Source organism: Streptomyces sp. NPDC093064, from assembly GCF_044754605.1.
GTDB lineage: Bacteria > Actinomycetota > Actinomycetes > Streptomycetales > Streptomycetaceae > Streptomyces.
In genome coordinates, this window is sequence record NZ_JBIVPK010000007.1 from 15,218 (window position 1) to 72,888 (window position 57,671).

Below are 57,671 nucleotides of genomic sequence, written 5' to 3' on the forward strand. Positions count from 1 at the left end.
TTCGGTCGGTCTCAGTGGTTTCGGCGGTCCTGGCGGGGGCGGTGTGCGGGCGGGCCGCCCGGCCGGTCGCCGGTGCTGGTCACCGTCGCGACGAAGGGTGTGACGGGGCCGGACGGATCGATCGGCTCCAGCCATGAGGGGGACTGTGCGGGTGCGGGTGCCTCTGGCGGTCGTGGCGGTGGGAGCGGTTCAGCGTCCGCGGGTCAGCCGGTCCCGTCATTCGAGGCCGGTTCGGTCGGTCTCAGTGGTTTCGGCGGTCCTGGCGGGGGCGGTGTGCGGGCGGGCCGCCCGGCCGGTCGCCGGTGCTGGTCACCGTCGCGACGAAGACGGTGACGCTGCGCACGGGGCGAGGTCGGTGCAGCGGGGAGAGGAACAGCGCGAGGTAGCCGCGCGCGGTGTCCGCCCACAAGCACCAGGGGGGTGTCTCCCCGAGGACGGGATCGCCGGGGCCGCACCGGTCCCGGAGTCCGCTCGCGGCACGGCGCAGGGTGGCCGTCAGATCCGCGGGAACGCGAGCCGTGCTGGCGTCGGCCGCGACGGGCCGGACCGACGGAGGTGGCCCTGCGGGAACCTCGCCCATGTCCGCCCGTATCACCGCCGGTCGGCGGTTGAGCATGCGTATACCCATGCCCGCATCCTGTCGGCCACGGCGCACGGCTGCGCCTCCGCGGGGTCCACGTGAGTGACGAGCCCTGCCGCATGTGCGCCACGGGAGGGAACCCCCCGCCGTGAGCGCGCCAAAGCACCCGAAGCCGCCCCCAACGACCGGCGCGCGGTGCACATGGAACGCACGGGGCTCCGGCTCCGGCTCCGGCTCCGGCTCCGGCTCCGGCTCCGGCTCCGGCTCCGGCTCCGGCTCCGGCTCCGGCTCCGGCTCCGGCTCCGGCTCCGGGGCAGGATGCCCACCAGGAGGACCGCGCCGTGCCCCGCCCGTGGCGGCAGGGCTTCCGAGCCGGGCAGCAGCCGCCCGCGCGGGCGGCGCTGCGGAACCGCCGCACAAGGCACGGCAGGCCGAACCACCGTCACGGGGCACAGCGACACCCGGGCCCCCCGAGCCGGGCGGTACGCCCCCGCAGGCCGCGCACGAGAGGCACGACCGCCTCCGAGTCACCGTCGTGGGGGCTCGGAGGCGCCCAGACGCCCCGGCCGCTCCACCGCGAGCCGGCGAGCCTTCCGCGCCGAACAGTGCGCCGTACGCCCCAGCAGGCCGCGCTGCGGGACCGCTGCGAAAGGCATGACGCGCCGAGCCGGCGTCGCGGAGGGGCCGGGGCACCCAGACACCCCCGTCGCCGCAGGCTAGTGCGCCGCCGACTCCCAGTCCGGGCCGACGCCGACCGAGACGTCCAGGGGGGCCCTGAGCTGTACCGCGCCGGCCATCTCGTGGCGGACGATCTGCTCCACGGTCTCCCGTTCGCCGGGGGCGATCTCCAGGACGATTTCGTCGTGGACCTGGAGGAGCATGCGGGAGGCGAGGCCCGCCTCGCGCAGGGCGCGGTCCACGTGCAGCATGGCGATCTTGACGATGTCGGCCGCCGTGCCCTGGATCGGCGCGTTGAGGGCCATGCGCTCGGCCATCTCGCGGCGCTGGCGGTTGTCGCTGTTGAGGTCGGGCAGATAGCGGCGGCGGCCGAAGAGGGTCTCGGTGTAGCCGGTCGCCCGCGCCTCTTCGACCACGCGGCGCAGATAGTCCCGTACGCCGCCGAAGCGCTCGAAGTACGCGTCCATCAGGCCGCGCGCCTCGGCCGCCTCGATGTTCAGCTGCTGGGAGAGGCCGAAGGCCGACAGCCCGTAGGCCAGGCCGTAGGACATCGCCTTGATCTTGCGCCGCATCTCCGCGTCCACCGCCGAGCGGTCGACGCCGAAGACCTGCGAGGCCGCTGTGGTGTGCAGGTCCTCGCCGGAGGTGAACGCCTCGATCAGGCCCGCGTCCTCGGACAGGTGGGCCATCACACGCAGCTCGATCTGGCTGTAGTCAGCCGTCATCAGCGACTCGAAGCCCTCGCCGACCACGAAGCCGCGCCGGATGGCCCGGCCCTCGTCGGTGCGGACGGGGATGTTCTGAAGGTTCGGGTCCGTCGACGACAGACGGCCGGTCGCGGCGACCGTCTGGTTGAACGTGGTGTGGATCCGGCCGTCGGCCGCGATCGTCTTGATCAGGCCCTCGACGGTGACGCGCAGCTTCGCCTGCTCGCGGTGGCGGAGCATGACGACCGGCAGCTCGTTGTCCGTCTGAGTGGCCAGCCATGCCAGGGCGTCGGCGTCGGTGGTGTAGCCCGTCTTCGTCTTCTTCGTCTTCGGCAGGGCGAGTTCGCCGAAGAGGACTTCCTGGAGCTGCTTGGGCGAGCCGAGGTTGAACTCGTGCCCGGCCGCCGCGTGCGCCTCCTTCACGGCCTGCTGCACCGCCCCCGCGAACGTCTGCTCCATCGCCTCGAGGTGGGAGCGGTCCGCCGCGATGCCGTGCCGCTCCATGCGGGCCAGCAACACGGACGTCGGCAGTTCCACGTCGCGCAGCAGGTCCGCCGCGCCGACCTCCGGAAGGCGCGCCTCGAAGGCCTCGCCCAAGTCGAGGACGGCCCGGGCCTGGATCATCAGGGCCTCGGCCTCGGCGCCCTCGTCCGCGCCGAAGGCGAGCTGACCGTCGGCCGCGGCGGCGGGGGCCAGCTCCCGGTGCAGGTACTCCAGGGACAGCGCGTCCAGGTCGAAGGAGCGGCGGCCCGGCTTGACCAGGTAGGCGGCGAGCGCAGTGTCCATGGTGGCGCCCTCGATGGTCCAGCCGTGCTCGGCGAAGACCCGCATGGCGCCCTTGGCGTTGTGGAAGACCTTGGGCCGGTCCGCGTCGGCCAGCCAGGCCGCGAACGCGCTCTCGTCCGCCTCGTCCAACTGCGACGGGTCGAACCAGGCGGCCGCTCCCCCGGGGGCGGCGAGCGCGATCTCGGCGACCGAGCCGGCGCCCAGCGCCCAGGTGTCGACGGTGGCGACACCGAGGACCTGCGTGCCGTGCTCGGCGAGCCAGCCGGCCAGCTCGCCGGTGCCGAGCACGGTGCCGTCCAGCTGCACCCCGTCCGTCGTGATCGGGGTGGTGTCGGCCTCCTCGGCGCCCGGGTCCACGGCGAAGAGCCGCTCGCGCAGGGAGGGGTTGCGGATCTCCAGGGTGTCCAGGACCATCGCGACGGCCTTGCGGTCGTACGGCGTACGGGCGAGGTCGGTGACCGCCTTGGGCAGCTCCACGCTCCGCTCCAGCTCGGTGAGCCGACGGTTGAGCTTGACGGACTCCAGGTGGTCGCGCAGGTTCTGGCCGGCCTTGCCCTTGACCTCCTCGACCCGCTCCACGAGCTGGGCGAACGAACCGAACTGGTTGATCCACTTCGCCGCCGTCTTCTCACCGACGCCGGGGATGCCCGGCAGGTTGTCCGACGGGTCGCCTCGCAGCGCCGCGAAGTCCGGGTACTGGGCCGGCGTCAGTCCGTACTTCTCGATCACCTTCTCCGGGGTGAACCGGGTCAGCTCGGAGACGCCCTTGGTGGGGTAGAGCACCGTCGTGTGCTCGGAGACCAGCTGGAAGGAGTCGCGGTCGCCGGTGACGATCAGCACCTCGAAGCCCTCGGCCTCGGCCTGGGTGGCGAGGGTGGCGATCACGTCGTCCGCCTCGTACCCGTCGACGGCGAAGCGGGAGGCGTTCATCGCGTCGAGCAGTTCGCCGATCAGCTCGACCTGGCCCTTGAACTCGTCCGGGGTCTTGGAGCGGTTCGCCTTGTACTCGGTGAACTCCGCGGAGCGCCAGGTCTTGCGGGAGACGTCGAAGGCGACCGCGAAGTGCGTCGGCTCCTCGTCACGCAGGGTGTTGGCCAGCATCGACGCGAAGCCGTAGATGGCGTTCGTCGGCTGGCCCGTCGCGGTCGTGAAGTTCTCCGCGGGCAGCGCGAAGAACGCGCGGTAGGCCAGCGAGTGCCCGTCCATGAGCATCAGCCGCGGCCGGGCGCCGCCGGGGGTGGTGTCGGTCTTCTTCGATGCTGTCTCTGCCACGTCCCCGATCCTGCCACGTGCCACTGACAGCCGGGGTCCGCCCTCCGCCTCCGCGGCCGCGGGCCAGGCCACCCGGTCCGGCCGGCCCGGCCTGCGCGCGGGGCCTTCGCGCTCGGCGTCCCCGGCCGTAAGCCCTGCAAGGGGGCCGTGCGAGGATCGGAGACGTTCTTCACACACCGCAGTCGAAGGAGAGCGTGCGATGGCCACGAAGCCGCCCATGGGTGATCCGGTTCAGGACGCGCCGCAGGTAGCCGAGCCGCAGCACGCGGCGGCCGGGCTGCCGGCCATCGGGCACACGCTGCGGATCGCCCAGCAGCAGATGGGGGTGAGGCGCACCGCGCTGACCCTGCTGCGGGTCAACCAGAAGGACGGCTTCGACTGCCCGGGCTGTGCCTGGCCGGAGCCGGAGCACCGGCACACGGCGGAGTTCTGCGAGAACGGCGCAAAGGCGGTCGCCGAGGAGGCCACCCTGCGCCGGGTCACCCCGGAGTTCTTCGCCGCGCACCCCGTGTCCGATCTGGCGGACCGGAGCGGGTACTGGCTGGGCCAGCAGGGGCGGCTCACGCACCCCATGTACCTGCCCGAGGGTGCCGATCACTACGAACCGGTCACCTGGGAGCGCGCCTTCGACATCGTCGCCGAGGAGATCGCCGCCCTCGGCTCCCCCGACGAGGCCCTCTTCTACACCTCCGGCCGCACCAGCAACGAGGCCGCGTTCCTCTACCAGCTCTTCGCGCGCGAGCTGGGCACCAACAACCTGCCCGACTGCTCCAACATGTGCCACGAGTCCTCCGGCTCGGCCCTGTCGGAGACGATCGGGATCGGCAAGGGCAGTGTGCTCCTGGAGGACCTCTACAAGGCCGACCTGATCATCGTCGCCGGGCAGAACCCGGGGACGAACCACCCCCGTATGCTCTCCGCCCTGGAGAAGGCCAAGGCGGGCGGCGCGAAGATCATCAGCGTCAATCCGCTGCCCGAGGCTGGTCTGGAGCGGTTCAAGAACCCGCAGACCCCGCAGGGCATGCTCAAGGGCGCCGCGCTCACCGATCTGTTCCTCCAGATCCGCATCGGCGGCGACCAGGCCCTCTTCCGCCTCCTCAACAAGCTGATCCTCGACGCCGAGGGTGCGGTGGACGAGCAGTTCGTCCGCGAACACACCCATGGCTACGAGGAGTTCGCGAAGGCCGCCCGCGCCGCCGACTGGGACGAGACACTCACCGCGACCGGGCTCACGCGCGCGGAGATCGACCGCGCGCTGGAGATGGTCCTCGCCTCCCAGCGCACCATCGTGTGCTGGGCGATGGGCCTGACCCAGCACAAGCACTCGGTGCCGACCATCCGCGAGGTGGTCAACTTCCTGCTGCTGCGCGGCAACATCGGCCGCCCGGGCGCGGGCGTGTGCCCGGTGCGCGGCCACTCCAACGTGCAGGGCGACCGCACGATGGGCATCTTCGAGCGCCCCGACCACGACTTCCTGGACGCCCTGGAGAAGGAGTTCGGCTTCGCGCCGCCGCGCGAGCACGGCTACGACGTCGTACGGGCCATCCGCGCCCTGCGCGACGGCGAGGCGAAGGTGTTCTTCGCCATGGGCGGCAACTTCGTCTCCGCCTCCCCCGACACCGACGTCACCGAGGCCGCGATGCGCCGGGCCCGGCTGACGGTGCACGTGTCGACCAAGCTCAACCGCTCCCACGTGGTCACGGGCGCGCGTGCGCTGATCCTGCCCACCCTCGGCCGCACCGAGCGGGACGTGCAGGACGGCGGCGAGCAGTTCGTCACCGTCGAGGACTCCATGGGCATGGTGCACGCCTCCCGGGGCCGGCTGCGGCCCGCGGGCGTGCAGCTGAAGTCCGAGCCGGCCATCGTGTGCGGGCTGGCCCGCCGGGTGCTGGGCGAGAAGACCGTGGTGCCGTGGGAGGAGTTCGAGAGGGACTACGCCGCGATCCGCGACCGGATCGCCCGGGTCGTCCCCGGCTTCGAGGACTTCAACGCGCGCGTGGCCCACCCCGGCGGCTTCGCGCTGCCGCACGCCCCGCGCGACGAGCGCCGCTTCCCGACGGCCACCGGCAAGGCCAACTTCACCGCCGCGCCGGTGGAGTACCCCGAACTGCCTGAGGGGCGGCTGCTGTTGCAGACGCTGCGCTCGCACGACCAGTACAACACCACGGTGTACGGCCTCGACGACCGCTACCGGGGGATCAAGAACGGCCGGCGGGTGGTGCTGGTCAACCCGGAGGACGCGCGGACGCTGGGAGTGGCCGACGGGTCGTACGTGGACCTGGTCGGCGAGTGGAAGGACGGCGTGGAGCGGCGGGCGCCGGGCTTCCGGGTCGTGCACTATCCGACGGCCCGGGGCTGTGCCGCGTCGTACTACCCGGAGACCAACGTGCTGGTGCCGCTGGACGCCACCGCCGATACCAGCAACACCCCGGCCAGCAAGTCCGTCGTGGTGCGTCTGGAACAATCGGCGGCCGACTGAGCGTTCGCTCAGTGAATGCGGCGGCCGATCGACGCCGAACCGGTCGACGCCGAGCCGATCAAGGACGAACGGAGCCGGACCCCATGGGCGAGCAGCAGAACGTGAAGTTCCCGCAGGAAGTCCTCGACGAGTACGCCGCGCTCGGCATCGACCTGCCCGCCCTCTTCTCCGCCGGACACCTCGGCACCCGCATGGGCGTGCAGATCCTGGAGGCGTCCGCCGAGCGCGTCGTCGGCACCATGCCGGTGGAGGGCAACACCCAGCCCTACGGGCTGCTGCACGGCGGCGCCTCCGCCGTCCTCGCCGAGACCCTCGGCTCGGTGGGTGCGATGCTGCACGGCGGCAGCTCCAAGATCGCGGTCGGTGTCGACCTGAACTGCACCCATCACCGCGGGGCGCGCTCCGGTCTGGTCACCGGCGTGGCCACACCCGTCCACCGGGGACGCTCGACGGCGACGTACGAGGTCGTGATCAGCGACGAGGAGGGTCGGCGGGTGTGCAGCGCCCGCCTGACCTGCCTGCTGCGCGACGCGAAGCCGGGCGACGGCCCCGCCGGCGCAGCCGGCTGAGCCGCGGAGGCACCTCCTCCACCGTTGCCCCCGGACACCGGGCCGCCTAGCTTCTTGGCATGACAACGGGAGGAGCCCCCCGGCCGGGGGCGCGGTCGAGCCCGTTCCGCCCCCAACTGCCGCCCCTGCCAACCGCGTCGGCGACCACCCCGGACGGGCGGACGCCCGGCGGGCCCACGCCCGCCGGACCCACCCCGGCCAGGCCTGCCCACGCCAAGCCCACACCCGCCGAACCCACGCCCGCGAGGCCTGCCCACGCCAAGTCCACACCCACCGGGCCCACCCACGCCGAACCCACACCCACCAGGCCCACACCTACCGGACCTGCCCACGCCGAGCCCACACCCGCCGGACACGGCACCGCGCCCCCAACACCACCCCGGATCCCGCCCGGACACGGCACCGGCACCCCAACACCACCCCGGATCCCACCCGGACACGGCGCCCCGCCCCCGGCACCACCCCGACTCGCCCCGCACGGGTCGGGCCCCGAGGGGAAGCGCCAAGCCGCTTGCCTCATCGGCGATCTGACTCGCCGCCACCCCCAAGGAGACCGCACCGGCCGGCACCAAGTCGGCACGTCCGGCAGCAGGCCGTTGCCGTGAACGGCGTCGGGCCGCTCGAACCGGGCGAGGGCACGCGCGCGTGGGGCACGCCCGACCCGGACGCCCCACCCCGCGCCGACGGCCTCGCGCGCAGCTCTCTCGCGCGGCTGTACCAGCGGCACCGCCGTGCCGCCCTCACGGCCCTGACGCTCGCCCTTCTCCTCGCGGGCGGCGGCTACCTGTTCACCACCCGTCAGGACACGGCGCAGCCCCGGCCGCACCCCCCGGCGCCGCCCTACCCCTCCCTGGTGACCGACGTGTCCTACCTCGACGCGGTCGCCGCGCCCGGGGACGCCGAAACCAGGACATTCAGCTTCGCGGTGCTGGTCAGCGTGCAGTCCGGCCCACCCGTGACCGTCACCGGCATCACCCAGCCGTACGCGGGACTTTCCCTCACCTCCGAGCCCCGCACCCCGTTTCACACAAGAGCGGGATCCGCCCAGAAAGTTGTGATCACCATGCATGTGAAGGAATGCGGAAAAGCGCCGAGGAACGCCGGACTCCCATTCCTGGACGTGACGCTGCGTAATAAGCGCGCAATCCAGGTGCACAGTTTCATCCTCGGGTCACGCTATGCGCAGAGCCTCTCCCAGGCCCTGCAAGTCGCCTGCGGCAACGGTTCGTTGTAATCACCAAAACTGGCGAGACGCCTGAACGCAGCGCCGCGCGTCCTGCGAGTTCTCAGAATCCGGACCGGGCAATTCGGCCTGAATTCCGCTGTTCGACCCTCCGTGTACCGCTCCGCAATACGTCGTGTCATAACAAGAGCGTCACAGCCTTGGCCAAGCCCTCCTCGACATTCCCTGCGCACGCCTAGAGTCACCGCCAGTCACGGCGCGTCGGATTACCTCTTCGACTCCGCGCTCGACTCGACCTCTTCCAGGGGGGAGGGGCCGTGCCAGGGAAAGGACTGATCGTGCGTCAACGTTCGCTCATCGCCATCACCGCCGCGCTGGCGGCGGGAGCACTCACCCTCACCGCCTGCGGCTCGCGCGGCGGCGACAAGGGTTCGGACTCCGGCAACGGTGACACCATCGTCACCATCGGCGTCGACGCGCCGCTGACCGGCGGCCTGTCCGCAATGGGCCTCGGCATCAAGAACTCCGCCGACCTCGCGGCCAAGACGGCCAACAAGCAGAAGCTCGTCAAGGGCGTCACCTTCAAGGTCCAAGCCCTCGACGACCAGATTCAGCCCTCCGTGGGCCAGCAGAACGCCGTCAAGTTCGTCGCGGACAAGTCCGTCCTCGGCGTCGTCGGCCCCCTGAACTCGTCCGTCGCCGAGTCCATGCAGAAGGTCTTCGACGACGCCCAGCTCGTCGAGATCTCCCCCGCCAACACCGGCATCTCCCTCACCCAGGGCGCGGACTGGCAGAACAAGAAGGTCCGCCAGTACAAGTCGTACTTCCGCACCGCGACCACGGACGCCGTCCAGGGCCCGTTCGCCGCGCAGTACCTCTACAACACCGCCAAGAAGACCAAGGTCTTCGTCATCGACGACAAGAAGACCTACGGTGCCGGCCTGGCCGGCACCTTCACCGAGGAGTTCAAGAAGCTCGGCGGCAAGGTCGTCGGCACCGAGCACATCAACCCCGAGTCCAAGGACTACTCCGCGGTCGCCACCAAGGTGAAGAACTCCGGCGCCGACGTCGTCTACTACGGCGGCGAGTACCCGCAGGCCGGCCCGCTCAGCAAGCAGATCAAGGCCGCCGGCGCCAAGATCCCGCTCATCGGCGGCGACGGCATCAAGGACGACGAGTTCATCAAGCTGGCCGGCTCCGACAGCGGCGGTGACCTGTCCACCTCCGTCGGCGCGCCGGTCGAGGAACTCGACTCCGCCAAGCAGTTCATGGCCGACTACAAGGCCGCGGGCTACAAGGAGGAGTACTCCGCCTACGGCGGCTACTCCTACGACTCCGCCTGGGCGATCATCGAGGCCGTCAAGAAGGTCGTCGACGACAACGGCGGCAAGCTGCCCGACGACGCCCGCGCCAAGGTCACCGCGGCCACCCAGAACGTCTCCTTCGACGGTGTGACCGGCAAGGTCTCCTTCGACGAGTTCGGCGACGCCACCAACAAGCAGATCACCGTGTACGCCGTCAAGGACGGCGCGTGGACGTCGGTCCACTCCGGCACCTTCACGGGCTGAGCCGCACCAGCACCGCTCACCAGTCGCGCGGGGCGCTGTTCCACTGGCGCCCCGCGCGCACTCACATCCGGCCCCATTCGTCAAACATCCGAAAGTCTCGGAGGACATGCGGTGAACGAACTGCCGCAGCAGCTGGTCAACGGCCTGCTCCTGGGATCCATGTACGGCCTGGTCGCCATCGGCTACACAATGGTCTACGGCATCGTCCAGCTCATCAACTTCGCCCACGGCGAGATCTTCATGACGGGGGCCTTCGGCGCCCTCTCCGTCTATCTGTGGGTGCTGCCTGAGGGCACCTCGATGTGGGTCGCCCTGCCACTGATGCTGATGGGCGCCATCATCGTCGCCGTCCTCGTCGCGGTCGGAGCGGAACGATTCGCCTACCGGCCCCTGCGCGGCGCGCCACGCCTGGCGCCCCTGATCACCGCCATCGGACTCTCCCTGGCCCTGCAGCAGGCCGTCTGGGCCTGGTTCCCCGAGGCCAAGTCCGCCCGCACCTTCCCCCAGATCGACGGCGGCCCCTTCGACATCGGCAGCGTCACCATCCAGACCGGTGACATCTTCCTGCTCATCGCCGCGCCGCTCAGCATGGCCATCCTCGGCTACTTCGTCATGAAGACCCGCACCGGACGAGGCATGCAGGCCACCGCGCAGGACCCGGACACCGCCAAGCTGATGGGCGTCAACACCGACCGCATCATCGTGATCGCCTTCGCCCTCGGCGCCGCCTTCGCCGCCGTCGGTGGTGTCGCCTACGGCCTCAAATACGGCCAGATCGAGTTCCGCATGGGCTTCCTCCTCGGTCTCAAGGCCTTCACCGCGGCCGTACTCGGCGGCATCGGCAACATCTACGGCGCCATGATCGGCGGCGTCGTCCTCGGCGTCGCCGAGACCCTCGCCACCGCCTACATCGCCGACATCCCCGGCATGGACAAGTTCGGCAGCAACACCTGGGCAGACGTCTGGGCGTTCGTACTCCTCATCCTCGTGCTCCTCTTCCGGCCCCAGGGCCTGCTCGGCGAGCGCGTCGCGGACAGGGCGTGACACCGTGACCACACAGACCACAGCTCCCGAGACCCCCAGCGCCCCCACCGCCGACGGCACCCGCACCGGCCTCGTCCCGATACCGGAACACATCGGCCGCGCCCTCGCCACCGGCGGAGGCGTCCTCACCCTCGCCGCCACCTTCATGGCCTGGACCTGGACCTCCGAGTTCCCCGGCGACCTCACCGTCTACGGCTACCCCGGCGGCCTGCAGGTCCTCGTCCTCATCGGCGCCGTCCTCACCACCCTGTTCGCGCTCTCCTCCTACGGCGTCAAGGGTCTGCGCTGGCTCGCCCCCGCAGGCGCCGACGCGGCCATCAAGTTCGCCGCGCTGGCCACCTGCTGCACCGCGCTGTACACGGTCATCGCCATCAGCGTCAAACTCGGCGGCGCCGTCAACCTCGAACCCGGCGGCTACATCGTCGCCGTCAGCAGCCTCGCCGCCCTCATCGGCGCCCTGGCCCTGCCCTTCGAGCGCCCCGAACCGGACCCGATCGACCCCGACGACAGCGGCTGGGAACACTTCAAACACCAGGTGGCCCACCTTCGGGAGATCGTCAAGGCGAACTTCGCGACCGGCACCCCCCGCCCCGTGGGCACGTTGCCGTCCTACGCCGAGATCCTCATCATCGTCGCCATCCTCGGACTGGGCCTGACCGTCTTCACCTACGGCATCGGCACCGAATACGACGAACTGTTCATCGGCTTCCTCATCATGGCCGGTTTCGGCTTCGCCGCCCTCAGCAAGTCGGGCCTCATCGCCCACGCCTCCCAGATCAGCAGCCGGCACCAGAACATCACCGTCATCGGCGCCTTCATCGCGGCGGCCGTCTTCCCCTTCACCCAGACCGACGACCAGTACGCCACCCTCGGCGTCTACATCCTGATCTTCGCCACCGTCGCACTCGGCCTGAACATCGTCGTCGGCCTCGCCGGCCTCCTTGACCTCGGATACGTCGCGTTCCTCGGCGTCGGCGCCTACGCCGCGGCCCTGGTCTCCGGCTCCCCCACCTCCCCCTTCCACGTGCACTTCCCGTTCTGGGCCGCCCTCCTCGTCGGCGCCGCCGCCTCCCTGGTCTTCGGCGTCCTCATCGGCGCCCCGACCCTGCGGCTGCGCGGCGACTACCTCGCCATCGTCACTCTCGGCTTCGGTGAGATCTTCCGCATCACCGCCAACAACCTCGACGGCACCTCGGGACCCGACCTCACCAACGGCTCCAACGGCGTCGCGTCCGTCCCCAACCTGAACATCCTCGGCTTCGACTTCGGCCGCCAGCACGACATCGCCGGATTCGGCATCGGCCGCTTCGCCAACTACTTCCTCCTGATGCTCCTCATCACCGCCGTCGTCGTCCTCGTCTTCCGGCGCAGCGGCAACTCCCGCATCGGACGCGCCTGGGTGGCCATCCGCGAGGACGAAACCGCGGCCCAGGCCATGGGCATCAACGGCTTCCGGGTCAAACTCATCGCCTTCGCCGTCGGCGCCTGCCTGGCCGGCCTCGCCGGCACCGTACAGGCCCACGTCACCTACACCGTGACCCCCGAGCAGTACCTCTTCGCCAGCTCCACCCCGCCCAACTCCGCCTTCCTGCTGGCCGCAGTGGTCCTCGGCGGCATGGGCACCATCGCCGGACCGCTCATCGGCGCCTCACTGCTCTTCCTCATCCCGAACAAGCTCCAGTTCCTCGGCGACTACCAGCTCTTCGCCTTCGGACTCGCGCTGGTTCTGCTCATGCGCTTCCGGCCGGAGGGCCTCATCCCCAACCGCCGCCGCCAGCTCGAATTCCACGACGAGGCCGACGCGCCCACAGTCCTCAGCAAGACGGGGGCCTGACCACCATGACCACCGACACCACCGCCAAGGACACGCCGGTGACCACCACCTCCGGCAACACCGTCCTGGACGCCCGCGGCGTCACCATGCGCTTCGGCGGCCTCACCGCCGTACGGGGAGTCGACCTCACCGTCAACAGCGGCGAGATCGTCGGCCTCATCGGCCCGAACGGCGCCGGCAAGACAACGTTCTTCAACTGCCTCACCGGCCTCTACATCCCCACCGAGGGCGAAGTCCGCTACAAAGGCGAGGTCCTGCCGCCCAAGCCCTTCAAGGTCACCGCGGCAGGCATCGCCCGCACCTTCCAGAACATCCGGCTCTTCGCCAACATGACCGTCCTGGAAAACGTGCTCGTCGGCCGCCACACCCGCACCAAGGAAGGCTTCTGGTCCGCCGTCCTGCGGGGCCCGGGCTTCCACCGGGCCGAGGCCGCCTCCAAGGCCCGCGCCATGGAACTCCTCGCGTTCGTGGGCCTCGCCCACAAGGCGGACCACCTCTCGCGCAACCTCCCCTACGGCGAACAGCGCAAGCTGGAGATCGCCCGGGCACTGGCCAGCGAACCCGGACTGCTGCTCCTCGACGAGCCGACCGCCGGCATGAACCCGCAGGAGACCCGCGCCACCGAGGAACTGGTCTTCGCCATCCGCGACATGGGCATCGCCGTCCTCGTCATCGAGCACGACATGCGGTTCATCATGAACCTCTGCGACCGCGTCGCCGTCCTCGTCCAGGGCGAAAAGCTGATCGAAGGCGACAGCGCCACCGTCCAGGGCGACGAGCGCGTCGTCGCCGCCTACCTCGGCGAGCCCTTCGAGGGCGCGCCCGGTGACGAGGAGGTGGCCGAGGTCGAGAGCGCCGAGGCACACGCCCAGGCGGCGGAGGCGCAGGCAGAGGCCGACACCCCGCAGGACGCCGCGCCCGGCAAGGAGAACGACCGATGACCGCACTGCTCGAAGTCGAGGACCTCCGCGTCGCCTACGGCAAGATCCAGGCCGTCAAGGGCATCTCCTTCACCGTCGATGCCGGCGAGATCGTCACCCTCATCGGCACCAACGGCGCCGGCAAGACCACCACCCTGCGCACCCTCTCCGGGCTGCTCAAGCCGGTCGGCGGGCAGATCAGGTTCAACGGCAAGTCCCTCAAGAAGACCCCCGCCCACCAGATCGTCTCGCTGGGGCTCGCCCACTCCCCCGAAGGGCGGCACATCTTCCCCCGCATGACCATCGAGGACAACCTCCTCCTCGGAGCGTTCCTGCGCAGCGACAAACAGGGCATCGAGAAGGACGTCCAGCGGGCCTACGACCTCTTCCCCATCCTCGGGGAGCGCAGGAAGCAGGCGGCGGGCACCCTGTCCGGCGGCGAACAGCAGATGCTGGCCATGGGCCGGGCCCTGATGTCCCAGCCCAAGCTGCTCATGCTCGACGAACCGTCGATGGGTCTCTCCCCCATCATGATGCAGAAGATCATGGCGACCATCGCCGAGCTGAAATCCCAGGGCACGACGATTCTGCTCGTCGAGCAGAACGCCCAGGCGGCGCTTTCCCTCGCCGACCAGGGGCACGTCATGGAAGTCGGCAACATCGTGCTGTCCGGCACCGGCCAGGACCTGCTGCACGACGAATCGGTCCGCAAGGCGTACCTGGGCGAGGACTGACCCCGCCCGGTGACCACCGGAACGAGAAGGGGCCCGCGTCCCGTGAGGGGACGCGGGCCCCTTGCCTGCGGGTACCGGCCCGCCCGGCTCAGTCCTTGTCGGGCTTGGCGCCCTTCGCGGCCTTCTTCTCCTCGCTGTCCTGGATGACCGCCTCCGCGACCTGCTGCATCGACATGCGGCGGTCCATCGAGGTCTTCTGGATCCAGCGGAAGGCGGCCGGCTCGGTCAGCCCGTACTCCGTCTGAAGGATCGACTTGGCGCGGTCGACCAGCTTGCGGGTCTCCAGCCGCTGGGCGAGGTCCGCGACCTCCTTCTCCAGCTCCTTCAGCTCGGTGAACCTCGAGACGGCCATCTCGATGGCGGGAACGACGTCGCTCTTGCTGAACGGCTTCACCAGGTACGCCATCGCCCCGGCGTCCCGGGCGCGCTCCACCAGGTCGCGCTGCGAGAAGGCGGTGAGCATGAGAACGGGCGCGATCCGCTCCTCGGCGATCCGCTCCGCCGCCGAGATGCCGTCGAGCTTGGGCATCTTCACATCGAGGATCACCAGGTCCGGGTGGTGCTCGCGGGCCAGCTCCACAGCCCGCTCGCCGTCCCCGGCCTCACCGACGACCCGGTAGCCCTCTTCCTCCAGCATCTCTTTGAGGTCGAGCCGGATCAGCGCCTCGTCCTCGGCGATGACGACGCGGGTCGTCAGCGGAGGCACGTGCGACTTGTCGTCGTCGGACACGTCTACGGGCTCGGGCGACTCGGCGGTCACGGGGGCGCTCCTTGTTCCGGGGCGGGCGGGTACTGCTCCAAGAGCGTACCCAGCTGCGGTAAGGTGGGGGGACGGCGGGTGACCGTCGATCTTTGTTTCAAAGGGGGCCCCGGTAGCCCAGCGGTAGAGGCAATGGTCTCAAACACCATCCAGCGTCGGTTCGAATCCGACCCGGGGTACGTTTCCTCCGAATCCAAGGTCGCAAGTTCTACTTGGGAGTGTCGTCCTCCCCGATGTGGTGAACCCTGACCAGGTTCGTCGAGCCCGGCACCCCCGGGGGCGAGCCCGCTGTGATCACCACCACGTCGCCCTTCTTGCAGCGGCCGTACCTCAGCAGCAGTTCGTCGACCTGGTCGACCATGGCGTCGGTCGAGTCGACGCGCGGACCCAGGAACGTCTCCACACCCCAGGTGGCGCTGAGTTGGGAACGGGTGGCCGGCTCCGTGGTGAAGGCCAGCAGCGGAATGGGTGAGCGGTAGCGGGAGAGCCGCCGGGCGGTGTCGCCCGACTGCGTGAAGGCGACCAGGAACCTGGCGCCGAGGAAGTCGCCGATCTCCGCCGCCGCGCGGGCGACGGCGCCGCCCTGGGTGCGGGGCTTGTTGTGATCGGTCAGCGGCGGCAGGCCCTTGGCGAGGAGGTCCTCCTCGGCCGCAGCGACGATGCGGGCCATCGTCCGCACCGTCTCCACCGGGTGCTTGCCCACACTGGTCTCGCCCGACAGCATCACCGCGTCCGTGCCGTCGAGCACCGCGTTGGCCACGTCCGAGGCCTCCGCGCGGGTCGGGCGGGAGTTGCCGATCATCGAGTCGAGCATCTGGGTGGCGACGATCACCGGTTTGGCGTTCCGCCGGGCCAGCTTGATCGCGCGCTTCTGGACGATGGGGACCTGCTCCAGCGGCATTTCCACGCCCAGGTCGCCGCGGGCGACCATGATGCCGTCGAAGGCGGCCACGATATCGTCGACGGCCTCCACCGCCTGCGGCTTCTCGATCTTGGCGATGACGGGGAGGCGGCGGCCCTCGTCGTCCATGACGCGGTGGACCTCGAGGATGTCCCGGCCACTGCGGACGAAGGACAGCGCGACGACGTCGAAGCCGGTGCGCAGCGCCCAGCGCAGGTCGTCCTCGTCCTTCTTGGACAGGGCAGGGACCGAGACGGCGACGCCCGGCAGATTGAGCCCCTTGTGGTCGGAGATCACGCCGCCCTCGATCACCCGGGTACGGACGCGGGGGCCGTGGACGGCGGTGACCTCGAGGCCCACCTTGCCGTCGTCGACGAGGATGCGCTCGCCGGGCGTGACGTCCTCGGCGAGGCCGGCGTGGGTGGTGCCGCAGATGCGGCGGTCGCCCTCGACGCCCTCTTCGACGGTGATGGTGAAGGTGTCGCCGCGTTCGAGGAGTACGGGTCCTTCGCGGAAGCGGCCGAGCCGGATCTTCGGACCCTGAAGGTCGGCGAGTATTCCGACGCTGCGTCCGGTCTCGTCGGCGGCCCGGCGTACGTGCCGGTAGCGCTCCTCGTGTTCGGCGTGGCCGCCGTGGCTGAGGTTGAATCGGGCGACGTCCATTCCGGCGTCGACCAGTGCCTTGATCTGGTCGTACGTGTCGGTGGCGGGCCCCAGAGTACAAACGATCTTTGCTCGGCGCATGATGTGAGCCTAGGCCTTACCAGTGGGTAGACGATTGGTACGACGTGACTACTCAACAACCTTTGAATGAAGGAGTATTGACAACTGTTGAACTGTGCGGGACGGCGCTCCGACGAGCGTTCGCCCCGTTCGCGGACCGGAAGACGCAACGGACGTAATCACAGTCTGGGCGGTGCCATGGTGAATCGCGCGTCGAGTTGCGCGTGGACGTGCTGCCGCTCGGGTTCGAGGTCCAGGGGCGCGGCCTCGTCCTGCGGCGCCGGACCTCCGTAGGCCGCCATCGCCCGCATCCGTCCGGGGGCCTGCGGCCGGGGCGGGGCGCCCTCCACTCCGATGTCGGCGATCTCCACGAGGGCGGTGAGCGAGGTGCCGAGCGCCTCGGCGTACTCCCTGGCCCGCTGGACGGCCTCCTGCACGGCCTGCCGGCGTGCCTCCCGGTGGGCCGGCGAGCCGGGGCGCAGCGACCACCAGGGTCCGTCCACCCGGGTGAGTTCCAAGTCGGCCAGTCGGGTGGTGAGTTCACCGAGGGCGGTGAAGTCGGAGAGTTCGGCGGTGAGGCGTACGGCGCCGTGGTACGTGCGGACGCGCTCGCCGCGGCCGTGCCGGGTCGGTTCGGGGGCGATGGAGAAGGCGCCGGTCTCCAGGTGTTCGACCGCCTGGCCGTAGGACTTGACGAGGTCGAGGACGCGGGCGTTGCGCCGGGTGAGGTCGTCCAGGGCGGAACGGCGGTCCTTGCCGCGGGCGGTGACGGTGATGTCGATACGGGCGATCTCGGGGTCGACTTCGAGGTGTGCCTCACCGCGGACGGCGATCCGGGGTGCGTCGGGGGTGCCGTAGGGGACGGCGGGGACGGGTTCCGGTGCGGGGGCTGAGGTCATACGTCCCACTCTGTCACCAGTGCCCGGTTCTCCGCGCCCGCCGGTCATCAGATCGCAACCTTCCGGGGGTGTTGCGGTTCGTCGCGGGCCGCCAGAATCTACGCGCGTCATCGACCTGTTCACGAGGAGAACCAGACATGCCGTTGAACCGCCGGAAGTTCCTTTCGAAGTCCGCCGCCACCGGGGCGGGGGTGGCGCTGGCCGGCGCCGTGGCGGCTCCGGCGGCGCAGGCCGCGCCCGCCGCTTCCGCCGCGGCGGGCCAGAAGCCCGAGAACCCGGGCAAGCGCTACTCCCTCACCGTCATGGGCACGACCGACCTGCACGGGCACGTGTTCAACTGGGACTACTTCAAGGACGGCGAGTACAGCGACGCGGCGGGCAACGCCCAGGGCCTGGCCCGGGTCTCCACGCTGGTCGACCAGGTCCGCAAGGAGAAGGGCCGTGAGAACACGCTGCTCCTGGACGCCGGTGACACGATTCAGGGCACCCCGCTGACGTACTACTACGCGAAGGTCGACCCGATCACCGCAAAGCGCGGTCCGGTGCACCCGATGGCCAAGGCCATGAACGCCATCGGGTACGACGCGGTGGCGCTCGGCAACCACGAGTTCAACTACGGCATCGAGACGCTGCGCAAGTTCGAGGAGCAGTGCAACTTCCCGCTGCTCGGCGCGAACGCGGTGGACCACAAGACCCAGAAGCCGGCCTTCCCGCCGTACTTCATGAAGAAGTTCCACGCGCCGGGCGCCGCCCCGGTGACGGTGGCCGTGCTGGGTCTGACCAACCCGGGCATCGCGATCTGGGACAAGGCCTATGTCCAGGGCAAGTTGGACTTCCCGGGTCTTGAGGAGCAGGCCGCGAAGTGGGTGCCCAAGCTGCGTTCGATGGGCGCGGACGTGGTCATCGTCTCGGCGCACTCGGGCACGTCCGGCACCTCGTCGTACGGCGACCAGCTGCCGTACGTGGAGGACGCCGCCGCGAACATCGCCCGGCAGGTGCCCGGCATCGACGCGATCCTGGTGGGCCACGCGCACAAGGAGATCGCGGAGCTGAAGGTCGTCAACGACAAGACCGGCAAGACGGTCGTGCTGTCGGAGCCGCTGTGCTACGCCGAGCGGCTCTCCCTCTTCGACATCGAGCTGGTGTTCGTCAAGGGCCAGTGGGAGGTGGAGTCGGTCTCCGCCTCGCTGCGCAACGCCAACACCGTCGCGGACGACCCGAAGATCACCAAGCTGCTGTCGGACCAGCACGCGGAGGTCGTGAAGTACGTCAACCAGGTGGTCGGCCAGGCGACGGTGACCCTCACCACCATCGACGCCCGCTACAAGGACGCCCCGATCATCGACCTGATCAACAAGGTGCAGGAGGACGTGGTGAAGGCCGCGCTGGCGGGCACGCAGTACGCCGCGCTGCCGGTCGTCTCGCAGGCCTCCCCCTTCTCGCGCACCTCGGAGATCCCGGCCGGCAAGGTGACGATCCGGGACCTGTCGAGCCTGTACGTGTACGACAACACGCTGGTCGCCAAGTTGATGACGGGTGCCCAGCTGCGGGCGTACCTGGAGTACTCGGCGGAGTACTTCGTGCAGACGGCCGCCGGCGCGACGGTCGACGTGAACAAGCTGACGAACGCGGGCGGCCGCCCGGACTACAACTACGACTATGTGTCGGGGCTGCAGTACGACATCGACATCGCCCAGCCGGCCGGTTCGCGGATCAAGAACCTGACGTTCAACGGTGCGGCGCTGGACGACGCCCAGGAGTTCGTGATGGCGGTGAACAACTACCGTGCCAACGGCGGTGGCGCGTTCCCGCACGTGGCCTCGGCGAAGGAGCTGTGGGCGGAGTCGACCGAGATCCGCACCCGGATCGCTGAGTGGGTCACGGCGAAGGGCGTGCTCGACCCGAAGGACTTCGCGTCGCTGGACTGGAAGCTGACGCGCAACGGCACGCCGGTGTTCTGATCGGTTCGACCGGTTTCCTTCTTCGCAGGACGGCCTCAGATCCCGTCCGCCAGGGGCGTCAGCGCCTTGACCTGGCGGGACGGCGGGATCTGGGGCCGTCCCCGTTCCAGGCCGAAGGTGGTGAAGGCGGTACGGGCGGGCAGCGGGTAGGCCTGTGTCCCGGTCACCGCGTTGAGGATGGTGGCGCTGCGCCAGGCGGCGAGGCCCAGGTCGGGGGCGCCGACGCCGTGGGTGTGGCGTTCGGCGTTCTGCACGTGGACATGGCAGCCGGTGGCGGTGATGGCCGGGTCGAGGGCGAGGCGGAACTGCTCGTCGACACAAAGACGTTCCTTGCCGTCGCGGCGCAGAAAGAGGTCGAGACCGGTGAGCAGGGGCGTGACGGGGCGTTCGCGGTAGCCGGTGGCAAGGACGACGGCGTCGGTGGTGAGGCGGGTGCGGGTGCCCTGCTGCACGTGTTCGAGGTGGAGTTCGATCCGGGAACCGGCGACCCGGCCGGCGGTGCGGACCAGGATGCCGGGGGTCAGGACGGCGTCGGGCCAGCCGCCGTCCAGCGTGCGGCGGTAGAGCTCGTCGTGGATGGCGGCGAGGGTGTCGGCATCGACGCCCTTGTGGAGCTGCCACTGGCCGTCGACGAGCCGGTCGCGCACGGGTTCGGCCAGGTCGTGGAAGTAGCGCATGTAGTCGGGGGTGAAGTGCTCCAGGCCGAGCTTGGAGTATTCCATCGGGGCGAAGGCCTCGGTGCGGCCGATCCAGTGCAGCCGCTCGCCGCCGGCCCGGCGGTGGCGCAGCAGGTCGAGGAAGACCTCGGCGCCGGACTGTCCGGAGCCGACGACGGTGATGTGGCCGGCCGCGAGCAGGGTGTCGCGGTGGTCGAGGTAGTCGGCGGCGTGGATGACGGGGACGCCGGGGGCGTCGGCGAGGGGCCTCAGCGGGGCGGGCACATGGGGTTCGGTGCCGATGCCGAGGACGACGTTGCGGGTGTGGACACGGCCGACGGCCTCCGCCTCGCCGTCGGCGTCGAGCTGGGTGAAGTCGACCTCGAAGAGCGCGAGTTCGGGGTTCCAGCGGACGGCGTCGACCTGGTGGCCGTAGCGCACCGAGGGCAGGTTCTCGGAGACCCAGCGGCAGTAGGCGTCGTACTCGGCGCGCTGGATGTGGAAGCGCTCGGCGAAGTAGAAGGGGAAGAGCCGGCCGCGGGTCTTGAGGTAGTTGAGGAAGGACCACTCGCTGGCCGGGTCGGCGAGGGTGACCAGGTCGGCGAGGAAGGGCACCTGGACGCGGGAGCCGTCGATGAGCAGGCCGGGGTGCCAGTGGAAACGGGGGCGCCGCTCGTAGAAGACGGTGTCGAGACCGGTGAGAGGGTGGGCGAGCGCGGCCAGGGAGAGATTGAACGGCCCGATGCCGATGCCGACCAGGTCGCGGGGCGCCTGGGAAGTGAGGTGTGCGGGATGGTTCATCGGGGGGTGCTTCCTTCCACCAGTTTCAGCAGGGCGGCCAGGTCTTCGGTCCGGGTGTCCGGGTTGAGCAGGGTGGCCTTGAGCCAGAGCCGGTCGTCGAGGCGGGCGCGGCCGAGGACGGCACGGCCTTCGGTGAGGAGTCGGCGGCGTACGGCGGCGACGGCGTCGTCGGTGGCGCCGGCGGGCCGGAACAGGACGGTGCTGATGGTGGGCCGGTCGTGGAGCTCGAAGCCGGGGTGGTCGTGGATGAGGTCGGCGAACTCGCGGGCGCGGGCGCAGACCTGGTCGACGAGGGCGCCGAGGCCGCGGCGGCCGAGGGCCTTGAGGGTGACGGCGATCTTGAGGACGTCGGGGCGGCGGGTGGTGCGCAGGGAGCGGCCGAGCAGGTCGGGCAGGCCGGCCTCGGTGTCGTCGCCCGCGTTGAGGTAGTCGGCGCGCTGGTGCAGGACGGCGAGGTCACGGGGGTGGCGGACGGCGAGGAGTCCGGCGGCGACCGGCTGCCAGCCGAGTTTGTGCAGGTCGAGGGTGACGGTGTGGGCGGCTTCGAGCCCGGTCAGCTTGTCCCGGTGGCGTTCGCTGAACAGCAGTCCCCCGCCGTGGGCGGCGTCGATGTGCAGCCGGGCGCCGTGGGCGGCGCACAGTCCGGCGATCTCCGGGAGGGGGTCGATGAGGCCGGCGTCGGTGGTGCCGGCGGTGGCGGCCACGAGGAGGGAGCCGCGCGGTCCGCCGAGGTCGGTGAGGACACCGTGCAGCGCGGCGGGGTCGAGGGTGCCGGAGGGTGCGGGCACGACCACGGGTTCGGGCAGGCCGAGCAGCCAGGCGGCGCGGGGCAGGGAGTGGTGCGCGTTGGCGCCGCAGACCAGGCGGAGGCCGCCGCCGCAGGACTCGCGGGCGAGCAGCAGGGCGAGTTGGTTGGACTCGGTGCCGCCGGTGGTGACGACGGAGTCGGCGAGGCCGGTCTCGCGGGCGAGCGTCCGCGTGACGAGGGCTTCGAGTTCGGAGGCGGCGGGTGCCTGGTCCCAGGAGTCCAGGGACGGGTTGAGGGCGCTGACGGCGAGGTCGGCGGCGGTGGCCACGGCGAGCGGTGGGCAGTGCAGATGGGCCGCGCACAGCGGGTCGGCGGGGTCGGCGGCGCCTTCGGCGAGGGCGTGCACGAGGTCGCGCAGGGCGGCCGGGTCGCCGTGCTCGGGCAGGACCTCGCCCACGGCGTCGCGCAGCCGGGCGGCGACCGCCTCGGGCCCGCCCGCGGGCAGGGGGCCGCCGCGGGCGCGGCGGCCGCTGTCGAGGGCGTCGAGCACGGTGTCGAGCAGGGGCCGCAGGGCGTGCGGGCCGTCGGGACCGGAGGCGAGACGGGCGGGGTGCTCCGGGGGCGGCGGGGTGCTCATGGGACTGTCCTCCTTGACATCCTCCCCCTCTTTCAAAAGAGGGGGATTCCAACCCAGGCGGGTTGAGGTTCACGGGCGCTCGAGCGGCTGGTGGCCGCTGTCACCCCTCCGGCACCGGCTGTGCGCCGGGGGCGGGGAATGCCGCCCTGTCCTGCCGCGACGTTCTGTGCTGCATTCTCATCGGCGTTGCAGCTGAACCCGCAGGACACGCAGACGAACTCGGCTTGGCTCTTGCGCGAGTTCTTCTCGATCCATCCGCAGGCACTGCAGCGCAAAGACGTGTACTGGGCGGGTACGTCTTCGACCCGGCCAGGGGCCATCTCCTGCGTCCGACGACGCAGGAGGCCCCAGCCCTGGGCAAGGATCGCCCGGTTCAGCCCAGCCTTGGCTCGTACATTCCTGCCGGGCTGCTCGATGGTCCCCTTCGCTGAGGCGGTCATGTTCTTGATGTTCAGCTTTTCGAACCGCACCAGGTCATAGCTGCGGGCGAGCATCGTCGAGGTTTTCTCGCACCAGTCCTTGCGTCGGCCGGCTTCGCGGGCCTTGAGCTTGGCCACCTTGGCGTGCTCGGCTCGCTTGCACTCGCTTCCCTTCGGGGCGCGGGCCGCCCGACGCTGGTGCTTACGGATCCGGGCACGCTCCCGGACGGTGAGCTGCGGGCAGTTCAGCTTCCGCCCGTCCGACAACGCGGCGGTGATCCTGACTCCCCGGTCGACGCCGATGACTCCACCCGTGCCGGATGCACCGATCGGCTCGGGGATGACCGCGAACGCGATGTGCCACTGACCGTTGCGGAAGGTGACACGGAACGTCTTCGCTTTGGGCAGGTCCGGGCGGGTGGTCCTGAACCGTACCCAGCCACAGCCGGGAACCCTCACCTGAGCCCAGCGCCGGTTGAGTTTCTGCACCACCACCAACCGGCTCATGACCTGCCTGCCCTTGGCGTTCAGCTTCGGCCTACCGTCGCCCTCGAACTCCGGCACCCGATCCGTGCCGATCACGCGGAAACCCTCGTGCGCGAACTTCTTCCGCCACGTCGGCTCGCCGAGCCCGGAGGTGAACCGCGCGTTCTTCGCCCTGGCGAAATCCTTCAATGCCTGCTGCTGCACATCAGCATTCCCCGCGTGCAGCCACTCACTTGCCCGGCGCGCCTCGGTCAGCTGACGGCACTGCTCGGCAAACCCCGGGGCGGGGTTCCTGCCCGGCGCCCAGTGCGCGTGCTGCTCGACGGCCAGGTTCCACACGTACCGGGCGTGCGCGCAGTGTTCGAGCATAATGCCCGCCTGCTCGCTCGTCGGATACATACGAAAACGTGACATGCCGTCAACGTAATCCCACCGCTCGCTCCCCTCTTCGAATCCCACCAGGCCCACACGAACGAGTGACCACCACACCACCGCCCTGAACAGCCGGGCGTCCCCTCGGAAAGGGGGTGGTGGACGGGCTCGACGTAGCGCCGGTCTTCGGGGAGGAGAGCAGGAGGGCCGGCTTCGCGGGCTGCCCACAGCGGGGCGGTGATCCCGGTCGTCGCCGGCCCGCAGACCGGCGGCGACCGGTCGTGTTCTACGCCTCCCGTACCTTCAGCGTCCGGGACAGGTCGTCGAGCTGGTCGACGAGCTTGCGGCGGAGCGCCGGGGTGGGGGCGCCGTCGTGCAGGCAGGCCTCGCCCAGCCGCAGGTGGTCGGCGTCGACGGCGTGCACCGGGAACGCCCAGCGCCCGGCGGCCTCGGCGATGGCGGGGCCGCGGCGGTCGGCGAGGGCGACCGCGTCCTGGTAGAAGCGGGGGACGTAGTCCCGTACGAGATCGGCCTGTTCGGGCTGCCAGAAGCCCTGCGCGGTGGCGATGAACAGGTAGTTCGACAGGTCGGTGCGCTCGTCGGTGGCGAACATCGACTCCCAGGCCGCGCGCTTGGCCTCGGCGTCGGGCAGCGCGGCCCGGCAGCGGGCGGCGCCCTCCTGGCCGGTGGCCGACGGGTCGCGGTCGAGTTCCTCGGCGATGGCGGCCTCGTCGACGGCGCCGAGGACGGCGAGGCGGCTCAGGACGCGCCAGCGCAGCTCCGGGTCGAGTTCGGGGCCGCCGGGGACGGTGCCGTCGGCGAGCCAGGCGGCGATGGTGTCCGGATGGGCGGCGACGTCGATGAAGTGGCGCACGGCGGTCAGGCGCAGGCCGGGGTTGTCGCCGTCCTCGGTGCGGCGGATGAGGTCGCGGCACAGGGAGCCGAGGGCGGCGACGGCGGCGGGCCGCTGCCCGGGGTCGACGTACCGGTCGGCGATCTGCCCGGTGGCGAAGGCCAGGACACCCTGGACGAGGGCGAGGTCGGTCTCCTCGGGCAGGTGGGCGGAGGCGGTCGCCAGATAGTCGGCGGGGGCGAGTTCACCGTCGCGGACCATGTCGCGCAGCGTGTTCCACACCACGGCGCGGGTGAGCGCGTCGGGGACGCCGGACAGGCCGCGCAGGGCGGTCTCCAGGGAGGTCTCGTCCAGGCGGATCTTGGCGTAGGTCAGGTCCTGGTCGTTGGGCACGACCAGGGCGGGCCGGGTGCCGGAGCGCGCACGGCCGGTGCCGTCCTGCGGGACGTCGGTCTCGTAGCGCTCCCGGACGACCAGGCTGCTGCCGTCGCCCAGGTCGCGGTCGTAGACGCCGACGGTGACGCGGTGCGGGCGGCTGCCGTCGCGGTCGAGGGCGAGGGTCCACTGGCCGGGCACGGCGTCGACGGATGCGGTGAGCGTGTCCACGCCGGTGGTGCGCAGCCAGGCCTCGGCCCAGGCGTGCACGTCGCGGTCGGTGGCGGAGGCGAGGGAGTCGATGAAGTCGGCGAGGGTGGCGTTGGCGAACCGGTGCCGCTTGAAGTGGGTGTTGATACCGGCCAGGAAGTCCTTCTCGCCGAGCCAGGCGACCAGTTGCCGCAGTGCGGAGGCGCCCTTGGCGTAGGAGATGCCGTCGAAGTTGAGCAGGGCGGAGGCAGTGTCGTCGACGGCGTCCGGGGCGACGGGGTGGGTGGAGGGGCGCTGGTCGGCGTCGTAGCCCCAGGACTTGCGGGCGACGCCGAAGTCGGTCCAGGTGCCGGTGAAGCGGGTGGCCTCGGCGGTGGTCTGGTAGCCCATGTACTCGGCGAAGGACTCGTTCAGCCAGATGTCGTCCCACCACCTGAGGGTGACCAGGTCGCCGAACCACATGTGGGCCATCTCGTGGGCGATGACCATGGCGCGGGTCTGCCGCTCGGTGTCGGTGACGGCGGAGCGGTAGACGAACTCGTCGCGGAAGGTGACCAGGCCCGGGTTCTCCATGGCGCCCGCGTTGAACTCGGGGACGAAGGCCTGGTCGTAGGAGTCGAAGGGGTAGGGCTCGTCGAACTTCTCGTGGTAGCGGTCGAAGCAGGCGCGGGTGACGTCGAGGATCTCGTCGGCGTCCGCGTCGAGGTGGGGCGCCAGCGAGCGGCGGCAGTGGATGCCGAAGGGCAGGCCGCGGTGCTCAGTGCGTACGGAGTGCCAGGGGCCGGCGGCGACGGCGACGAGGTAGGTGGAGATCAGCGGGGTGGGCGCGGCCTTCCAGACGCCGTTGCCGGTGTGCTCGGTGACGCCGTTGGCGAGGACGGTCCAGCCCTCGGGGGCGGTGACGGCGAGTTCGAAGACGGCCTTGAGGTCGGGCTGGTCGAAGGCGGCGAAGACGCGCTGGACGTCGTCCAGGAACAGCTGCGTGTAGACGTAGGCCTCACCGTCGGTGGGGTCGGTGAAGCGGTGCATGCCCTCGCCGGTGCGGGAGTAGCGCATGGCGGCGTCGACGCGCAGCTCGTGCTCACCGGGGGCGAGGTTCTTCAGCGGCAGGCGGTTGCCGTCGAGATCGCGCGGGTCGAGGGGCTGTCCGTCGAGGGTGGCGGAGCGCAGGTGGGCGGGCTTGAGCTCGACGAACGTGTCCGTGCTGTCCCGGCCTGCCCGTACGGTGAACCGGATCACGGTCCGGGAGTCGAAGGTGTCGTCCCCACCGGTCAGGTCGAGGTCGACGGTGTACCGGTGGACGTCGAGGAGCTTGGCACGGGTCTGCGCTTCGTCGCGCGTGAGTACGGACATGGACGCCATGCTGCCTGATGGCCCGGAGCGGGCACGAGGGGGTGTCGCCGAAGGACGCAAGGCGTGCGCGGTCCGCGGGGGCGCGTTCGGCGGCGCGCGGGCGGGCGGGCAGGCAGGGGTCAGGTCGCCGGGGTCTCGCCGTTGCCGGCGTCCTCCGCGATGCGCTCGTGGTGGCGGATCACCTCGGCGATGATGAAGTTCAGGAACTTCTCGGCGAACGCCGGGTCCAGTTTGGCGTCCTCGGCGAGGGCGCGCAGCCGGGCGATCTGCCGGGCCTCGCGGGCCGGGTCGGCGGGCGGCAGCTGGTGGGCGGCCTTGAGGTGGCCGACTTGCTGGGTCGCCTTGAACCGCTCGGCGAGCATGTGGACGACGGCCGCGTCGATGTTGTCGATGCTCTCGCGCAGCCGCGCGAGCTCCTCGTGAACGGCGGGGACGACGTCACCGGTACCGGTGCTGCTGGTGGTCATGGGCTCCAACCCTACGGGGTGGGCGGCGCTCCGATCATGAGCGTCCGACCCGTGGTCAACAGCGGGTGCGGACGGCGGGCGCCAGGTGCCGCGGGGCGCGGACGCCGGGCGGAATCGGGGCTCGCGCGCATAAAGTGGGAGAGAGTTCAGGGCGTCTTTGGGGGTTCGGACGTGGCGAACGGCGGACCGGTGGTGCACGGCTACCCGCATCTGGAGACGGTGCGGGCCGCGATCACCTCCCTGTACAAGCGGCTCTCCTATGGCACCGTGCAGACGTTCGCGACCAGCGTGGCCCCGGCCGACGTGGCCTTCTGCGACACCGACGACCTGCATCTGGGGGCCCAGCGCGTGGCCCGCGAACTGGTCCGCCACTACCGGCTGCCGGACGCCCGAATGATCGTCGGTTTCCGCGAGATGACGCACGCGGCGAACGTCGAGCTGGCGGCGGGCCCCGAGTACTTCGTCGAGCTGAACGACCGCTTCCGCACCCACCGCCGGGACATCGGCGCGGCCCTCGCCCACGAGGTGACCCACGTCTACCTGCACCGCCTGGACCTGTCCTTCCCCAGCACCCGCGACAACGAGATCCTTACGGACACGGTGGCGACGTACCTGGGCGCGGGCTGGCTGCTGCTGGACGCCTTCCGCGAGGACGGCGTGTCGTCGCAGAAGCTCGGCTACCTCACTCCGGAGGAGTTCGGCTACGTGCTGGCCAAGCGGGCGCTGGTGTTCGGCGAGGACCCCTCGACGTGGTTCACCAGCCCCCAGGGGTACGAGGCGTACGTCAAGGGCATGGCCCGGGCCCGCAGTGACGAGCAGCAGCCGCCCCTGACGGCGGCGGGCTGGGCGGGCCGCCGCCGGTACGCCCGCGACCGCCGGCACGCCCAGGACCACGGCCGTGCACCGCTCGTCCAGCCGGAGGCGCCGTACTCCTTCAGCCGCGGCGGCCCGGAGCCCCTGCGGGTGTCCTTCTCCTGCCCCACCTGCCACCAGCGCATCAGGGTCCCGGTCGGAGGCCGTATGCGCGCCCGGTGCGCCCTGTGCCGCACCGTCCTGGAGTGCGACACCTGACCTGATCGCGATTCCGGGATCGCGGGCCCCACCTTTACCATCTGTCACAGCACTTCGCTATTTTGTTCGCCGCCGTCCCCACCGGCTCAGCCATGTCCCCGCGTTGCCCGAGGAGCCGGTCGTGGATGCCGAGTCCGCCGTCACCACTTGCTACCGCCACAACAGGGTGGAGTCCCACGTCCGCTGCGTCCGCTGCGACCGGTACATCTGCCCGGACTGCATGCGAGAGGCCTCCGTCGGCCACCAGTGCCCGGAGTGTGTGAGGGAGGGCGCCCGGTCGGTGCGGCAGGCGCGGACGGCGTTCGGTGGCCGGATCAGCGCGGTGCCGGTCGTGACGTATGTCCTCATCGGGCTCAACATCCTCGCCTATCTGGGCGAGTTGGTGCGCCCGGCGGTCGTGGACAGTCTGGGGATGCTCGGGCGCGGACTGGCGGGGACCGACGGCGGCCACTACCTGTGGGAGTACCCGTACGGCTCCGACATGCACGCGGAGGGGCTGGTCGGCGGCGAGTGGTACCGGCTGCTGACCGGCGCGTTCCTGCATATGCCGGCCACCGAGGGGACGTTCGGCATTCTGCACATCGTGATGAACATGGCGGCGCTGTGGAGCACCGGCCGCGTGGTCGAGGCGCAGTTGGGCCGCGCCCGCTACCTCGCCCTGTACCTGCTGTCGGCGCTCGGCGGGTCGGTCCTGGTCCTGCTGATCGATCCGGACGCCCTGACGGTCGGCGCTTCCGGCGCGATCTTCGGTCTTGGCGCCGCGTACTACGTCATGGCCCGCCGGCTGGGCTACGACATGAACGGCGTCAACCGGTACATGGCGGGCCTGCTGCTGTGGCTGGTGATCTCCGCCGGGCTCACTTCCTGGCAGGGGCACCTCGGTGGCCTGCTGGCGGGCGGCGTGGTGACCCTGGCGTACGCGTACGCGCCGCGCGGCGGCCGTCGCACTCTGGTCCAGGCGGGCGTGTGCGTGGCCCTGCTGGTCCTGCTCATGGCGCTCAGCTGGGCGAAGGTCTCGGAACTGTCGGGAGGGGCGGCCTGATCAGGGCCGTACGGTAATTGTCATGAAACGTCCTGGAATATTGTTTTTGGTGGCCACTCCGGTCGTCGCGTTGGCGGTTCTGCTCGCCTTCGATCCGCGGGACCCGGCCCCGTCCGCGCCGAAGCAGCACACGGCCGCGCACGAGTCCCGTGAGGACGCCAAGGCGCGGGCCGAACGGTCGGAGAAGGCCCAGGACGACGAGGTGGTCGCCGAGGCACCGCCGGGCCTGGCCGCGCCCGCGAAGAAGGAACTGGCCCAGCGGCTCGTGGCGAGCGCCGAGAACTCCACGCTCGACTGGCGCAGCACCTACGGCTATATCGAGGACGTCGACGACGGCGACGGCTACACCGCGGGGATCGTCGGCTACTGCACCGGTACCCACGACCTGCTCACCCTGGTCGAGCGCTACACCAAGGCCCACCCGGACAACGGCCTCGCCCGGTTCCTGCCGGCGCTGCGCGAGGTCGACGGCACGGACTCCCACGAGGGCCTGGACCCGGACTTCACCGCGGCGTGGAAGGCGGAGTCGGAACGTCCGGCCTTCCGCAAGGCCCAGGAGGACGAACGCGACCGCGCCTACTTCAATCCGGCCGTCCGCCTCGCCAAGCTCGACGGCCTCGGCACGCTGGGCCAGTTCATCTACTACGACGCGATGGTCTTCCACGGTCCCGGCGTCGACAAGGACGGCTTCTACGCCCTGCGCGAGCGCGCCCTGAAGGAGGCCGACACCCCGGCCGCGGGCGGCCGGGAGAAGAGCTACCTCGACGTCTTCCTGGACATCCGCCGCGAGGCCATGAAGGCCCGGAAGACGAACCGCGACACCAGCCGCATCGACACCGCCCAGCGACAGTTCCTGTACGACGGGAACATGGACCTGAAGACCCCGCTGGTGTGGAAGGTGTACGGGGAGACGTACAAGGCGTCCTAGTGCCGCGGCAGGCAACGTTTGCCCGTGAAGGAGCGGCGTCCGGTGCGTGCTCTGGGGGTCCCCCTGCTCGAAGAGCTTGGGGGAGCGCCGGCCGGAAGTCCTCGTACTGGACGTACTTGGGCTTTCGGCCGGCGCGGCGAGTGGGGTCCCCCCTGCTCGAAGAGCTCGGGGGAGTGTGCCGGGCGTCGCGACGGGGCGAACGTTGTCTGTCGGGGCGCTGGCGCTTGGGACATGCGGCGGCGCCTGCCCTGTGTCCGGTCGGGGACTGAGCAGGCGCCGCCTGTGTTCCACACGCCTTTGTGTGGGACGTATATGAGCGACCGTCAGGTCACCGTTGTGCCGTCAGACCGTCAGCGAGCGATCCGTCGGGCGGATCGGGGCCGGCAGGTCGCCGGCGCCCATGAGGTGGCGGTCGACGCCGCGGGCGGCCGAGCGGCCCTCGGCGATCGCCCACACGATGAGGGACTGGCCGCGGCCGGCGTCACCGGCGACGAAGACACCGGGCACGTTGGTCTGGAAGTCCGCGTCACGGGCGATGTTACCGCGCTCGTCCAGCTCCAGGCCGAACTGGTCGACCAGGCCGTTCTCCCGGTCGGTGCCGGTGAAGCCCATGGCCAGGGTGACCAGCTGGGCCGGGATCCTGCGCTCGCTGCCCGGCTTGGGGGCCGGCCTGCCGTCCACGAACTCGACCTCGGCCAGGTGCAGCCACTGCACGTTGCCGTCCTCGTCGCCCTCGAAGTGGGTCGTGGAGGCCGAGTAGATCCGCTCGCCGCCCTCCTCGTGGGCCGAGGTGACCTTGTAGAGGATCGGGAAGGTCGGCCAGGGCTGGTCGACCGGGTGCCGCTCGTCGTTCGGGCGGGCCATGATCTCCAACTGGGTGACGGAGGCCGCGCCCTGGCGGTGGGCGGTGCCCACGCAGTCCGCGCCCGTGTCACCGCCGCCGATGACGACGACGTGCTTGCCCTCCGCCGAGATCGGCGCCACCACGTAGTCGCCCTCCTGGACCTTGTTGGCCAGGGGCAGGTACTCCATCGCCTGGTGGACGCCGCCCAGTTCGCGGCCGGGGACGGGAAGGTCGCGGGCGGTGGTGGAGCCGGCGGCGATGACGACCGCGTCGTAGCGCTTCCTCAGGTCGGTGGCCTTCAGGTCGCGGCCGATCTCGACGCCGGTACGGAAGCGGGTGCCCTCCGCGCGCATCTGCTCGATACGGCGGTTGATGTGCCGCTTCTCCATCTTGAACTCGGGGATGCCGTAGCGCAGGAGGCCTCCGACGCGGTCCGCGCGCTCGTAGACGGCGACGGTGTGGCCCGCCCTGGTCAGCTGCTGGGCGGCGGCCAGGCCCGCCGGGCCGGAGCCGATGACCGCGACGGTCTTGCCGGACAGGCGCTCGGGGATCCGCGGGGCGACGTCGCCGCTCTCCCACGCCTTGTCGATGATCGAGACCTCGACGTTCTTGATGGTGACCGGCGGCTGGTTGATGCCGAGCACACAGGCCGACTCGCAGGGCGCCGGGCACAACCGGCCTGTGAACTCGGGGAAGTTGTTCGTCGCGTGCAGCCGCTCGGAGGCGGCGGCCCAGTCCCCGCGGTAGGCGTAGTCGTTCCACTCCGGGATCAGGTTCCCGAGCGGGCAGCCGTTGTGGCAGAACGGGATGCCGCAGTCCATGCAGCGGCCGGCCTGCTTGCTGATGATCGGCAGCAGCGAGCCGGGAACGTAGACCTCGTTCCAGTCCCTCCTGCGCTCCTCGACCGGGCGGGACTCGGCGACCTCGCGGCCGTGGTTCAGAAAGCCCTTCGGGTCAGCCATGGATCGCCGCCTCCATCATCTTCTCGGTGATCTCGGTCTCGGACAGACCGGCCCGCTCGGCGGCGTCCTTGGCGGCGAGCACTGCCTTGTAGGTGCTGGGGATGATCTTGCTGAAGCGCTCCACCGCGGTGTCCCACTCGGCGAGCAGCTTCTCGGCGACGGTCGAGCCCGTCTCCTCCTGGTGCCGGCGCACCACGTCGTGCAGCCACTGCCGGTCGGAGTCGTCCAGCGGCTCGATCGCGTCGGCGTTGCCGGGGTTGACGTTGTCGCGGTCGAGGTCGACGACGTAGGCGATGCCGCCGGACATGCCGGCCGCGAAGTTGCGGCCGGTCTCGCCGAGGACCACCGCGCGCCCGCCGGTCATGTACTCGCAGCCGTGGTCGCCCACGCCCTCGGAGACGACCAGCGCGCCGGAGTTGCGCACGCAGAACCGCTCACCGGTCTTGCCGCGCAGGAACATCTCGCCGCCGGTCGCGCCGTAGGCGAGGGTGTTGCCCGCGATGACGCTGTACTCGGCGAGGTGGTCGGCGGCGCGGTCCGGGCGGACCACGATCCGGCCGCCCGAAAGTCCCTTGCCGACATAGTCGTTGGCGTCGCCCTCCAGGCGCAGCGTGATGCCGCGCGGGACGAAGGCGCCGAAGGACTGGCCGGCCGAGCCGGTGAAGGTGAGGTCGATGGTGTCGTCGGGCAGTCCCGCACCGCCGAACTTCTTCGTCACCTCGTGGCCGAGCATGGTGCCGACCGTGCGGTTGATGTTGCGGATGGCGACCTGGGCGCGCACCGGCTGGGCGTCGGCGGCGCCGGACGCGGCCAGGGAGTCGGCGGCGAGCCTGATCAGCTCGTTGTCGAGCGCCTTCTCCAGGCCGTGGTCCTGGGCGGTCACCTGGTGGCGCACCGCGCCCTCGGGCAGCTCGGGCACGTGGAACAGCGGCTCCAGGTCCAGGCCCTGCGCCTTCCAGTGGTCGACCGCCCGGGCCACGTCGAGGACCTCGGCGTGGCCGACGGCCTCTTCGATGGAGCGGAAGCCCAGTTCGGCGAGCAGTTGCCGGACCTCCTCGGCGATGAACCGGAAGAAGTTCACCACGTACTCGGCCTGGCCGGAGAACCGCTCACGCAGCACCGGGTTCTGGGTGGCGATGCCGACCGGGCAGGTGTCCAGGTGGCACACGCGCATCATGATGCAGCCGGAGACGACCAGCGGCGCGGTCGCGAAGCCGAACTCCTCGGCGCCCAGCAGCGCCGCGATCACCACGTCGCGGCCGGTCTTGAGCTGACCGTCGGTCTGCACGACGATGCGGTCCCGCAGTCCGTTGAGCAGAAGCGTCTGCTGGGTCTCGGCCAGACCCAGCTCCCAGGGGCCGCCCGCGTGCTTCAGCGAGGTCAGCGGGGAGGCACCGGTACCGCCGTCGTGACCGGATATCAGGACCACGTCGGCGTGCGCCTTGGAGACGCCGGCGGCGACCGTGCCGACACCGACCTCGGAGACCAGCTTGACGTGGATCCGCGCCCGCGGGTTCGCGTTCTTCAGGTCGTGGATCAGCTGGGCCAGGTCCTCGATGGAGTAGATGTCGTGGTGCGGCGGCGGGGAGATCAGGCCGACGCCGGGGGTCGAGTGCCGGGTCCTGGCCACCCACGGGTAGACCTTGTGGCCGGGCAGCTGGCCGCCCTCGCCGGGCTTGGCGCCCTGGGCCATCTTGATCTGGATGTCGTCGGAGTTGACGAGGTACTCGCTGGTCACTCCGAAGCGGCCGGAGGCCACCTGCTTGATGGCGGACCGGCGGGCCGGGTCGTACAGGCGGTCCGCGTCCTCGCCGCCCTCACCGGTGTTGGACTTGCCGCCCAGCTGGTTCATGGCGATGGCGAGGGTCTCGTGCGCCTCCTTGGAGATGGAGCCGTACGACATCGCGCCGGTGGAGAAGCGCTTGACGATCTCGGAGACCGACTCGACCTCCTCGACGGGGATCGGCGCGCGGTCGGAAGCGAAGCCGAACAGGCCGCGCAGCGTCATCAGGCGCTCGGACTGCTCGTTCACCCGGTCCGTGTACTTCTTGAAGATGTCGTAGCGGCCGGTGCGCGTGGAGTGCTGGAGGCGGAAGACCGTCTCCGGGTCGAACAGGTGCGGCTCGCCCTCGCGGCGCCACTGGTACTCGCCGCCGATCTCCAGCGCGCGGTGCGCCGGGGCGATCCCGGAGGCCGGGTAGGCCTTGGCGTGGCGGGCGGCGACCTCCTTGGCGACGACGTCGATGCCGACGCCACCGATCTTGGTGGCGGTGCCGTCGAAGTACTTGTCGACGAAGGCCTCGTCCAGGCCGACGGCCTCGAAGACCTGGGCGCCCCGGTAGGAGGCGACGGTGGAGATGCCCATCTTGGACATGACCTTCAGCACGCCCTTGCCGAGGGCGTGGATCAGGTTGCGCAGGGCGTCCTCGGGCTCACCGCCCGGCAGGAAGGTGCCCGCGCGGACCAGGTCCTCGACGGACTCCATCGCCAGGTACGGGTTGACCGCGGCGGCGCCGTAGCCGATCAGCAGGGCGACGTGGTGGACCTCGCGGACGTCGCCGGCCTCCACCAGCAGGCCCACGTGGGTGCGCTGCTTGGTGCGGATCAGATGGTGGTGGACGGCCGCGGTGAGCAGCAGCGACGGGATCGGGGCGTGCTCGGCGTCCGAGTGGCGGTCGGACAGGACGATCAGGCGGGCGCCGTTGCCGATGGCGGCGTCGGCCTCGGCGCAGATCTCCTCGATGCGGGCGGCGAGCGCCTCACCGCCGCCGGAGACCCGGTACAGGCCGGAGAGGGTCGCGGCCTTGAAGCCGGGCATGTCACCGTCGGCGTTGACGTGGATGAGCTTGGCCAGCTCGTCGTTGTCGATCACCGGGAAGGGCAGGACAACGCTGCGGCAGGAGGCCGCGGTCGGCTCGAGCAGGTTGCCCTGCGGGCCGAGCGAGCTGCGCAGGGAGGTGACCAGCTCCTCGCGGATCGCGTCCAGCGGCGGGTTGGTGACCTGCGCGAACAGCTGGGTGAAGTAGTCGAAGAGCAGCCGCGGGCGCTCGGAGAGGGCCGCGATCGGCGAGTCGGTGCCCATGGAGCCGATCGGCTCGGCGCCGGTCTTGGCCATCGGCGCGAGCAGGACGCGCAGCTCCTCCTCGGTGTAGCCGAAGGTCTGCTGGCGGCGGGTGACCGAGGCGTGGGTGTGCACGATGTGCTCGCGCTCGGGCAGGTCGCCCAGCTCGATCTCGCCGGCCTGGACCCACTCGGCGTAGGGCTCCTCGGCGGCGAGGGACGCCTTGATCTCGTCGTCCTCGATGATGCGGTGCTCGGCGGTGTCGACGAGGAACATGCGGCCGGGCTGGAGCCGGCCCTTGCGGACGACCCTTGCCGGGTCGACGTCGAGCACGCCGACCTCGGAGCCGAGGACGACGAGGCCGTCGTCGGTGACCCAGTAGCGGCCGGGGCGCAGACCGTTGCGGTCGAGCACGGCACCGACCTGGGTGCCGTCGGTGAAGGTGACGCAGGCCGGGCCGTCCCAGGGCTCCATCATCGTGGAGTGGTACTCGTAGAAGGCGCGCCGGGCCGGGTCCATGGCGTCGTGGTTCTCCCACGCCTCCGGGATCATCATCAGCACGGAGTGCGGCAGCGAGCGGCCGCCGAGGTGGAGCAGCTCCAGGACCTCGTCGAAGGAGGCGGAGTCGGAGGCGCCCGGCGTACACACCGGGAAGGTCCGCTCCAGCGTCTCCTGGGGACCGAACAGGCCGGAGGCCAGCCGGGACTCACGGGCGCGCATCCAGTTGCGGTTGCCCTGGACGGTGTTGATCTCGCCGTTGTGCGCGACGAAGCGGTACGGGTGCGCGAGCGGCCAGCTCGGGAAGGTGTTCGTGGAGAAGCGGGAGTGGACGAGCGCGATGGCCGAGGCGAAGCGGCGGTCGGACAGGTCCGGGAAGAAGGGCTCGAGCTGGCCGGTGGTGAGCATGCCCTTGTAGACGAGGGTGCGGGCCGACAGCGACGGGAAGTAGACGCCGGCCTCGCGCTCGGCGCGCTTGCGCAGCACGAACGCCTTGCGGTCCAGGGCGATGCCCTCGCTCACCCGGTCGGTGACGAACAGCTGGCGGACGACGGGCATGGTGGAGCGGGCGGTGGCGCCGAGCAGCTCGGGGGCGACCGGGACCTCGCGCCAGCCGAGGACGGTCAGGCCCTCGTCGCCCGCTATCTCCTCGATGCGCGAGACGGTGTCCTCGGTGCCGTCCTCGGGCAGGAAGGCGATGCCGACGGCGTAGGCACCGGCCGCGGGCAGTTCGAATCCGGCCACCTCGCGCAGGAACGCGTCGGGCACCTGGGAGAGCAGACCGGCACCGTCGCCGGAGTCGGGCTCGGAGCCGGTCGCGCCGCGGTGTTCCAGGTTGCGCAGAACCGTGAGCGCCTGTTCGACCAGCGCATGGCTCGCCTCGCCGGTGAGGGTGGCCACGAAGCCGACGCCGCAGGCGTCGTGCTCGTTGCGGGGGTCGTACATACCCTGCGCGGCAGGGCGGGCATCCATGAACGACCAGTTCTGGTCGTTCGCGGGATGCTGGGACGGCTGGCGCGGCATACGCATCGGCTCTCCCGTCGTCGTCATGTGGCAAGTGCGAGTGCCGAGGGACGACGTTGGCCCTCTGCCGGAAATGCGAAATTTCGTGCAGATTACATGATGGGCGGTTTCTCGGGAATCGGAAACTCTGTTCCAGCATGCGGGCACCGTGGGTCGACAGGGGTACCGCGACCGGCGGTGAAAGCTGTGGGGCGGGCGGCGGACGAGATCGGTCGGATCGGTGTCCGTCGGCCCGGGGGAACAGGGAGGACGGAGTCGCCCGACCCTGCGCATGCGCGACAGGCCTCATTGCCTGCGAGTGCTTACGGCTCATGCCCCGTGGTCACACGGCCGAAACCAACGGGTAAACGAGCAACGGCTTGCTTATGCGACCATCCGCATAAGTTCCAGCGCCTTATCCTACGGCGGTTCCGAACAGGGTACCCAGGACGTAGGTCACACCGGCGGCGGCACCACCCAGGGCGAGCTGCCGCACACCGCTGTACCACCAGGTGCGCGCCGTCACCTTGGCCACCACCGCACCACAGGCGAACAGCCCCAGGAGGGCGAGCAGCACGGCCGGCCACAACGCGTTGGCGCCCAGCAGATACGGCAGCAGCGGCAGAAGCGCGCCGAGCGCGAACGAGCCGAACGACGACACCGCGGCGACCAGCGGGGAGGGCAGGTCGCCGGGGTCGACGCCCAGCTCCTCGCGGGCGTGTATCTCCAGGGCCTGCTCCGGGTCCTTCGACAGCTGCCGGGCCACCTCCTGGGCGAGCCCGGGTTCCACGCCGCGCGAGACGTAGAGCGCGGCGAGCTCCCGCTCCTCGTCCTCCGGGTGCTTGCGCAGCTCGCGGCGCTCGACGTCCAGCTCGGCCTCGACCAGCTCGCGCTGCGAGGCGACGGAGGTGTACTCGCCGGCCGCCATGGAGAAGGCACCCGCGGCCAGGCCCGCGAGGCCGGTGAGGACAATGGTCTGCTGGCCCACCGCGCCGCCCGCCACACCGGTCATCAGGGCGAGGTTGGAGACCAGGCCGTCCATCGCGCCGAAGACCGCGGGACGCAGCCAGCCACCGTTCACGTCGCGGTGCGTGTGGTTGTCGCGGTGCGCCTCGTGGAGCGTCGCTTCGGTGTCGATGATGGCCATGACGAGGTCCCCCTGAGAGCCGGGCGAGAACTTAGGTAAGGCTGACTTTTGGACGAGTTCTATTTTTTGACAACACCGAATCTACGTGGGAAATTTCACCGCCGCCAGCAAGGGAAGGCTGGGCTAACCTGCGCTTTTGCGCCGTGCCGCTCATCCGTGACGCAGTGCGCACAGATGTCGTACGGGTGATGGTGAGGTTCCCGAGGCTGCACCGGGCCCCGCGCCGGGGACAGTTCCGCTGAGGGCTCCCCGCCCTGCGGGTCGCCCCGAGAGGAGAGCCCGCCATGGGATCGACCATCCGCGCCCCGCAGACCCCGGCGCCGGCCGCCTCGCGCGAACGGGCACGCGGCGCGCTGCTCGGCCTCGCCGTCGGAGACGCGCTCGGGGCGCCCGCGGAGAATCTGAAGCCGTCCGAGATCCGCGCCCGCTGGGGACGGATCACCGGCTACGTCACCGACCGGCCGGCCGGCACGGACGACACCGAGTACGCCATCTTCTCCGGGCTGCTGCTGGCCCGGCACGGCCATGCGCTCACCCCCGCCCTGGTGGAGGCGGCCTGGCACGAGTTCATCGCCGACCGCGCCGAGGGCCCCTTCCGCGGGGCCGGGTTCAGCGAGCGGGGCACGCTGGAGAACCTGCGCCGGGGGCTGGCCGCCCCCATCTCCGCCCAGCACCGGCACGCCTGGAGCGACGGGCTCGCCATGCGGGCGGCGCCGTTCGGGGTGTTCGCCGCCGGGCGACCCGCCGAGGCGGCCCGGCTGGTGGCGATCGACGGCTCGGTCAGCCACGAGGGCGAGGGCATTCACGGCGGCCGGGCGGTGGCCGCCGGGGTCGCGGCGGCGATGGCGGGCGCGCCGCCGGTCGCGGTCGTGGCCGCCGCCCACGCCGCCGTCCCGGACGACTCCTGGACGGCCCGCTCACTGCGCCGGGCCACGGCCGCCGCCCACCGCGGCGAACGCGCGGTCCGCTCCGCGGTGGTCATCGGCGGCTATCCCTGGACCGACCTGGCCCCCGAAGCGGTCGCCCTGGCCTTCGGCGCGTACGCCGCCGCCGACGGCGACTTCCGTGAGGCGGTCCTCACCGCCGTCAACATGGGCCGCGACGCCGACACCACGGCGGCAGTCGCGGGCGCGCTGGCCGGCGCGACGCAGGGCCTCTCGGCCATCCCGGACGAGTGGGCGACGGCCATCGGCCCCGCCCGGGGCAGCTGCCTGCCGTCGATGGCGGGCCGGCACGTACTGGACGTGGCGGACCTGCTGGTGAGCGCCTCCGCCGGACTCCCCCGGCACGAAGCCCCCGTACGACCTGAGGCACTCCCCGCTTTGGACCGGTCGGCGTACGCGCTCACCGCCGGCGAAGACGAGGCGCGGCCGTGACGCGGCGGGTCGAAGGGCTGTTGTTGGGGCTGGCCGCCGGGGACGCCGCCGGGTGGCCCGCCGCGCGGCATCGGGCCGCTCGGATGCCGGAGTGGACCCGGCGGCTCACCCGGGAGCTGGACACGTTCGCCGAGCTGAACGCGACGACGACGCTGCCCGTGCCCATCGCGCTCAACCAGCCTCCGGAGCCGCTGCGCCTCGGCCCCTCCGACGACGCCGAGTGGGCGGTGTTCGCCGCGGAGGCCCTGCTGCGGGCCGGGGACGACCGGGCGCTCGGCGACCTCGGCCGGGAGCGGCGTATCCGGGCCGCGATCGACCTGACCTGGAACGCCGTGGCCGGCGAGGTCGCGGCGGCAGCCGAACGCGCCCCCGAGGTCGAGTCGGCGGTACTGCCGCTGCGCGCCCGCATCTCCGTCCGGGCCGGGCTCGGCAACCTGGCGACCGGGCTGCGCCCGCCCGCCAGCGGGCACGACAACCCGCACTACTTCGACGACGCCGCCTGCGTACGGGCCTGTGTGCTGGCCACGGCCCACCCGGGCGACCCCCGGTGCGCCGCCGAACTGGCCGAGTTCGACGCCCGGTACACCCAGGACGGCGACGGCGTCCACGGAGCCCGCGCGATGGCGGCGGCACTCGCCGAGGCGCTGGCGGGCGCGGAGGTCGGGGCGTGCGTCACGGCGGCGCTGGCCGAGCTGCCCGAGCAAACGGAGATCGGCCGCAACGCCCGGCACGCGCTGCGCCTGGCCCGGGACACCGAGGGCGCGTTCGCGCTCGTCCCGCTGCTGGAGCACCGGATCGTCGACCACGTCTACAGCTACGGCATCGCCGCCGCCGAGACGGTTCCGGTCGCCCTCGCCCTGGCCACGGCGGCGGACGGCCGGATCGCCGAGGCGCTGCCGGCGGCGGCCTGCCTGTCCCGGGTCGCCGACTCCGCCCCGGCCCTGGCGGGCGCGCTGACCGGCGCGCTGGGCGGCGGCGAGGCGATCCCGGCGTCCTGGCGGGAGGCCTGCCGCACCCTGTCCGGCTGCGTGCTGCCCCGTCTCACCGGCACCGACCTCGTGGAACTCGCCGAACTCCTGGAAGCCGCACAACCGGCCCCTCCAGGAGGATGATTCCGGGCATGACGCCCAAAGGAGAACAGAGCCGAGGCGTGGTCCGGGACGCGGACCTGGAGGAGCGGATCGCCGGCGCGCTCGTGGGAGCGGCCGTCGGCGACGCGCTCGGCGGCCCCGTCGAGGGCTACTCCCCCGACCAGATCCTCGAGCGCCACGGCGGCCGCGTGCACGGCGTCGTCGGACCCTGGCACGGCGAACGGTGGCGCACCGCCCGCCCCATCGCCCCGTACCACAAGGGCGACGGCCACATCACCGACGACACCTTGATGACGCACGCCCTGGTGCGGGTGTATGCACGCGTCCGCGACCACCTCGACGCCTACGCGATCGCCGACCACCTGGTGCCCGACCTGATGACGAACCCGCGCTGGATCCCGGAACTCCAGGCGGAGGCGCTGCCGCTGCACCGGGTCTTCCTGGCGGAGAAGTGGCTCGTGGCACGGCTGCACTACGGCCACGTCGACCCGCGCGAGGCCGGCACCGGAAACATCGTCAACTGCGGTGCCGCGATGTACATGGCGCCGGTGGGCCTGGTCAACGCGGCCAATCCGGCGGGCGCTTACGCCGAGGCGCTCGACATCGCGGGCGCCCACCAGTCGTCCTACGGCAGGGAGGCGGCGGGCGTCCTGGCGGCCGGGGTCGCGGCGGCGTGCGCGCCGGGGGCGAGCCCGGACTCGGTGGTGACGGCGTGCCTGTCGCTGGCGAAGGACGGCACCCGCGCCGCGATCGAGCGGGTCTGCGAAGTGGCCCGCGGCCGCACGGACTTCGAGTCGGCTCTGGGCCCGCTGCGGGAGGCGGTGGCGTCCTACGACACAGTCGGGCCGGACTACCGGAACCCGTCCCTGGGCGCCCGCCGCCCCTCCCGACTGCACGCGATCGAGGAACTGCCCGTCGCGCTGGGCATGTTGACGGTGGCGCGCGGCGACTTCCGCCAGGCCGTCCTCGGCGCGGTGAACTACGGCCGCGACTGCGACTCCATCGCGACGATGGCCGGGGCGCTGGCGGGCGCGCTGGGCTCGCCCGTCCCTCAGGACTGGGCGAAGACGGTGTCCGAGGCCAGCCGCCTGGACCTGTGGGAACCGGCGCGCACGCTGGCCGGGGTGAGCCGGGAGATCTTCGCGAAGGACGTACGGCGGCGGCGCGCCCACGAGCGGGCGTTCGCCGGAATGGGAGGCCCGGAATGCTCCGACTGACCTGGGTCCAGCCGGAGGACCTGCTCGGCCACGAGTTGCGCCAGGCGGTGCAGGACGGCCGCGAACCGTCGGCGATCGCCGCCCGCTGGCGCGCGGCGGGCGGACCCGAGGCCCCGGCCCGCGCGGGCGCGTCCCCAGGGCGCGCCTCCCGCTACCTGCGCCTCCTGGCGGAGGACCTCCTGGACGAACTGGCCGAACTCCCCAGCCGGCTGGGGGACGCGGAACCGACGGACCTGGCCGCGATCAAGGCCCTGTGCCCGGCCTGGCCCGAGCAGCCGGGCACCCCCGCGCCCTCGGGGACCGCCGAGTCCCTGGAGGCCGCCTGGCTCGGCCGGGCCGCCGGCTGCCTGCTGGGCAAACCCGTGGAGAAGCTGCCCCTCACCGGCATCCGCCAACTCGCCCGGGCCACCGGCAACTGGCCCCTGAGCACCTGGTTCACGGGCAAGGGCGTACCCGAGGACCTGGCCGCCGCGTACCCCTGGAACCGCCGCTCGGCGGCCAACTCCCTGGCCGAGAACATCGACGGCATGCCCGAGGACGACGACCTCAACTACCCCCTGCTCAACCTCCTCCTGCTGCAACGCCACGGGAAGCGGTTCACGACCACCGACACCGCCCGCCTCTGGCTGGACGAACTCCCCGCAGGCCGCACCTTCACCGCCGAACGCGTCGCCTACCGCAACCTGCTGCTCGGCATCGACCCCCCGCACACCGCGCGGCACCGCAACCCCTTCCGCGAGTGGATCGGCGCCCTGATCCGCGCCGACATGCACGGCTGGACCAACCCCGGCGACCCGGCGGCCGCGGCCGCGCAGGCCCACCGCGACGCCACCCTCACCCACGCCGCGAACGGCGTCTACGCCGCGATGTTCGCCGCCGCCGCCATCGCCACTGCGGCGACCGGAACCCACGACGTCCACACCTGCCTGGCCTCCGGCCTGACCGTCGTGCCACCCGGCTCCCGGCTCGCCCGCGCCGTGCGCCACGCCATCCAACTGGCGGAAACCCACGAGGACTTCGAGGCGGCCGTGGACGAACTGCACGCCACCCACGCCGACTGCCACTGGGTGCACGCCGTCCCCAACACCGCGCTGATCGCCGCCGCCCTGACCCACGCCGACGGCGACTTCACCGGCTCCGTCTGCCGCGCCGTCTCCGGCGGCTGGGACACCGACTCGAACGGTGCCACGGCCGGCGGTGTCGCGGCCCTCCTCGCCGGTTCCCCGAACGCGCTGCCCGACCGCTGGACGGCGCCGCTCAAGAACCGGCTGGCCACATCGGTGGGCGACTTCGCCGGCACCGGCTTCGACACCCTGGCCCACCTCACGCACCTGGAGGCGTCCCGCCCCATGAGCGACATCGACCGGCTCACCTCATGACCGCGCCCCACGACGCCGCGCCCGACGCCACCGGGCCGCTCGCCGGTCTGCGCGTGCTCGACCTCGCCACCCTCTTCGCCGGACCCATCGCCGCCACCATGCTCGGTGACTTCGGCGCCGAGGTGATCAAGGTGGAGCACCCGGTCAAGCCCGACCCGTCCCGGGGCCACGGGCCCTCGAAGGACGGGGTCGGCCTGTGGTGGAAACTGCTCGGCCGCAACAAGCACACCATCACGCTTGACCTGTCGAAACCCGGTGGCCGCCGCACCCTGCTGCGGCTGGCCGCCACCGCCGACGTGATCGTGGAGAACTTCCGGCCCGGCACCCTGGAGAAGTGGGAGCTCGGCTGGCCGGAGCTATCGGCGGCCAATCCGCGCCTGGTGCTGGCCCGGGTCACCGGGTTCGGGCAGTTCGGCCCGCACGCCTCCCGGGCCGGGTTCGGCACCCTGGCGGAGGCGCTGAGCGGGTTCGCCGCGATCACCGGCGAGCCGGACGCGCCGCCGACGCTCCCGCCGTTCGGGCTCGCCGACTCGATCGCGGGCCTGGCCACGGCGTACGCGGTGATGACCGCGCTCGCGGCGCGGGAGCGCACCGGGGCCGGCCAGATCGTGGACATGGCGATCATCGAGCCGATCCTGACCGTCCTCGGCCCGCAGCCCCTGTGGTACGACCAGCTCGGCTACGTCCAGCCCCGCACCGGCAACCGCACCCGGAACAACGCCCCGCGCAACACCTACCGCACCAGTGACGGCACCTGGGTGGCGGTCTCCACCTCGGCGCAGTCGGTCGCGGAACGCGTGCTGCGGCTGGTGGGCCGCCCGGAGCTGATCGACGAGCCCTGGTTCGCGACCGGCGCGGAGCGGGCCGCGCACGCCGACGTGCTCGACGAGGCGGTGGGCGGCTGGATCGCCCGGCACACCCGCACCGAGGTCCTGGCCGCCTTCGAGAAGGCCCAGGCGGCGATCGCGCCGGTCCAGGACGTACGGGACGTGATGGCCGACCCGCAGTATCGGGCCCTCGGCACCCTGACCACGCTGCACGACCCGGAGCTCGGCCGGATGCGCATGCAGAACGTCCTCTTCCGGCTCTCCGCCACCCCGGGCGCGATCCGCTGGGCGGGCCGCCCGCACGGCGCCGACACGGACGCGGTCCTGACCGAACTCGGCCTCACCCCGGAGGAACTGGCCGCGCTGCGTGCGGAGGGCGCCCTGTGACGGCGACCGCCTTCTGCCCGCTCACGTGGCTGTACGCCCCCGGTGACCGCCCGCACGTCGTGGCCAAGGCCCTGGCCTCCGGCGCGGACGTGGTGGTGGTCGACCTGGAGGACGCGGTCGCTCCGGACCGCAAGGAGTACGCCCGCGCGGCCACCGCCGAGCTGCTGACCGAACCGCCGCCGGTCCCGGTGCACGTGCGAATCAACGCGGTCGACGGTCCGCTGGCCGCCGCGGACCTGGCGGCGGTGGCGCCCCGGCCGGGTCTGGCCGGGCTGCGGCTGCCGAAGGTGACGTGCGCCGGGCAGATCGCCCGGGTCGCGGCGCGGACGGAGACCGTACAGGGCCCGCCGCCGGCAGACGGTTCGGGGCCCCCGCTGTACGCCCTCCTGGAGACCGCGCTGGCCATCGAGCGCGCCTACGCCATCGCGTCCGCGCACCCCTCGCTGCGCGGTGTCTCGATCGGCGAGGCCGACCTCCGCGCCGACCTGGGCGTACAGCAGGACTCCGGCCTGGACTGGTGCCGCGCCCGCGTCGTCGTGGCCGCCCGCGCGGCCGGCCTCGCCCCGCCGCCCCAGTCCGTCCACCCCGACATCCGGGACCTGGAGGGCCTGGCGGCCTCCTGCGCGCACGGCCGCGCCCTCGGCTTCCTCGGCCGCGCGGCCATCCACCCGCGCCAGCTCCCGATCATCGAGCGCGCCTACCTGCCGACCGACCGGGAACTGGAGGAGGCCGAGACGGTCATCAAGGCGGCCACCGCGGACCGGGGCGCGCAGGCTCTCCCTGACGGCCGCTTCATCGACGCGGCGGTGGTGGCGGCGGCCCGGCGCACCCTCACACTGGCCCGGCGGTGCTGACACGACGAGGGCGCCCCCACGATCCGGGGCACCCTCGTCCGCGTACGGCTACGAGCGTGGCTTGCGCTGCTTCTCCCCTGACATCACTGGAGCCTCATCAGCCACTGCATCCTGACCGGAAACGGACGTTTCCTTACTCGCGGCCTCCGGAGCGTCCTTGTCCAGCACAACGGGACCCTCGGTGCCTGCGCCCTCTTCGACGTCCTGCGTGCCGCCGTCCGTGTCGTCCGTGGCGTCCGGCTCGACCGTCTCTTCCCGGCCGGGCCGGAGCCGGGCCGAGAGGACCATGTAGACCACGGCCGCGATGAAGACGATCAACGCGGTCCAGTTGTTCAGCCGCAGGCCCAGGATGTGGTGGGCCTCGTCGACCCGCATGTACTCGATCCAGAACCGGCCCGCGCAGTACGCGGCGACGTACAGGGCGAACGCCCTACCGTGACCCATCTTGAAACGGCGGTCCGCCCAGAACACCAGCAGCGCGACGCCGACGCACCACAGCGACTCGTACAGGAACGTCGGGTGGTAGTACCCCGGCACCCGGCCGTCCGCCGAGGACGTGATGTGCAGGGCCCACGGAAGGTCCGTCTCCCGCCCGTACAGCTCCTGGTTGAACCAGTTGCCCCAGCGCCCGAACGCCTGTGCGAGCGCCAGGCCGGGAGCCACGGCGTCGGCATACGGCGGCAGCGCGATACCCCGGCGCCGGCAGCCGATCCAGGCACCGAGCGCGCCCAGCGCGACGGCTCCCCAGATACCGAGTCCGCCTTCCCAGACCTTGAAGGCGTCGACCCAGTTCCGGCCTTCACCGAAATAGAGTTCGTAGTCGGTGATCACGTGGTAGAGGCGACCGCCCAGCAGGCCGAACGGGACGGCCCAGACGGCGATGTCCCAGGCGGTGCCCTTCTTCCCACCACGCGCGACCCACCGGCGGTCGACGATCCAGAGGGCGACGAAGAGACCGACGAGGATGCTGAAGGCATAGCCGCGCAGCGGAATGGGACCGAGGTACAGCACACCGCGCGACGGGCTGGGGATGTAGGCAAGTTCCATGGCAGGGTCGACGCTACCGCAGCCGGAGCGGGGCCAAGGCAAGCAGCTCGGCTACGGGTCCATAACGGGCGGCTCGTGCCTCACTCATTTGCTGTCGGCCGCCTCCACCATCTGCTTCAGCTTCGCCGGGGTCATCGTCCGGTCCTGGAGGATGTTCTTCCCGTTCAGCAGGACGGTCGGGGTGCCCGAGAAGCTGCCGGTCTGGAAGGCCTGGTTGGACTTGTCGACCCAGCTGTCGTGCGTGCCGTTCTTGACGCACTTGTCGAAGGCCGCGGTGTTCAGGCCGCTCACCTTGCCCGCGAGCTGGATGAGCTTGCCGTTGTCGGCGAAGGCGTCGTCGGACTCCTTGGGCTGGTTCCGGTAGAGCACGTCGTGGTAGGCCGGGAACTTGCCGGCGTCCTGGGCGCAGGCCGCCGCGTTGGCCGAGCGCAGGGAGCCGGTGCCCCCGAGGTTTCCGTCGATCAATCTGACCAGGTGGTACTCGACTTTGAGCTTGCCGGCGTCGGCCAGCTCGTGGACCGTCGGCCGGTACATCGTCTCGAAGGCCTGGCAGGCCGGGCAGCGGAAGTCCTCCCACACGGTGAGCGTCGACTTGGCTCCGTCCCGGCCGACCGGGATCGCCAGGCTGTCCTTGCCCCGCGCGCCGGAGGGCCCCACGACCGGGCCCGAAGTGCTGCTCTTGTGCTTGCCGGAGTTGGCGGCGACCACGCCGATCACCGCCGCCAGGCCCAGGACGCACACGACGGTCGCGGCCACGATCAGTGTGCGCCGTCGCCTCTCCGCGTTCTTCTGCTTCTCCCGCTCGGCCGCCAGACGCTGCCGGGCGATGCGCTTTCCCTGATGGTTCTTCTCGCTCACACCCCCTGAACGAACCGGGGAGGCGCATTGCGCCTCCCCGGTGCCAGGACCACCCGTTCGGGCGATCGAAGGATGTGCCGCGGCCGTCGCTACGCCTGTCCGCGCACTCCGCTCGCCAGCTCGCCCGCGAGGGCGCGGACGGCCTCGACTCCGGCTGCCGGGTCCGGGGCCTCCAGCATCCGCTTGACGAAGGCCGAACCGACGATCACGCCGTCGGCGAAGCCGGCGACCTCGGCGGCCTGGGCGCGGCTGGAGACGCCGAGGCCGACGCAGACGGGCAGGCCGGTGCCGGTGGCCCGGGTGCGTTCCACCAGGTCCTGGGCCTGCGTGCCCACCGACTCACGGGTGCCGGTGACGCCCATCAGGGAGGCGGCGTAGACGAATCCGGAACCGGCCGCGGTGATCTCGGCGAGCCGCTCGTCCTTGCTGCTGGGCGCGACGACGAACACCGTCGCCAGACCGTGCTTCTCGGCGTGCTCCCGCCACAGGGCCGACTCCTGGACCGGCAGGTCCGGCAGGATGCAGCCGGCGCCGCCCGCCTCGGCGAGTTCCGCGGCGAACCGCTCGACGCCGTAGCGGTCGACCGGGTTCCAGTACGTCATGACGAGCACCGGCTTGCCGGTGGCCGCGTGGGCCTCCTTCACCGTCCGCATGACGTCCGCGATCCGGACGCCGCCGCGCAACGCGATGTCGTCCGCGGTCTGGATGACCGGACCGTCCAGGACCGGGTCGCTGTGCGGCAGCCCGACCTCGACGACGTCGGCGCCGCCGTCGAAGACGGCCTTGATCGCCTCGATGCCGCCGTCCACGGTCGGGAACCCGGCCGGCAGGTAGGCGATGAGCGCGGACCGGCCCTCCGCCTTGGCGGCGGCCAGCGTGTCGGTCAGCAGCCGGCCCTGTCCACCGGTCGATGCAGTCCCGCTCACTTGGCGTCCCCCTCGATCTCGGCGGTGTCGGCTTCGTCGGCGGCCACCTCGGCGTCGGTGTCGTACAGGCCGAAGTAGCGGGCGGCGGTGTCCATGTCCTTGTCGCCGCGGCCGGAGAGGTTGACCACGATCAGTCCGTCCTCGCCCAGTTCCCGGCCCACTTCCAGGGCGCCGGCCAGCGCGTGCGCGCTCTCGATCGCCGGGATGATGCCCTCGGTCCGCGACAGCAGGCGCAGCGCCTGCATGGCCGCGTCGTCGGTGATCGCGCGGTACTCGCCGCGGCCGGAGTCCTTGAGGTAGGAGTGCTCGGGGCCGATGCCGGGGTAGTCGAGGCCGGCGGAGATGGAGTACGGCTCGGTGATCTGGCCCTCGTCGTCCTGGAGGACGTAGGAGCGGGAGCCGTGCAGGATGCCGGGCTCGCCCGCGGTCAGGGTGGCCGCGTGCTCGCCGCTCTCGATGCCGTGCCCGGCGGGCTCGCACCCGATGAGGCGGACGCCGGTGTCCGGGATGAAGGCGTGGAAGAGGCCGATGGCGTTGGAGCCGCCGCCGACACAGGCGATGGCGGCGTCGGGCAGGCGCCCGGCGCGATCGAGGAGCTGGCGGCGCGCCTCGACGCCGATGACCCGGTGGAAGTCGCGGACCATGGCCGGGAAGGGGTGCGGTCCTGCGACCGTCCCGAACAGGTAGTGGGTGTGGTCGACGTTGGCGACCCAGTCGCGGAACGCCTCGTTGATGGCGTCCTTCAGGGTACGGCTGCCGGACTTCACGGCGACGACCTCGGCGCCGAGCATGCGCATCCGGGCCACGTTCAGGGCCTGCCGCTCCGTGTCGATCTCACCCATGTAGATCGTGCACTGGAGGCCGAAGAGCGCGCAGGCGGTGGCGGTCGCGACGCCGTGCTGTCCGGCGCCGGTCTCGGCGATCACCCGGGTCTTGCCCATCCGCCGGGTGAGCAGGGCCTGGCCGAGCACGTTGTTGATCTTGTGGGAGCCGGTGTGGTTGAGGTCCTCGCGCTTGAGGAACACGCGGGCGCCGCCGGCGTGCTCGGCGAAGCGGGGCGCCTCGGTGAGGGCGCTGGGGCGGCCGGTGTAGTGGGCGAGCAGGTCGTCGAGTTCGCGGGCGAACTCGGGGTCGGCCTTCGCCTTGTCGTACTCGACGGCGACCTCGTCCACGGCGGCGACGAGCGCCTCCGGGATGAACTTGCCGCCGAACGCGCCGAAGTAGCCTTCGGCGCTCGGCACCTGGCCCTCCGGGTCGGGAATGAAGAACTCGCTGGGCATGCGGATACCTCACAGGGGCGTCTGCCCCGGGATCGGTGGGTCTGAGGGTCACGGTAGTCGCGTGCGCGTGCCGTGCTCCGGGTGTGCGGGCACGGCGTCAGCGGGCGGGCCACTCGGCCGGCGGGCGGACCGCGGTCGCGGTACGGCGGCACGGGCCGGGAGCGGCGGGGGCGGGGCGACCGGCCAGGGACCGGACGACGCTGCTCAGCTCACCGCTGGTGGCGCGCACGCGGGCGACGCCATCGCATGCCGTTGACCTGACCCGGTTCGTCGCCGATGACGTACCGCACCCTGCGGCCGTGCACACGGCGTGCGGGCGCGCGGCAGCCACGGGGCCGGCAGCCGCGCGCAAGGCGGGCGTACGGGTCCCGGGAGGGTTCGGCGATCGGGAGGGTCATCGGGGCACACACTACCGGCGTACGGCCACTCGGGTGAGCGGCTCGCTCAGCTCCGCCCGTGCCGCAGAGCCGGGTGCGCCCCGGCCGCCACCAGGTCGGCGACCGCCGTCTTCGGGTCGCGGCCGGTGACGAGGGACTCGCCGACCAGGACCGCGTCGGCGCCGGCGTTGGCGTAGGCGATGAGGTCGTGCGGGCCGCGCACGCCGGACTCGGCGATCTTGACGAGACCGTCCGGGATCTCCGGGGCCACCCGCTCGAAGGTGTCGCGGTCGACCTCGAGCGTCTTCAGGTTGCGCGCGTTGACGCCGATCACCTTGGCGCCCGCGTCCACCGCGCGCTCGACCTCCTCCTCGTCGTGGACCTCGACGAGCGGGGTGAGTCCGATGGACACCGCACGCTCGATCAGCGACTCCAGGGCCGGCTGGTCCAGGGCGGCGACGATCAGCAGGGCGAGGTCGGCGCCGTAGGCCCGGGCCTCCCACAGCTGGTAGGAGGTGACGATGAAGTCCTTGCGCAGGACCGGGATGTCCACGCTCGCGCGGACCGCCTCCAGGTCGGCCAGCGAGCCGCCGAAGCGGCGCTGCTCGGTCAGCACCGAGATGACGGAGGCGCCGCCCGCCTCGTAGTCCGCGGCGAGCCCGGCCGGGTCGGCGATCGCGGCCAGTGCGCCCTTGGACGGGCTGGAGCGCTTGACCTCGCAGATCACCTTGACGCCCTCGCCGCGCAGTGCGGCGGCCCCGTCCTTGGCCGCGGGCGCCTTCGCCGCGCGCTCCTTGAGCTCGTCGAGGCTGACGCGCGCCTGCCGCTCCGAAAGGTCGGCACGGACTCCGTCGATGATCTCGTCGAGCACACTCACGCGAGCGGCCCCCTTCCAGACGGTGGACTGTTCCAGCGGGTCGAACGGCCCCCGGTGGTCCGCCGCGAACCGATCAGGCGGGCAAAACCGGTGGTTACTGCGATGGTATCCGGAGCCGGGCGCCGACCTCGCATCCGGTGGACGGCGGTCCCACTACCTGGACATACCGGGCCCGATCAAGGATGGAGCCAGCCACCGAACGGCAGGTTCCGGACAACGGTGAACGCCAGCAGCAGGGCACCGAGGCTCCACAGGTGCGCAGTCCCGAGTACCAGGCGCGGCGGCCGCCCGCGCACGGCGCGCAGCACCCACAGCGTCCACACCACGGCGAAGACCAGGTAGCCCGCGACGGCCAGGGCGTTGTCGTGCAGGGCCGTCGCGAAGTCCCCGTGGACAAAGGCGTGGGCGCTGCGCAGCCCGCCGCAGCCGGGGCAGTAGAGACCGGCGTAGCGCAGCAGGGGGCAGACCGGGTAGTGGCCGGGCTGGTTGGGGTCCACGGCCCCGACGTAGGCGAAGGCGCCGGCGACGGCGGTCAGGACCCCGGCCGGGACCGCGAGCCGCCTGAGCACGGCCGTGGCGTGCGTGGGGACGGCGGTGGCTTCCTGGGTGCGCCGCGGGCGGGGTATGGGCGTCCGGCCGTGCGTCACCCTCCGGCTGTCGGGGTTCACGCCTCGCATTCTGCCCCGGACCGGGCACACACGCGCGCGAGGGGCGGCACCGGGCCGCCCCTTGGGCTGTCGGGTGGTACGGGTCCGCCCCGTGCGGACCTCAGCTCTCGGCGCGGGCCGGCTCGCGCGGGCCGACCTGGTGCACCGGGTGCTCGTTCTTCTGGCCGAGGCCCATCATGCGCATGATGCCGCCGACGACGCCGCCGGCCAGCACGATCCCGATGCCGGCCCAGAAGCCGACCGGCTGAGCCATCACCATGAAGGCGCCCGCGACGCAGAAACCGATGAAGGCGATGATGACACCGGTCCAGGCGGCCGGGGTGTGACCGTGGCTGCTGCCCGCCATGACTTGCTCCTCGTTGCTGTGTTCTTGTCTGAGCCGGACGCTCGGTTCCATTGTCCCGTACGCGTGCACACGACGTGAGCGGGGGTGGCACCTCGCGACCGCCGTCCGGGCACGGCGGAAAGCGCGCCCGGCCGGGCGGCGGTCAGGCGGGTCCGGAGCCGGTCGGGTCCTCGCCCCGGTCGAGGGCCTTCCACAAGTCCTCGGGGCGGTCGGGGTCGACCGGGCGGGTCGCACGGGAGCGGGGGGCGCCGGAGCGCTCGTAGCGGCCGGACATGGCCGGCCACAGGCGGCCGTAGCGCAGAGCGAGCAGGCCGGCCAGGAGCAGCAGCGCCCCGCCGACGGCGGCGACGTAGGGCCAGCCGGTGTGGCTGAGCGCGGCGGCGGTCGCGGCGGTGTCGCCGGAGACCTGGGCGGCCTTCTCGTCGAGGGCGCTGCCGCCGCCGGCACCGAACAGGGCGGCGGCGACCGTGCCCGCACCGGAGAGCGCGAGCAGCACGGCGACCAGGACGCGGCCGGAGCGGCGGACGGCGAAGACGGCGACGAGCGCGGCCAGGCCCACTATGGCCAGCGCCGCGGGCACGCCCGTGACCTCGCTGCCCTTGGCGGTCAGCGGGAAGGCGCCGCCGGCCACCGTCGCGGTGCCCTCCGCCCAGCGCTGCCGGGTGGCGAGCAGTGCCACGGCCGCGCCGAGCGCGCCGCACAGCAGGGCGACGGCGAGGCTGCGGCGGCCGGACCGGGCGGGGGCGGCGGCTTCGGAACGGGGGTGAGGTAGGGCAATCACGTACTCCACTATCGCTCGGGCCGCGGGCGTGGCGTCATCCGGGGTTCATGTGCCGGACGTGAGAAACGCCCTACTGTCCCAGCCGGTTCGCGGTGTGCACCGCCCGCAGGACGGCCGCCGCCTTGTTGCGGCACTCGGTGTCCTCGGCCACCGGGTCGGAGTCGGCGACGATGCCGGCGCCCGCCTGGACGTAGGCGGTGCCGTCGCGCAGCAGGGCGGTGCGGATGGCGATGGCGGTGTCGGAGTCGCCGGCGAAGTCCAGGTAGCCCACGCAGCCGCCGTACAACCCCCGCCGGGACGGCTCGAGTTCGTCGATGATCTGCATGGCCCGCGGCTTCGGGGCGCCCGAGAGGGTGCCGGCCGGGAAGCAGGCGGTCAGCACGTCGAAGGCGGTGCGGCCCGCCGCGACGCGTCCGGTCACGGTGGAGACGATGTGCATGACGTGCGAGTACCGCTCGACGGACATGAAGTCGACGACCTCCACGGAGCCCGGCTCGCAGACCCGGCCCAGGTCGTTGCGTCCGAGGTCGACGAGCATCAGGTGCTCGGCGCGCTCCTTGGGGTCGGCGAGCAGTTCCTCGGCGAGGGCCTGGTCCTGCTGCGGGGTGGCGCCGCGCGGCCGGGTGCCGGCGATGGGGTGGACCATGGCCCGACCGTCCTCGACCTTCACCAGGGCTTCCGGGCTGGACCCGACGACGTCGAATCCGTCGAACCGGAACAGGTACATGTACGGCGACGGGTTGGTCGCCCTGAGCACCCGGTAGACGTCCAGCGCGCTCGCCGTGCACGGCGTTTCGAAGCGCTGCGAGGGGACGACCTGGAAGGCCTCGCCCGCGCGGATGCGCTCCTTGACGTCCTCCACGGCCGCCCGGAAGTCCTCGCCGCCCCACAGCGCGGTGTACTCGGGCAGTTCGGAGGGCGGCAGCGCGGCGGGCGGCTGGACGACCGGGCGGGACAGGTCCGCCTCCATGGCGTCCAGGCGGGCCACCGCGTCGGCGTACGCCTCGTCGACGCCGGCGTCCAGGTCGTTGTGGTTGATCGCGTTGGCGATCAGCAGGACCGTGCCGTCCCAGTGGTCGAGGACCGCGAGGTCGGAGGTGAGCAGCATGGTCAGCTCGGGCAGCCGCAGGTCGTCGCACTCGCCGGGGCCGATCTTCTCCAGGCGGCGCACGATGTCGTAGCCGAGGTAGCCGACCATGCCGCCGGTGAAGGGCGGCAGGCCCAGGTCGTGGGCGAGGTCGCGGGGGGTGTGGAGGGTCTCGACGGTGGTGCGCAGGGCGGCGAGCGGGTCGCCCTCGGCGGGGACGCCGACGGGCGGGGCGCCGAGCCAGTGGGCCTGGCCGCCGCGCTCGGTGAGGGTGGCGGCGCTGCGTACGCCGACGAAGGAGTACCGAGACCAGGTGAACGCAGTACGGCCGTTCTCCGCGGACTCCAGCAGGAAGGTGCCGGGGCGCTCGGCGGCGAGCTTGCGGTAGAGCCCGACCGGGGTGTCGCCGTCGGCGAGGAGCTTGCGGGTGACCGGGATGACGCGGCGGTCGGTGGCGAGCTTGCGGAACGTCTCGAGGTCCATGGCGGCTGACCCTACTGACCTTCGGCCGTCGCGCCGGAACCGGCGTCCTTCAGCAGGACGTCGGCGTCGAAGCAGGTGCGGTCGCCGGTGTGGCAGGCGGCGCCCACCTGGTCGACCTTGACCAGCACGGTGTCGGCGTCGCAGTCCAGGGCGACGGACTTGACGTGCTGCACGTGCCCGGAGGTGTCGCCCTTGACCCAGTACTCCCGGCGGCTGCGCGACCAGTAGGTGCAGCGGCCGGTGGTCAACGTGCGGTGCAGCGCCTCGTCGTCCATCCAACCGAGCATCAGTACCTCGCCGCTGTCGTACTGCTGGGCGATGGCGGGCAGCAGCCCGTCGGCGCTGCGCTTGAGGCGGCGGGCGATCTCCTGGTCGAGGCTGCTGGGCGTGGGCGTAACGGGCGTGCTGCTCATGGGTGCCATTGTGCCGCGCGGGACCGGTGGCCGGGGCGGCGTTCCACTGGCTGGGCGCCGCGGCGCGACGGGGGTCCGGACGCCGGACCCCGGGGCGGCTCGGCGCCGCGGGCTGGCCGGTCGACGGGTGGGCGGACTCGCTACGTGGTCGTAGGCTGACCACATGTCGACCTTTGCCAAGCGTGAACGGCTCCTTCTCGCCGATCTCTTGGAGACCGCCGGTCCCGAGGCGCCCACCCTCTGCGAGGGGTGGCTCACCCGTGATCTGGCGGCGCACGTGGTGGTGCGCGAGCGGCGTCCCGACGCGGCCGGGGGCGTGCTGATCAAGCCGCTGGCGCCCCGCCTCCAGAAAGTGATGGAGGAGTACGCGGCCAAGCCGTACGAGGAACTGATCCAGCTGATCCGTACCGGCCCGCCCCGCTTCTCACCCTTCCAGCTCAAGCAGATCGACGAGGCGGCCAACACCGTCGAGTTCTACGTCCACACCGAGGACGTGCGCCGCGCCCAGCCCGACTGGACGCCGCGCGAGCTCGACCCGGTCTTCCAGGAGACCCTGTGGTCCCGGCTGGAGCGCACCGCGCGGCTGCTGGGCCGGGGCATCCCCACCGGCCTGGTCCTGCGCCGCCCCGACGGCCGGACGGCCGTCGCGCACCGGGGCACGCCGGTCGTGACGGTGACGGGCGAGCCGTCGGAGCTGCTGCTGTTCGCGTTCGGCCGGCAGGGCACGGCCCGGGTCGAGACGGTCGGCGACCAGGACGCGATCATGAAGCTGTCGGAGACGAAGCAGCTGGGGCTCTGACCCCCGCCGGGCCGCCTCGGCGGGGTCAGTGGGGCAGTTCGGCGCGGCGCAGGGCGGGGGCGGCCAGGGCCACGACCCCGCCCAGGGCGCACACCGCCGCGCTGGCGACGAACACCGGGCCGGTTCCCCAGGCTCCGATCGCGGCGGCCGATAGCGGCATGCTGAGCGGGGCGAAGCCGAGGCTGATCAGGCCGCCCACGGCGGTGACCCGCCCGAGGTAGGCCGGATCGGTCTGGGTCTGCAGCAGTGCGCCGCACAGGGCGCCGCTGAGTCCGACGAGGAGGCCGATCAGTACGGCCACCGAGGCGGCGGCGACGACGCTCGGGACGAAGGCGAGGGCGCCGATGGCCACGGAGCCGACCAGGATCATGTACGCGGCCACGTGTCCGGCGTGCGACAGCCGGCCGCGCACCGCCAGCAGCAGGGAGGCCGTGCCCGCCCCGGTGCCGAATCCCGCCAGTACCCAGCCCATCCCGGAAGCGCCCCAGCCGCGCTGGTCGGCCAGCAGGGCCAGGCCCACGTTGAGCGGGGCGACGAAGCCGAGGTCGCCGAAGACGATGGCCAGCATCAGCGGGCCGAGGACACGGTGGCGGCGGATGTAGCGCAGGCCCGCCACCAGGTCGCGCCAGGGGGTGCTGTCGGCGGTGCCGGCGGTGTCGTCCTGCGGCAGGTCCCGGATCCGTACGGAGAGCAGCAGTGGCAGGGACACGGCGATCAGCAGTCCAGCGCACCCGAACGCCGCCGCGGCGCCGCCGAGTGCGACGCCGAGGCCGCCGAGCGGCGCGCCGACGACGCTCGCGAACCTGATCGCCAGCCCCCGCATGCCCTGCACGCGCGCGAGCTGGTCCCGGCTCGTCACCCGCGCGGGCAGGGCGCCCACCGCGGGCATGAACACGGCGTCCACGGTGCCGAAGACCAGGGCGAGGAGGGCCAGCAGCCACAGGCCGGGGCTGGCGAGCCACAGCAGGGCGGCCACCGCCAGGACGGCGGCGCAGCGTACGGCGTCGCTGCCGATCACGACTCTGCGCGGCCCGAGCCGGTCGGCGACCACTCCCCCGCCCAGCATCAGCAGGGCCCTGGGCAGCGCGCTGACCGCCATCACCACTCCGGCCTGCGCGGGCGATCCGGTGCGGACCGCCGCCCAGGACAGGGCGATGTAGTAGATGTTGTCCCCGATCATCGACGCGGTGTAGGCGGCGATCCACCGCAGCACGTTGCCGTCGCGGTGGGCGGGGCGCTCGGCGGCGCGTTCGCCGTCGGATATCGCGGAGGCGGTGGTCAAGACAGTGGCCTTTCTCGGACGCGGAACTCTCAGACGCGGAACGGGAACCCGTACGTGTGCAGCGCGATGTGTTCGCGCCCTTCGGTGTCGCCGGCCGCCTCGCGGGCCCGGCTCTGCTCGTCGTACTTCCTCACCAGGTCGTGCATGGCCTTGTTGAGCTCGGCCAGTTCGGCGGCCGTCAGCCGCAGCAGCGACTCCGAGTCGAAGGCGGCCTCGTTCCACTCCGCTCCCCAGTGGGAGCGCTCGTCGAGGTAGGTGCGGTACATCTCGACTCGCTGCTCCAGGAAGAGCCGGGAGGCCGCGAGGTGCGCCGCCACCTTCTCGGGCGCGTCCCGGAAGTCCTTGTCGCGGACGGAGACGCCGCCCGAGGCCGGCTGCCACCAGCGTTCCCGCGCGTCCCCGCTGCGCGGCTCGGCCTCCTCGATCAGACCGCGCTCGGCGAGCTTGCGCAGGTGGTAGCTGACCAGGGACACAGCTTCGTCCACCTGTTCGGCCAGATGCGAGGCGGTCGCCGTCTCGGCCACGAACAGCAGCCGGTAGAGCTTCATGCGCAGTGGATGGGCGAGCGCCTTGAGCGTGCCCAGATCAGTGATCTTCCGGTTCTCCTCGCGTGGCATGCGCCCACCCTAGATACGAAAGAAAAGTTGCGCAATAAGAATTGCGCAACTTTCCTTTCGCGTATCCTCATGAGAAGGCCCCGGCCACCTCACGAGGCGACCGGGGCCATGCGCTGCCCAGGTCCTGTCGTCACATTCCCGTCGTCGCCCGAAGGGCGGCTCCGCGGCGTCTGGTGCGTGCTCTCGGCGTGCCGGGCGGAAGTCCTCGTACTGGACGTACTTGGGCTTTCGCCCGGTGTGGCGAGAGTGCGTGCCAGGCGTCGCGGGGCAGGCGGGAATGTGACGACAGGGCCTAGGGCTACCTGACGGGGTGGCCCGCCCCGCGCAGGGCCTCCTTGACCTGGCCGATGCGCAGGTCGCCGAAGTGGAAGACCGAGGCGGCCAGGACCGCGTCCGCGCCGGCTGTGACGGCCGGGGCGAAGTCGGCGAGCTTGCCGGCGCCGCCCGAGGCGATCACCGGTACCGTCACGTGCTTGCGGACGGCCGCGATCATCTCCAGGTCGTAGCCGTCCTTCGTGCCGTCCGCGTCCATCGAGTTGAGCAGGATCTCGCCCGCGCCCAGCTCCGCCGCCCGGTGCGCCCACTCCACCGCGTCGATGCCGGTGCCACGGCGGCCGCCGTGGGTGGTCACCTCGAAGCTCCCGGAGGGAGTGCGGCGGGCGTCCACCGACAGGACCAGCACCTGGCGGCCGAAGCGCTCGGCGATCTCCCGGATCAGGTCCGGGCGGGCGATCGCGGCCGTGTTGACACCCACCTTGTCCGCGCCCGCCCGCAGCAGCTTGTCGACGTCCTCGGTGGTGCGGACGCCGCCGCCCACCGTCAGCGGGATGAACACCTGCTCGGCGGTGCGGCGCACCACGTCGTACGTCGTCTCCCGGTCGCCCGAGGACGCGGTGATGTCCAGGAACGTCAACTCGTCGGCGCCCTCGGCGTCGTACACCTTGGCCATCTCGACGGGGTCGCCGGCGTCACGCAGGTTCTGGAAGTTGACGCCCTTGACCACCCGGCCGCCGTCCACGTCCAGGCAGGGGATGACTCGGACCGCCAGGGTCATGAATCCACGGCTCCTCTGTATGCCTCAAGCTCGATCTCGACCAGGATGCGCGGATCCACGAAGCCCTCGACCACCAGCAGGGTCGAGACCGGGCGCACCGAGTCGAACAGTTCCT

General features: G+C 71.6%; 47 protein-coding genes and 1 tRNA gene (1 of these 48 cut by a window edge). 20 read left to right on the top strand and 28 right to left on the bottom strand.

Annotated elements, in window-relative coordinates; genetic code table 11:
* Positions 1 to 241: 241 nt before the first annotated feature.
* A complete protein-coding gene (locus ACIQFZ_RS10995) occupies positions 242 to 628 on the bottom strand; it encodes a hypothetical protein (protein ID WP_383056000.1) in 387 nt (128 codons plus the stop codon).
* Positions 629 to 1,296: 668 nt separating this feature from the next.
* Positions 1,297 to 4,023: a DNA polymerase I gene (polA, locus tag ACIQFZ_RS11000; protein ID WP_376651424.1), complete on the bottom strand. Its 2,727-nt coding sequence runs from the start codon at positions 4,021 to 4,023 to the stop codon at positions 1,297 to 1,299.
* Between the two features lie 199 nt (positions 4,024 to 4,222).
* On the opposite strand from polA, the gene ACIQFZ_RS11005 reads away from it, so the two are divergent.
* The 8 genes from ACIQFZ_RS11005 (at position 4,223) to ACIQFZ_RS11040 (ending at position 14,354) form a co-directional block, all read left to right on the top strand.
* The gene (locus ACIQFZ_RS11005; protein ID WP_402691093.1) at positions 4,223 to 6,502 is read left to right on the top strand and encodes an FdhF/YdeP family oxidoreductase; all 2,280 of its coding nucleotides are present in this window, start codon (positions 4,223 to 4,225) and stop codon (positions 6,500 to 6,502) included.
* Between the two features lie 83 nt (positions 6,503 to 6,585).
* The gene (locus ACIQFZ_RS11010; protein ID WP_365431046.1) at positions 6,586 to 7,071 is read left to right on the top strand and encodes a hotdog fold thioesterase; all 486 of its coding nucleotides are present in this window, start codon (positions 6,586 to 6,588) and stop codon (positions 7,069 to 7,071) included.
* 601 nt (positions 7,072 to 7,672) lie between these two features.
* Positions 7,673 to 8,305 carry a Tat pathway signal sequence domain protein gene (locus ACIQFZ_RS11015; RefSeq protein ID WP_365431048.1) on the top strand — a complete coding sequence of 211 codons (633 nt, stop codon included), beginning with the start codon at positions 7,673 to 7,675 and terminating at the stop codon, positions 8,303 to 8,305.
* A gap of 287 nt (positions 8,306 to 8,592) precedes the next feature.
* Positions 8,593 to 9,822, top strand: coding sequence for a branched-chain amino acid ABC transporter substrate-binding protein (locus tag ACIQFZ_RS11020; RefSeq protein ID WP_383056005.1), 1,230 nt, complete (start codon positions 8,593 to 8,595; stop codon positions 9,820 to 9,822).
* Between the two features lie 111 nt (positions 9,823 to 9,933).
* Positions 9,934 to 10,866 carry a branched-chain amino acid ABC transporter permease gene (locus tag ACIQFZ_RS11025; protein ID WP_365420570.1) on the top strand — a complete coding sequence of 311 codons (933 nt, stop codon included), beginning with the start codon at positions 9,934 to 9,936 and terminating at the stop codon, positions 10,864 to 10,866.
* Between the two features lie 4 nt (positions 10,867 to 10,870).
* A complete protein-coding gene (locus tag ACIQFZ_RS11030) occupies positions 10,871 to 12,700 on the top strand; it encodes an ABC transporter permease subunit (protein WP_365420567.1) in 1,830 nt (609 codons plus the stop codon).
* A gap of 5 nt (positions 12,701 to 12,705) precedes the next feature.
* Positions 12,706 to 13,641 (top strand): ABC transporter ATP-binding protein, encoded by a 936-nt coding sequence (locus ACIQFZ_RS11035; protein WP_365420564.1) that lies wholly within the window; start codon positions 12,706 to 12,708, stop codon positions 13,639 to 13,641.
* Positions 13,638 to 14,354 (top strand): ABC transporter ATP-binding protein, encoded by a 717-nt coding sequence (locus ACIQFZ_RS11040; protein WP_365420561.1) that lies wholly within the window; start codon positions 13,638 to 13,640, stop codon positions 14,352 to 14,354. The genes ACIQFZ_RS11035 and ACIQFZ_RS11040 overlap by 4 nt, the downstream gene beginning before the upstream one ends.
* An 88-nt stretch (positions 14,355 to 14,442) precedes the next feature.
* Here ACIQFZ_RS11040 and ACIQFZ_RS11045 read toward each other — a convergent pair whose 3' ends face one another.
* Entirely contained in the window at positions 14,443 to 15,114 is a 672-nt protein-coding gene (locus ACIQFZ_RS11045; protein WP_365420559.1) for a response regulator, read from the bottom strand.
* A 106-nt stretch (positions 15,115 to 15,220) separates the two neighbouring features.
* Between ACIQFZ_RS11045 and ACIQFZ_RS11050 the strand changes: the two genes are divergently transcribed.
* Positions 15,221 to 15,293 (top strand) — tRNA-Leu (locus ACIQFZ_RS11050).
* A 29-nt stretch (positions 15,294 to 15,322) separates the two neighbouring features.
* Here the strand turns inward: ACIQFZ_RS11050 and pyk are convergent.
* A complete protein-coding gene (gene pyk / locus ACIQFZ_RS11055; protein ID WP_365775134.1) occupies positions 15,323 to 16,759 on the bottom strand; it encodes a pyruvate kinase in 1,437 nt (478 codons plus the stop codon).
* Between the two features lie 158 nt (positions 16,760 to 16,917).
* The gene (locus tag ACIQFZ_RS11060; RefSeq protein ID WP_365775135.1) at positions 16,918 to 17,637 is read right to left on the bottom strand and encodes an SIMPL domain-containing protein; all 720 of its coding nucleotides are present in this window, start codon (positions 17,635 to 17,637) and stop codon (positions 16,918 to 16,920) included.
* A 137-nt stretch (positions 17,638 to 17,774) separates the two neighbouring features.
* Between ACIQFZ_RS11060 and ACIQFZ_RS11065 the strand changes: the two genes are divergently transcribed.
* Positions 17,775 to 19,598 (top strand): bifunctional metallophosphatase/5'-nucleotidase, encoded by a 1,824-nt coding sequence (locus ACIQFZ_RS11065; protein ID WP_383056010.1) that lies wholly within the window; start codon positions 17,775 to 17,777, stop codon positions 19,596 to 19,598.
* A gap of 35 nt (positions 19,599 to 19,633) precedes the next feature.
* Here the strand turns inward: ACIQFZ_RS11065 and ACIQFZ_RS11070 are convergent, their stop codons facing one another.
* The 5 genes from ACIQFZ_RS11070 to ACIQFZ_RS11090 form a co-directional block, all read right to left on the bottom strand.
* Entirely contained in the window at positions 19,634 to 21,055 is a 1,422-nt protein-coding gene (locus ACIQFZ_RS11070) for a lysine N(6)-hydroxylase/L-ornithine N(5)-oxygenase family protein (protein WP_402691094.1), read from the bottom strand.
* On the bottom strand, positions 21,052 to 22,440 hold the full coding sequence (locus ACIQFZ_RS11075; protein ID WP_402691095.1) for a pyridoxal phosphate-dependent decarboxylase family protein: 1,389 nt from the start codon (positions 22,438 to 22,440) through the stop codon (positions 21,052 to 21,054). Before ACIQFZ_RS11075 ends, ACIQFZ_RS11070 begins: the two co-directional genes overlap by 4 nt.
* A gap of 32 nt (positions 22,441 to 22,472) precedes the next feature.
* Positions 22,473 to 23,804, bottom strand: a complete 1,332-nt coding sequence (locus ACIQFZ_RS11080; protein WP_402691096.1) for an RNA-guided endonuclease InsQ/TnpB family protein — start codon at positions 23,802 to 23,804, stop codon at positions 22,473 to 22,475.
* A gap of 199 nt (positions 23,805 to 24,003) precedes the next feature.
* Positions 24,004 to 26,517: an aminopeptidase N gene (gene pepN / locus ACIQFZ_RS11085; RefSeq protein ID WP_365420539.1), complete on the bottom strand. Its 2,514-nt coding sequence runs from the start codon at positions 26,515 to 26,517 to the stop codon at positions 24,004 to 24,006.
* A 110-nt stretch (positions 26,518 to 26,627) separates the two neighbouring features.
* Positions 26,628 to 26,975, bottom strand: a complete 348-nt coding sequence (locus tag ACIQFZ_RS11090; protein WP_402691097.1) for a chorismate mutase — start codon at positions 26,973 to 26,975, stop codon at positions 26,628 to 26,630.
* A 171-nt stretch (positions 26,976 to 27,146) separates the two neighbouring features.
* On the opposite strand from ACIQFZ_RS11090, the gene ACIQFZ_RS11095 reads away from it, so the two are divergent.
* From ACIQFZ_RS11095 to ACIQFZ_RS11105, 3 genes are all read left to right on the top strand, one after another.
* Positions 27,147 to 28,046 (top strand): hypothetical protein, encoded by a 900-nt coding sequence (locus ACIQFZ_RS11095; RefSeq protein ID WP_365420535.1) that lies wholly within the window; start codon positions 27,147 to 27,149, stop codon positions 28,044 to 28,046.
* Between the two features lie 121 nt (positions 28,047 to 28,167).
* A complete protein-coding gene (locus tag ACIQFZ_RS11100) occupies positions 28,168 to 29,088 on the top strand; it encodes a rhomboid family intramembrane serine protease (protein ID WP_365420533.1) in 921 nt (306 codons plus the stop codon).
* 22 nt (positions 29,089 to 29,110) lie between these two features.
* The gene (locus tag ACIQFZ_RS11105; RefSeq protein ID WP_402691098.1) at positions 29,111 to 30,016 is read left to right on the top strand and encodes a chitosanase; all 906 of its coding nucleotides are present in this window, start codon (positions 29,111 to 29,113) and stop codon (positions 30,014 to 30,016) included.
* A 342-nt stretch (positions 30,017 to 30,358) separates the two neighbouring features.
* Here the strand turns inward: ACIQFZ_RS11105 and ACIQFZ_RS11110 are convergent, their stop codons facing one another.
* From ACIQFZ_RS11110 to ACIQFZ_RS11120, 3 genes are all read right to left on the bottom strand, one after another.
* Positions 30,359 to 31,822, bottom strand: coding sequence for a glutamate synthase subunit beta (locus ACIQFZ_RS11110; protein WP_402691099.1), 1,464 nt, complete (start codon positions 31,820 to 31,822; stop codon positions 30,359 to 30,361).
* Complete coding sequence (gene gltB, locus ACIQFZ_RS11115; RefSeq protein WP_402691159.1) at positions 31,815 to 36,326, bottom strand: glutamate synthase large subunit; 4,512 nt, start codon at positions 36,324 to 36,326, stop codon at positions 31,815 to 31,817. Before gltB ends, ACIQFZ_RS11110 begins: the two co-directional genes overlap by 8 nt.
* Before the next feature lie 472 nt (positions 36,327 to 36,798).
* Entirely contained in the window at positions 36,799 to 37,530 is a 732-nt protein-coding gene (locus ACIQFZ_RS11120; RefSeq protein WP_365422033.1) for a VIT1/CCC1 transporter family protein, read from the bottom strand.
* Between the two features lie 284 nt (positions 37,531 to 37,814).
* Between ACIQFZ_RS11120 and ACIQFZ_RS11125 the strand changes: the two genes are divergently transcribed.
* From ACIQFZ_RS11125 to ACIQFZ_RS11150, 6 genes are read left to right on the top strand one after another with little or no spacing between them, the layout of a single operon-like run.
* Positions 37,815 to 38,906 carry an ADP-ribosylglycohydrolase family protein gene (locus ACIQFZ_RS11125; protein ID WP_383056022.1) on the top strand — a complete coding sequence of 364 codons (1,092 nt, stop codon included), beginning with the start codon at positions 37,815 to 37,817 and terminating at the stop codon, positions 38,904 to 38,906.
* Complete coding sequence (locus ACIQFZ_RS11130; protein ID WP_365775141.1) at positions 38,903 to 40,018, top strand: ADP-ribosylglycohydrolase family protein; 1,116 nt, start codon at positions 38,903 to 38,905, stop codon at positions 40,016 to 40,018. The genes ACIQFZ_RS11125 and ACIQFZ_RS11130 overlap by 4 nt, the downstream gene beginning before the upstream one ends.
* An 8-nt stretch (positions 40,019 to 40,026) precedes the next feature.
* Positions 40,027 to 41,214, top strand: coding sequence for an ADP-ribosylglycohydrolase family protein (locus ACIQFZ_RS11135; protein ID WP_365775143.1), 1,188 nt, complete (start codon positions 40,027 to 40,029; stop codon positions 41,212 to 41,214).
* Positions 41,202 to 42,593 carry an ADP-ribosylglycohydrolase family protein gene (locus ACIQFZ_RS11140; RefSeq protein WP_402691100.1) on the top strand — a complete coding sequence of 464 codons (1,392 nt, stop codon included), beginning with the start codon at positions 41,202 to 41,204 and terminating at the stop codon, positions 42,591 to 42,593. The genes ACIQFZ_RS11135 and ACIQFZ_RS11140 overlap by 13 nt, the downstream gene beginning before the upstream one ends.
* Positions 42,590 to 43,807: a CaiB/BaiF CoA transferase family protein gene (locus tag ACIQFZ_RS11145; RefSeq protein ID WP_402691101.1), complete on the top strand. Its 1,218-nt coding sequence runs from the start codon at positions 42,590 to 42,592 to the stop codon at positions 43,805 to 43,807. The genes ACIQFZ_RS11140 and ACIQFZ_RS11145 overlap by 4 nt, the downstream gene beginning before the upstream one ends.
* Positions 43,804 to 44,661 carry an HpcH/HpaI aldolase/citrate lyase family protein gene (locus ACIQFZ_RS11150; protein ID WP_402691102.1) on the top strand — a complete coding sequence of 286 codons (858 nt, stop codon included), beginning with the start codon at positions 43,804 to 43,806 and terminating at the stop codon, positions 44,659 to 44,661. Before ACIQFZ_RS11145 ends, ACIQFZ_RS11150 begins: the two co-directional genes overlap by 4 nt.
* 48 nt (positions 44,662 to 44,709) lie before the next feature.
* Here ACIQFZ_RS11150 and lgt read toward each other — a convergent pair whose 3' ends face one another.
* The 11 genes from lgt to hisI all read right to left on the bottom strand — a co-directional run bounded on the left by lgt (position 44,710) and on the right by hisI (position 53,804).
* A complete protein-coding gene (gene lgt / locus ACIQFZ_RS11155) occupies positions 44,710 to 45,708 on the bottom strand; it encodes a prolipoprotein diacylglyceryl transferase (protein ID WP_383056029.1) in 999 nt (332 codons plus the stop codon).
* An 84-nt stretch (positions 45,709 to 45,792) separates the two neighbouring features.
* Entirely contained in the window at positions 45,793 to 46,566 is a 774-nt protein-coding gene (locus ACIQFZ_RS11160) for a thioredoxin domain-containing protein (RefSeq protein ID WP_365775146.1), read from the bottom strand.
* A gap of 89 nt (positions 46,567 to 46,655) precedes the next feature.
* Positions 46,656 to 47,492 (bottom strand): tryptophan synthase subunit alpha, encoded by an 837-nt coding sequence (trpA, locus tag ACIQFZ_RS11165; protein WP_365422007.1) that lies wholly within the window; start codon positions 47,490 to 47,492, stop codon positions 46,656 to 46,658.
* A complete protein-coding gene (gene trpB / locus ACIQFZ_RS11170; protein ID WP_402691103.1) occupies positions 47,489 to 48,772 on the bottom strand; it encodes a tryptophan synthase subunit beta in 1,284 nt (427 codons plus the stop codon). The genes trpA and trpB overlap by 4 nt, the downstream gene beginning before the upstream one ends.
* Before the next feature lie 209 nt (positions 48,773 to 48,981).
* The gene (gene trpM / locus ACIQFZ_RS11175) at positions 48,982 to 49,170 is read right to left on the bottom strand and encodes a tryptophan biosynthesis modulator TrpM (RefSeq protein WP_361411586.1); all 189 of its coding nucleotides are present in this window, start codon (positions 49,168 to 49,170) and stop codon (positions 48,982 to 48,984) included.
* 46 nt (positions 49,171 to 49,216) lie between these two features.
* Positions 49,217 to 50,026 (bottom strand): indole-3-glycerol phosphate synthase TrpC, encoded by an 810-nt coding sequence (gene trpC / locus ACIQFZ_RS11180; RefSeq protein ID WP_365422001.1) that lies wholly within the window; start codon positions 50,024 to 50,026, stop codon positions 49,217 to 49,219.
* 176 nt (positions 50,027 to 50,202) lie between these two features.
* Positions 50,203 to 50,703: a DUF2752 domain-containing protein gene (locus tag ACIQFZ_RS11185; protein ID WP_365775148.1), complete on the bottom strand. Its 501-nt coding sequence runs from the start codon at positions 50,701 to 50,703 to the stop codon at positions 50,203 to 50,205.
* Between the two features lie 91 nt (positions 50,704 to 50,794).
* Complete coding sequence (locus ACIQFZ_RS11190; RefSeq protein WP_365421997.1) at positions 50,795 to 51,040, bottom strand: HGxxPAAW family protein; 246 nt, start codon at positions 51,038 to 51,040, stop codon at positions 50,795 to 50,797.
* Positions 51,041 to 51,182: 142 nt separating this feature from the next.
* A complete protein-coding gene (locus ACIQFZ_RS11195; RefSeq protein WP_402691104.1) occupies positions 51,183 to 51,830 on the bottom strand; it encodes a TIGR02234 family membrane protein in 648 nt (215 codons plus the stop codon).
* A 61-nt stretch (positions 51,831 to 51,891) separates the two neighbouring features.
* Positions 51,892 to 53,391 (bottom strand): anthranilate synthase component I, encoded by a 1,500-nt coding sequence (locus ACIQFZ_RS11200; protein ID WP_383056038.1) that lies wholly within the window; start codon positions 53,389 to 53,391, stop codon positions 51,892 to 51,894.
* Positions 53,392 to 53,402: 11 nt separating this feature from the next.
* Positions 53,403 to 53,804, bottom strand: coding sequence for a phosphoribosyl-AMP cyclohydrolase (hisI, locus tag ACIQFZ_RS11205; RefSeq protein WP_402691105.1), 402 nt, complete (start codon positions 53,802 to 53,804; stop codon positions 53,403 to 53,405).
* Between the two features lie 163 nt (positions 53,805 to 53,967).
* Here hisI and ACIQFZ_RS11210 point away from each other — a divergent pair, with 163 nt between their 5' ends.
* Positions 53,968 to 54,603 carry a TIGR03085 family metal-binding protein gene (locus tag ACIQFZ_RS11210; protein WP_402691106.1) on the top strand — a complete coding sequence of 212 codons (636 nt, stop codon included), beginning with the start codon at positions 53,968 to 53,970 and terminating at the stop codon, positions 54,601 to 54,603.
* 25 nt (positions 54,604 to 54,628) lie between these two features.
* Here the strand turns inward: ACIQFZ_RS11210 and ACIQFZ_RS11215 are convergent, their stop codons facing one another.
* The 4 genes from ACIQFZ_RS11215 to ACIQFZ_RS11230 all read right to left on the bottom strand — a co-directional run.
* Positions 54,629 to 55,885: an MFS transporter gene (locus tag ACIQFZ_RS11215; RefSeq protein ID WP_365775150.1), complete on the bottom strand. Its 1,257-nt coding sequence runs from the start codon at positions 55,883 to 55,885 to the stop codon at positions 54,629 to 54,631.
* 29 nt (positions 55,886 to 55,914) lie between these two features.
* Entirely contained in the window at positions 55,915 to 56,502 is a 588-nt protein-coding gene (locus tag ACIQFZ_RS11220; RefSeq protein WP_365421982.1) for a helix-turn-helix domain-containing protein, read from the bottom strand.
* A gap of 298 nt (positions 56,503 to 56,800) precedes the next feature.
* On the bottom strand, positions 56,801 to 57,556 hold the full coding sequence (gene hisF, locus ACIQFZ_RS11225) for an imidazole glycerol phosphate synthase subunit HisF (RefSeq protein ID WP_365432186.1): 756 nt from the start codon (positions 57,554 to 57,556) through the stop codon (positions 56,801 to 56,803).
* Positions 57,553 to 57,671, bottom strand: the end of a protein-coding gene (locus tag ACIQFZ_RS11230; RefSeq protein ID WP_365432183.1) for a RidA family protein. The gene runs 286 nt beyond the window's last position; 119 of the gene's 405 nt are visible here — the last part of the coding sequence; its start codon lies off the right edge, out of view; it ends in the stop codon at positions 57,553 to 57,555. The genes hisF and ACIQFZ_RS11230 overlap by 4 nt, the downstream gene beginning before the upstream one ends.

Coding starts and splice junctions, on each gene's coding strand:
- ACIQFZ_RS10995 (WP_383056000.1), bottom strand. CDS start 628: ATGGGTATACGCATGCTCAACCGCCGACCGGCGGTGATACGGGCGGAC.
- ACIQFZ_RS11005 (WP_402691093.1), top strand. CDS start 4,223: ATGGCCACGAAGCCGCCCATGGGTGATCCGGTTCAGGACGCGCCGCAG.
- ACIQFZ_RS11010 (WP_365431046.1), top strand. CDS start 6,586: ATGGGCGAGCAGCAGAACGTGAAGTTCCCGCAGGAAGTCCTCGACGAG.
- ACIQFZ_RS11035 (WP_365420564.1), top strand. CDS start 12,706: ATGACCACCGACACCACCGCCAAGGACACGCCGGTGACCACCACCTCC.
- ACIQFZ_RS11040 (WP_365420561.1), top strand. CDS start 13,638: ATGACCGCACTGCTCGAAGTCGAGGACCTCCGCGTCGCCTACGGCAAG.
- pyk (WP_365775134.1), bottom strand. CDS start 16,759: ATGCGCCGAGCAAAGATCGTTTGTACTCTGGGGCCCGCCACCGACACG.
- ACIQFZ_RS11060 (WP_365775135.1), bottom strand. CDS start 17,637: ATGACCTCAGCCCCCGCACCGGAACCCGTCCCCGCCGTCCCCTACGGC.
- ACIQFZ_RS11065 (WP_383056010.1), top strand. CDS start 17,775: ATGCCGTTGAACCGCCGGAAGTTCCTTTCGAAGTCCGCCGCCACCGGG.
- ACIQFZ_RS11070 (WP_402691094.1), bottom strand. CDS start 21,055: ATGAACCATCCCGCACACCTCACTTCCCAGGCGCCCCGCGACCTGGTC.
- ACIQFZ_RS11075 (WP_402691095.1), bottom strand. CDS start 22,440: ATGAGCACCCCGCCGCCCCCGGAGCACCCCGCCCGTCTCGCCTCCGGT.
- pepN (WP_365420539.1), bottom strand. CDS start 26,517: ATGGCGTCCATGTCCGTACTCACGCGCGACGAAGCGCAGACCCGTGCC.
- ACIQFZ_RS11090 (WP_402691097.1), bottom strand. CDS start 26,975: ATGACCACCAGCAGCACCGGTACCGGTGACGTCGTCCCCGCCGTTCAC.
- ACIQFZ_RS11105 (WP_402691098.1), top strand. CDS start 29,111: ATGAAACGTCCTGGAATATTGTTTTTGGTGGCCACTCCGGTCGTCGCG.
- ACIQFZ_RS11110 (WP_402691099.1), bottom strand. CDS start 31,822: ATGGCTGACCCGAAGGGCTTTCTGAACCACGGCCGCGAGGTCGCCGAG.
- gltB (WP_402691159.1), bottom strand. CDS start 36,326: ATGTACGACCCCCGCAACGAGCACGACGCCTGCGGCGTCGGCTTCGTG.
- ACIQFZ_RS11120 (WP_365422033.1), bottom strand. CDS start 37,530: ATGGCCATCATCGACACCGAAGCGACGCTCCACGAGGCGCACCGCGAC.
- ACIQFZ_RS11125 (WP_383056022.1), top strand. CDS start 37,815: ATGGGATCGACCATCCGCGCCCCGCAGACCCCGGCGCCGGCCGCCTCG.
- ACIQFZ_RS11135 (WP_365775143.1), top strand. CDS start 40,027: ATGACGCCCAAAGGAGAACAGAGCCGAGGCGTGGTCCGGGACGCGGAC.
- ACIQFZ_RS11140 (WP_402691100.1), top strand. CDS start 41,202: ATGCTCCGACTGACCTGGGTCCAGCCGGAGGACCTGCTCGGCCACGAG.
- ACIQFZ_RS11145 (WP_402691101.1), top strand. CDS start 42,590: ATGACCGCGCCCCACGACGCCGCGCCCGACGCCACCGGGCCGCTCGCC.
- lgt (WP_383056029.1), bottom strand. CDS start 45,708: ATGGAACTTGCCTACATCCCCAGCCCGTCGCGCGGTGTGCTGTACCTC.
- trpB (WP_402691103.1), bottom strand. CDS start 48,772: ATGCCCAGCGAGTTCTTCATTCCCGACCCGGAGGGCCAGGTGCCGAGC.
- trpM (WP_361411586.1), bottom strand. CDS start 49,170: ATGACCCTCCCGATCGCCGAACCCTCCCGGGACCCGTACGCCCGCCTT.
- ACIQFZ_RS11185 (WP_365775148.1), bottom strand. CDS start 50,703: ATGCGAGGCGTGAACCCCGACAGCCGGAGGGTGACGCACGGCCGGACG.
- ACIQFZ_RS11190 (WP_365421997.1), bottom strand. CDS start 51,040: ATGGCGGGCAGCAGCCACGGTCACACCCCGGCCGCCTGGACCGGTGTC.
- ACIQFZ_RS11200 (WP_383056038.1), bottom strand. CDS start 53,391: ATGGACCTCGAGACGTTCCGCAAGCTCGCCACCGACCGCCGCGTCATC.
- hisI (WP_402691105.1), bottom strand. CDS start 53,804: ATGAGCAGCACGCCCGTTACGCCCACGCCCAGCAGCCTCGACCAGGAG.
- ACIQFZ_RS11210 (WP_402691106.1), top strand. CDS start 53,968: ATGTCGACCTTTGCCAAGCGTGAACGGCTCCTTCTCGCCGATCTCTTG.
- ACIQFZ_RS11220 (WP_365421982.1), bottom strand. CDS start 56,502: ATGCCACGCGAGGAGAACCGGAAGATCACTGATCTGGGCACGCTCAAG.
- hisF (WP_365432186.1), bottom strand. CDS start 57,556: ATGACCCTGGCGGTCCGAGTCATCCCCTGCCTGGACGTGGACGGCGGC.